Source organism: Streptomyces eurythermus, from assembly GCF_014649115.1.
GTDB lineage: Bacteria > Actinomycetota > Actinomycetes > Streptomycetales > Streptomycetaceae > Streptomyces > Streptomyces eurythermus.
This window is the reverse complement of the sequence record NZ_BMSK01000004.1, coordinates 55,810-112,944: the sequence shown is the minus strand read 5'-3', so window position 1 is coordinate 112,944 and position 57,135 is coordinate 55,810. Positions and strand designations below refer to the sequence as shown.

General features: G+C 72.6%; 53 protein-coding genes (2 of these 53 cut by a window edge). 25 read left to right on the top strand and 28 right to left on the bottom strand.

What is annotated here, in order from left to right; all coding sequences use genetic code 11:
- The 11 genes from araD to IE251_RS08360 form a co-directional block, all read left to right on the top strand.
- Nucleotides 1–249: the final stretch of an L-arabinonate dehydratase gene (gene araD / locus IE251_RS08410; protein WP_189752281.1), read on the top strand. Its footprint begins 1,485 nt before the window's first position; 249 of the gene's 1,734 nt are visible here — the last part of the coding sequence; the start codon falls outside the window, past its left edge; its stop codon occupies nt 247–249.
- Between the two features lie 80 nt (nt 250–329).
- Entirely contained in the window at nt 330–1,265 is a 936-nt protein-coding gene (locus tag IE251_RS08405; RefSeq protein ID WP_189752280.1) for a carbohydrate ABC transporter permease, read from the top strand.
- On the top strand, nt 1,262–2,146 hold the full coding sequence (locus IE251_RS08400) for a carbohydrate ABC transporter permease (RefSeq protein WP_189752279.1): 885 nt from the start codon (nt 1,262–1,264) through the stop codon (nt 2,144–2,146). Before IE251_RS08405 ends, IE251_RS08400 begins: the two co-directional genes overlap by 4 nt.
- A 70-nt stretch (nt 2,147–2,216) precedes the next feature.
- Entirely contained in the window at nt 2,217–3,356 is a 1,140-nt protein-coding gene (locus tag IE251_RS08395; protein WP_189752278.1) for a Gfo/Idh/MocA family protein, read from the top strand.
- The gene (locus IE251_RS08390; RefSeq protein WP_189752277.1) at nt 3,356–4,201 is read left to right on the top strand and encodes a DUF6807 domain-containing protein; all 846 of its coding nucleotides are present in this window, start codon (nt 3,356–3,358) and stop codon (nt 4,199–4,201) included. Before IE251_RS08395 ends, IE251_RS08390 begins: the two co-directional genes overlap by 1 nt.
- Nucleotides 4,198–5,703, top strand: a complete 1,506-nt coding sequence (locus tag IE251_RS08385; protein ID WP_189752276.1) for a glycoside hydrolase family 43 protein — start codon at nt 4,198–4,200, stop codon at nt 5,701–5,703. The genes IE251_RS08390 and IE251_RS08385 overlap by 4 nt, the downstream gene beginning before the upstream one ends.
- A 637-nt stretch (nt 5,704–6,340) precedes the next feature.
- A complete protein-coding gene (locus IE251_RS08380) occupies nt 6,341–7,675 on the top strand; it encodes an ABC transporter substrate-binding protein (protein ID WP_189752275.1) in 1,335 nt (444 codons plus the stop codon).
- Nucleotides 7,676–7,778: 103 nt separating this feature from the next.
- Nucleotides 7,779–8,558: a rhamnogalacturonan acetylesterase gene (locus IE251_RS08375; RefSeq protein WP_189752274.1), complete on the top strand. Its 780-nt coding sequence runs from the start codon at nt 7,779–7,781 to the stop codon at nt 8,556–8,558.
- An 83-nt stretch (nt 8,559–8,641) separates the two neighbouring features.
- Nucleotides 8,642–9,958: a pectate lyase family protein gene (locus tag IE251_RS08370; RefSeq protein WP_434095159.1), complete on the top strand. Its 1,317-nt coding sequence runs from the start codon at nt 8,642–8,644 to the stop codon at nt 9,956–9,958.
- A gap of 53 nt (nt 9,959–10,011) precedes the next feature.
- A complete protein-coding gene (locus IE251_RS08365) occupies nt 10,012–11,127 on the top strand; it encodes a pectinesterase family protein (RefSeq protein WP_189752272.1) in 1,116 nt (371 codons plus the stop codon).
- Between the two features lie 80 nt (nt 11,128–11,207).
- Nucleotides 11,208–12,005 carry an HAD family acid phosphatase gene (locus IE251_RS08360; protein ID WP_189752271.1) on the top strand — a complete coding sequence of 266 codons (798 nt, stop codon included), beginning with the start codon at nt 11,208–11,210 and terminating at the stop codon, nt 12,003–12,005.
- 25 nt (nt 12,006–12,030) lie between these two features.
- Here the strand turns inward: IE251_RS08360 and IE251_RS08355 are convergent, their stop codons facing one another.
- The 5 genes from IE251_RS08355 to IE251_RS08335 form a co-directional block, all read right to left on the bottom strand.
- Nucleotides 12,031–12,882, bottom strand: coding sequence for an anti-sigma factor (locus IE251_RS08355; RefSeq protein WP_189752270.1), 852 nt, complete (start codon nt 12,880–12,882; stop codon nt 12,031–12,033).
- Nucleotides 12,879–13,448, bottom strand: a complete 570-nt coding sequence (locus IE251_RS08350; RefSeq protein ID WP_189752269.1) for a SigE family RNA polymerase sigma factor — start codon at nt 13,446–13,448, stop codon at nt 12,879–12,881. Before IE251_RS08350 ends, IE251_RS08355 begins: the two co-directional genes overlap by 4 nt.
- 279 nt (nt 13,449–13,727) lie before the next feature.
- Nucleotides 13,728–15,182, bottom strand: a complete 1,455-nt coding sequence (locus IE251_RS08345) for a peptidoglycan D,D-transpeptidase FtsI family protein (RefSeq protein ID WP_189752268.1) — start codon at nt 15,180–15,182, stop codon at nt 13,728–13,730.
- 65 nt (nt 15,183–15,247) lie between these two features.
- Nucleotides 15,248–15,751, bottom strand: coding sequence for a GNAT family N-acetyltransferase (locus IE251_RS08340; protein WP_189752267.1), 504 nt, complete (start codon nt 15,749–15,751; stop codon nt 15,248–15,250).
- Nucleotides 15,752–15,803: 52 nt separating this feature from the next.
- A complete protein-coding gene (locus IE251_RS08335; RefSeq protein WP_189752266.1) occupies nt 15,804–16,577 on the bottom strand; it encodes an IclR family transcriptional regulator in 774 nt (257 codons plus the stop codon).
- Between the two features lie 144 nt (nt 16,578–16,721).
- On the opposite strand from IE251_RS08335, the gene IE251_RS08330 reads away from it, so the two are divergent.
- A complete protein-coding gene (locus tag IE251_RS08330; RefSeq protein WP_189752265.1) occupies nt 16,722–18,251 on the top strand; it encodes an aldehyde dehydrogenase (NADP(+)) in 1,530 nt (509 codons plus the stop codon).
- Nucleotides 18,252–18,505: 254 nt separating this feature from the next.
- On the opposite strand, the gene IE251_RS08325 is transcribed toward IE251_RS08330, so the two are convergent.
- On the bottom strand, nt 18,506–19,882 hold the full coding sequence (locus tag IE251_RS08325; RefSeq protein WP_189752264.1) for an MFS transporter: 1,377 nt from the start codon (nt 19,880–19,882) through the stop codon (nt 18,506–18,508).
- A gap of 49 nt (nt 19,883–19,931) precedes the next feature.
- Between IE251_RS08325 and IE251_RS08320 the strand changes: the two genes are divergently transcribed.
- Nucleotides 19,932–20,930, top strand: coding sequence for a GlxA family transcriptional regulator (locus IE251_RS08320; protein WP_229896662.1), 999 nt, complete (start codon nt 19,932–19,934; stop codon nt 20,928–20,930).
- Nucleotides 20,931–21,081: 151 nt separating this feature from the next.
- Here the strand turns inward: IE251_RS08320 and IE251_RS08315 are convergent, their stop codons facing one another.
- The 3 genes from IE251_RS08315 to IE251_RS08305 all read right to left on the bottom strand — a co-directional run bounded on the left by IE251_RS08315 (nt 21,082) and on the right by IE251_RS08305 (nt 23,513).
- The gene (locus IE251_RS08315) at nt 21,082–21,882 is read right to left on the bottom strand and encodes a protein kinase family protein (RefSeq protein WP_189752263.1); all 801 of its coding nucleotides are present in this window, start codon (nt 21,880–21,882) and stop codon (nt 21,082–21,084) included.
- A 7-nt stretch (nt 21,883–21,889) separates the two neighbouring features.
- A complete protein-coding gene (locus IE251_RS08310) occupies nt 21,890–22,804 on the bottom strand; it encodes a radical SAM/SPASM domain-containing protein (RefSeq protein ID WP_189752262.1) in 915 nt (304 codons plus the stop codon).
- Nucleotides 22,805–23,327: 523 nt separating this feature from the next.
- The gene (locus tag IE251_RS08305; RefSeq protein ID WP_189752261.1) at nt 23,328–23,513 is read right to left on the bottom strand and encodes a hypothetical protein; all 186 of its coding nucleotides are present in this window, start codon (nt 23,511–23,513) and stop codon (nt 23,328–23,330) included.
- A 319-nt stretch (nt 23,514–23,832) separates the two neighbouring features.
- Between IE251_RS08305 and IE251_RS08300 the strand changes: the two genes are divergently transcribed.
- From IE251_RS08300 to IE251_RS40860, 3 genes are all read left to right on the top strand, one after another.
- Nucleotides 23,833–25,164, top strand: coding sequence for an NsdA family TPR-like regulatory protein (locus IE251_RS08300; protein ID WP_189752260.1), 1,332 nt, complete (start codon nt 23,833–23,835; stop codon nt 25,162–25,164).
- A 23-nt stretch (nt 25,165–25,187) separates the two neighbouring features.
- Complete coding sequence (locus IE251_RS08295; protein ID WP_189752259.1) at nt 25,188–25,472, top strand: UCP032817 domain-containing protein; 285 nt, start codon at nt 25,188–25,190, stop codon at nt 25,470–25,472.
- A 152-nt stretch (nt 25,473–25,624) separates the two neighbouring features.
- Nucleotides 25,625–25,822 carry a class I SAM-dependent methyltransferase gene (locus IE251_RS40860; protein ID WP_229896679.1) on the top strand — a complete coding sequence of 66 codons (198 nt, stop codon included), beginning with the start codon at nt 25,625–25,627 and terminating at the stop codon, nt 25,820–25,822.
- 67 nt (nt 25,823–25,889) lie between these two features.
- Here IE251_RS40860 and IE251_RS08285 read toward each other — a convergent pair whose 3' ends face one another.
- Nucleotides 25,890–26,669 carry a DUF6461 domain-containing protein gene (locus IE251_RS08285; RefSeq protein ID WP_189752258.1) on the bottom strand — a complete coding sequence of 260 codons (780 nt, stop codon included), beginning with the start codon at nt 26,667–26,669 and terminating at the stop codon, nt 25,890–25,892.
- Nucleotides 26,670–26,856: 187 nt separating this feature from the next.
- On the opposite strand from IE251_RS08285, the gene IE251_RS08280 reads away from it, so the two are divergent.
- Nucleotides 26,857–27,576, top strand: a complete 720-nt coding sequence (locus IE251_RS08280; protein WP_189752257.1) for a DsbA family oxidoreductase — start codon at nt 26,857–26,859, stop codon at nt 27,574–27,576.
- Between the two features lie 144 nt (nt 27,577–27,720).
- Nucleotides 27,721–28,782: an aminotransferase class V-fold PLP-dependent enzyme gene (locus IE251_RS08275; RefSeq protein WP_189752256.1), complete on the top strand. Its 1,062-nt coding sequence runs from the start codon at nt 27,721–27,723 to the stop codon at nt 28,780–28,782.
- Here IE251_RS08275 and IE251_RS08270 read toward each other — a convergent pair.
- The gene (locus IE251_RS08270) at nt 28,731–29,294 is read right to left on the bottom strand and encodes a MarR family winged helix-turn-helix transcriptional regulator (protein ID WP_189752255.1); all 564 of its coding nucleotides are present in this window, start codon (nt 29,292–29,294) and stop codon (nt 28,731–28,733) included. The two genes, IE251_RS08275 and IE251_RS08270, sit on opposite strands and share 52 nt — an antisense overlap.
- Before the next feature lie 144 nt (nt 29,295–29,438).
- Between IE251_RS08270 and IE251_RS08265 the strand changes: the two genes are divergently transcribed.
- The gene (locus IE251_RS08265) at nt 29,439–30,497 is read left to right on the top strand and encodes an alkene reductase (RefSeq protein WP_189752254.1); all 1,059 of its coding nucleotides are present in this window, start codon (nt 29,439–29,441) and stop codon (nt 30,495–30,497) included.
- 53 nt (nt 30,498–30,550) lie between these two features.
- On the opposite strand, the gene thpD is transcribed toward IE251_RS08265, so the two are convergent.
- The 5 genes from thpD to IE251_RS08240 all read right to left on the bottom strand — a co-directional run bounded on the left by thpD (nt 30,551) and on the right by IE251_RS08240 (nt 35,184).
- Nucleotides 30,551–31,444 carry an ectoine hydroxylase gene (thpD, locus tag IE251_RS08260; RefSeq protein ID WP_189752253.1) on the bottom strand — a complete coding sequence of 298 codons (894 nt, stop codon included), beginning with the start codon at nt 31,442–31,444 and terminating at the stop codon, nt 30,551–30,553.
- Between the two features lie 7 nt (nt 31,445–31,451).
- The gene (locus IE251_RS08255; RefSeq protein WP_030617739.1) at nt 31,452–31,856 is read right to left on the bottom strand and encodes an ectoine synthase; all 405 of its coding nucleotides are present in this window, start codon (nt 31,854–31,856) and stop codon (nt 31,452–31,454) included.
- Between the two features lie 99 nt (nt 31,857–31,955).
- The gene (ectB, locus tag IE251_RS08250) at nt 31,956–33,227 is read right to left on the bottom strand and encodes a diaminobutyrate--2-oxoglutarate transaminase (RefSeq protein ID WP_189752252.1); all 1,272 of its coding nucleotides are present in this window, start codon (nt 33,225–33,227) and stop codon (nt 31,956–31,958) included.
- Nucleotides 33,228–33,240: 13 nt separating this feature from the next.
- On the bottom strand, nt 33,241–33,759 hold the full coding sequence (ectA, locus tag IE251_RS08245) for a diaminobutyrate acetyltransferase (RefSeq protein ID WP_189752251.1): 519 nt from the start codon (nt 33,757–33,759) through the stop codon (nt 33,241–33,243).
- A gap of 324 nt (nt 33,760–34,083) precedes the next feature.
- Nucleotides 34,084–35,184 carry a pyridoxal-phosphate-dependent aminotransferase family protein gene (locus tag IE251_RS08240; protein WP_189752250.1) on the bottom strand — a complete coding sequence of 367 codons (1,101 nt, stop codon included), beginning with the start codon at nt 35,182–35,184 and terminating at the stop codon, nt 34,084–34,086.
- A gap of 138 nt (nt 35,185–35,322) precedes the next feature.
- Between IE251_RS08240 and IE251_RS08235 the strand changes: the two genes are divergently transcribed.
- From IE251_RS08235 to IE251_RS08215, 5 genes are all read left to right on the top strand, one after another.
- Nucleotides 35,323–36,171: a basic amino acid ABC transporter substrate-binding protein gene (locus tag IE251_RS08235; RefSeq protein ID WP_189752249.1), complete on the top strand. Its 849-nt coding sequence runs from the start codon at nt 35,323–35,325 to the stop codon at nt 36,169–36,171.
- Nucleotides 36,168–37,001, top strand: coding sequence for an amino acid ABC transporter permease (locus IE251_RS08230; protein ID WP_189752248.1), 834 nt, complete (start codon nt 36,168–36,170; stop codon nt 36,999–37,001). Before IE251_RS08235 ends, IE251_RS08230 begins: the two co-directional genes overlap by 4 nt.
- Nucleotides 36,998–37,792, top strand: a complete 795-nt coding sequence (locus IE251_RS08225; protein WP_189752247.1) for an amino acid ABC transporter ATP-binding protein — start codon at nt 36,998–37,000, stop codon at nt 37,790–37,792. The genes IE251_RS08230 and IE251_RS08225 overlap by 4 nt, the downstream gene beginning before the upstream one ends.
- 18 nt (nt 37,793–37,810) lie before the next feature.
- Nucleotides 37,811–38,902, top strand: coding sequence for an amidohydrolase family protein (locus IE251_RS08220; RefSeq protein WP_189752246.1), 1,092 nt, complete (start codon nt 37,811–37,813; stop codon nt 38,900–38,902).
- A 133-nt stretch (nt 38,903–39,035) separates the two neighbouring features.
- Nucleotides 39,036–39,944, top strand: a complete 909-nt coding sequence (locus tag IE251_RS08215; protein ID WP_189752245.1) for an SCO1860 family LAETG-anchored protein — start codon at nt 39,036–39,038, stop codon at nt 39,942–39,944.
- Between the two features lie 124 nt (nt 39,945–40,068).
- Here the strand turns inward: IE251_RS08215 and cobC are convergent, their stop codons facing one another.
- The 6 genes from cobC to cobM are packed head-to-tail and all read right to left on the bottom strand — an operon-like array spanning nt 40,069 to nt 46,383.
- On the bottom strand, nt 40,069–41,166 hold the full coding sequence (gene cobC, locus IE251_RS08210; RefSeq protein WP_189752244.1) for an Rv2231c family histidinol phosphate aminotransferase CobC: 1,098 nt from the start codon (nt 41,164–41,166) through the stop codon (nt 40,069–40,071).
- Entirely contained in the window at nt 41,156–42,073 is a 918-nt protein-coding gene (locus IE251_RS08205) for a sirohydrochlorin chelatase (protein WP_189752243.1), read from the bottom strand. Before IE251_RS08205 ends, cobC begins: the two co-directional genes overlap by 11 nt.
- The gene (locus IE251_RS08200) at nt 42,070–42,660 is read right to left on the bottom strand and encodes a precorrin-8X methylmutase (protein WP_189752242.1); all 591 of its coding nucleotides are present in this window, start codon (nt 42,658–42,660) and stop codon (nt 42,070–42,072) included. The genes IE251_RS08205 and IE251_RS08200 overlap by 4 nt, the downstream gene beginning before the upstream one ends.
- Nucleotides 42,657–44,336, bottom strand: a complete 1,680-nt coding sequence (gene cobJ, locus IE251_RS08195) for a precorrin-3B C(17)-methyltransferase (protein ID WP_189752241.1) — start codon at nt 44,334–44,336, stop codon at nt 42,657–42,659. The genes IE251_RS08200 and cobJ overlap by 4 nt, the downstream gene beginning before the upstream one ends.
- A complete protein-coding gene (cbiE, locus tag IE251_RS08190) occupies nt 44,333–45,568 on the bottom strand; it encodes a precorrin-6y C5,15-methyltransferase (decarboxylating) subunit CbiE (protein ID WP_189752240.1) in 1,236 nt (411 codons plus the stop codon). The genes cobJ and cbiE overlap by 4 nt, the downstream gene beginning before the upstream one ends.
- Nucleotides 45,565–46,383, bottom strand: a complete 819-nt coding sequence (cobM, locus tag IE251_RS08185; protein WP_189752239.1) for a precorrin-4 C(11)-methyltransferase — start codon at nt 46,381–46,383, stop codon at nt 45,565–45,567. Before cobM ends, cbiE begins: the two co-directional genes overlap by 4 nt.
- An 82-nt stretch (nt 46,384–46,465) precedes the next feature.
- Between cobM and IE251_RS08180 the strand changes: the two genes are divergently transcribed.
- A complete protein-coding gene (locus IE251_RS08180; RefSeq protein ID WP_189752238.1) occupies nt 46,466–47,449 on the top strand; it encodes a ZIP family metal transporter in 984 nt (327 codons plus the stop codon).
- 11 nt (nt 47,450–47,460) lie between these two features.
- Here IE251_RS08180 and cobI read toward each other — a convergent pair whose 3' ends face one another.
- The 6 genes in view from cobI to IE251_RS08150 are tightly spaced (each overlapping or abutting the next) and all read right to left on the bottom strand, a layout consistent with a single transcriptional unit that may run on beyond the window.
- A complete protein-coding gene (cobI, locus tag IE251_RS08175; protein ID WP_189752237.1) occupies nt 47,461–48,192 on the bottom strand; it encodes a precorrin-2 C(20)-methyltransferase in 732 nt (243 codons plus the stop codon).
- Nucleotides 48,189–49,541 (bottom strand): cobyrinic acid a,c-diamide synthase CobB, encoded by a 1,353-nt coding sequence (locus IE251_RS08170; protein ID WP_189752236.1) that lies wholly within the window; start codon nt 49,539–49,541, stop codon nt 48,189–48,191. The genes cobI and IE251_RS08170 overlap by 4 nt, the downstream gene beginning before the upstream one ends.
- On the bottom strand, nt 49,535–50,134 hold the full coding sequence (gene cobO / locus IE251_RS08165) for a cob(I)yrinic acid a,c-diamide adenosyltransferase (RefSeq protein WP_030791176.1): 600 nt from the start codon (nt 50,132–50,134) through the stop codon (nt 49,535–49,537). The genes IE251_RS08170 and cobO overlap by 7 nt, the downstream gene beginning before the upstream one ends.
- Entirely contained in the window at nt 50,134–52,122 is a 1,989-nt protein-coding gene (locus IE251_RS08160) for a putative cobaltochelatase (RefSeq protein ID WP_189752235.1), read from the bottom strand. The genes cobO and IE251_RS08160 overlap by 1 nt, the downstream gene beginning before the upstream one ends.
- The gene (gene cobN / locus IE251_RS08155) at nt 52,119–55,769 is read right to left on the bottom strand and encodes a cobaltochelatase subunit CobN (protein WP_189752234.1); all 3,651 of its coding nucleotides are present in this window, start codon (nt 55,767–55,769) and stop codon (nt 52,119–52,121) included. Before cobN ends, IE251_RS08160 begins: the two co-directional genes overlap by 4 nt.
- A protein-coding gene (locus IE251_RS08150; protein ID WP_189752233.1) for a cobyric acid synthase crosses the window boundary here: on the bottom strand, nt 55,766–57,135 show its 3' portion. The gene runs 139 nt beyond the window's last position; the window shows 1,370 of its 1,509 coding nt (coding positions 140–1,509); the start codon falls outside the window, past its right edge; its stop codon occupies nt 55,766–55,768. The genes cobN and IE251_RS08150 overlap by 4 nt, the downstream gene beginning before the upstream one ends.

Below are 57,135 nucleotides of genomic sequence, written 5' to 3'. Positions count from 1 at the left end.
GTCGGCGGCCCGCTGGCCCTGGTGCGCACCGGCGACCCGATCACGCTCGACGTCGAGGCGCGCACCCTCCGGCTCGAGGTGGACGACGCCGAACTGGAGCGCCGCAGGGCCGAGTGGACCCCGCCGCCCGTGCGCTACGAACGCGGCTACGGCGCGCTCTACAGCGAGCAGATCACCCAGGCGGACACCGGCTGCGACTTCGAGTTCCTCGCCCGGCCGGGCACGGTGCGGGACCCCTACGCGGGCTGAACCGCACGCGATCACGGCCCCCTTTGGCCGAGATCTCGAACATCGATCGGAAAGCGCTTCACCGAGAACGGAGAACAGTCATGGCCCAAGCCGCAGCCGTGGCGAAGCCGCCCGCGCCACCCCGGCGGCGCCGTGCCTCCGCCACCCCGCGCGGGCTGCCGTACCTGCTGATCGCCCCGGCGGCCCTGCTGATGCTGGGTTTCATCGCCTACCCGGTGCTCAGTGTCTTCTACTACAGCCTGCGGAACTACAACCCCACCAAGCCCTGGCGGAACGGATTCGCGGGCCTGGACAACTTCACCCAGGCCTTCGCCCACGACCCGCAGTTCTGGGACACCCTGACCTTCAGCGCCAAGTGGGTCGTGGTGGAAGTCGCGTTGCAGCTGCTGTTCGGGCTCGCCCTGGCGCTGATCGTCAACCAGACCTTCGTGGGCCGGGCGGTGGGCCGCGCGCTCGTCTTCTCCCCCTGGGCCGTCTCCGGCGTGCTGACCTCCGCGATCTGGGTGCTGCTCTACAACTCCCAGACCGGCGTCAGCCGTTACCTCGCCGACGCGGGGCTGGGCTCGTACGGCACCAGCTGGCTGTCGGACACCTCCACGGTGTTCCCGGCGGCGGTGGTCGCCGACCTGTGGCGCGGGGTGCCGTTCTTCGCGATCCTCATCCTCGCCGACCTCCAGTCCGTCTCCAAGGACCTGTACGAGGCCGCCGAGGTCGACGGAGCGAGCCGGCTCAAGCAGTTCTGGCACATCACCCTGCCCCACCTGAAGGACGCCATCGTCCTGTCCACGCTGCTGCGCGCGGTGTGGGAGTTCAACAACGTCGACCTGCTCTACACACTGACCGGCGGCGGCCCGGCCGGCGAGACCACCACCCTGCCGCTGTACATCGCCAACACATCCGTCGACGCCCACAACTTCGGCTACGCCTCCGCCCTCACCACGGTGGCGTTCGTGATCCTGCTCTTCTGCTCGATCGTCTATCTGCGGCTGAGCAAGTTCGGAGGTGAGTCCAGGTGATCACCGAGATCGCTCCCGCTCCCGAGCGTGTGGCGGCCGAGCCCGCCCGGCCCGGCAGGAAGCGCCGCGCCTGGGACGAGGTCCCGCGCTGGCAGATCTACGTCCCGCTGACCATCTACCTGCTGTTCACCCTGATCCCCTTCTACTGGATCCTGCTCTTCGCGCTCCGCCCGGCCGGCTCCACCTCCCTGGTGCCCTGGCCGATGACCTTCGAGCACTTCGAGAAGGTGTGGACCGAACGCGGCTTCGGCACCTACTTCACCAACAGCGTCTACGTCGGCCTGGCCACCCTGGTGCTGACCACCGTCGTCGCGCTGGCCGGCGGCTACGCGCTCGCCCGCTTCGACTTCCGGCTCAAGCGCGGCTTCATGCTGGCGCTGCTGTGCTCGCAGTTCGTCCCCGGCGCGCTGCTGCTGGTGCCGCTGTTCCAGATCTTCGCCAAGCTCCAGATGATCAACTCGCTGGGCAGCGTGGTCATCGCCGAGACCGTCTTCCAGCTGCCGCTGTCGATGATCCTGATCAGCGGGTTCATCCGGAACGTGCCCTACTCCCTGGAGGAGGCCGCCTGGGTGGACGGCTGCAACCGCATGACCGGCTTCCGGATCGTGGTGCTGCCGCTGCTGCGGCCCGGCCTGATCGCCGTCGGCTCCTTCGCCTTCGTGCACGCCTGGAACCACTTCCTGTTCGCCCTGATGTTCCTCTCCGACCAGGGCAAGCAGACCATCCCGGTCGGCCTGAACACCCTGATGAGCTCCGACAGCGTCGACCTGGGCGCCCTGGCGGCGGGCGGCATCATCGCGGCCGTGCCCGTGGTGATCGTGTTCGCCTTCATCCAGAAGTGGCTGATCACCGGCTTCAGCGCGGGGGCGGTGAAGGGATGAGACCACGGCACCCGCTCCCGGCGGCGACCCCGGCCGGCGCGGCGCGCGGCGCGGGCGCGGGGAGGAACCGGTGACCGTACCCGTCGTCCTCGCCGGCGCCCGCGGTCACGGCCGCTGGCACCTGGACAACATCCGCCGGCTCCAGGCCCGGGGCGTGGTGCGGCTCGCCGGGATCTGCGAACTGACCCCGCTCACCGGGGCGGAGATCCCGGACGGCCTGGGCACACCGGAGCAGTCCGCCGACCTCGGGGCGCTCCTGGATGCCACCGGCGCGCGGATCGCCGTGATCTGCACACCCATCCCGACCCACACCGAACTCGCCCTCACCGCCGCCGCGCGGGGCGTACACCTGCTGCTGGAGAAGCCGCCCGCGCCCTCCTACGCCGCGTTCCGCCGCATGGCCGACGGGGTCGCCCAGGCCCGGGTGGCCTGCCAGATCGGCTTCCAGTCGCTCGGCTCGCACGCGGTGCCCGCGATCCGGCGGCTGATCGCCGAGGGTGCCATCGGCGCGGTCAAAGGAGTCGGCGCCGCCGGTGCCTGGGCCCGGGACGAGGCCTACTACCGGCGGGCCCCCTGGGCGGGCCGGCGGCGGCTGGACGGCGCCGACGTGGTCGACGGAGTGCTCACCAACCCCCTCGCACACGCCGTCGCCACCAGCCTCGCCCTGCTCGGCACCACCCGCGCCGAGGACGTCACCGGCATCGAGACCGAGCTGCTGCGCGCCAACGCCATCGAGTCCGACGACACCTCCTGCGTCCGCGTGCGCACCCCGCGCGGACCGGTCACGGTCGCCGCCACCCTGTGCGCCGAGCACCCCGGGGAGCCGTACGTACTGGTGCACGGCGACCGCGGCCGGATCACCTTCTGGTACAAGCAGGACCGGGTGCTGCTCCAGCGCTCAGGTCACGGCCCCGAGGAGACCGAGTACGGCCGCACGGACCTGCTGGAGAACCTGGCCGGCCACCTGGAGCACGGCGCCGCGCTGCTGGTCCCGCCGGACGACACCGGCGCCTTCATGCGGGTCGTCGAGGCGATCCGCACCGCCCCCGATCCGGCACCCCTGCCGGAAACCGCCTGGCGGCCGCTGCCGGACGAACGGCGCCGGATCGTGCCCGGCGTGGAGGGCCTGGTCGCGGCGGCGGCGGACACCCTCGCCCTCTACTCCGAACTGGGCGCCTCCTGGGCCCTGCCGAACGAGGTGAGCACCTGATGACATCCCACGACAGCCTGGTCCTGCGGGCCGCGGGCCGCCCGGTCGGCCGCTATGTCACCCGGCCCGACCTGCCCGCACGGCTCGCCCCGCGCCCCTATCTGCACCCCGTCACCACCCTGGCCGGCACGCCGGTCACCGAGGTGAGCCCCGCCGACCACGCGCACCACCTCGGCGTCGGTGTCGCCGTTCCCGACGTCGAGGGGCACAACTTCTGGGGCGGCCGCACCTTCGTACGGGACCGGGGCCCGACCGAGCTGGACAACCACGGCGTCCAGCGGCACACCGGTTTCCAGCTGTGCGACCCGGACGGCTTCGTGGAGGAGCTGCGCTGGGCCGCCGCCGGCACCGAGCTGCTGCGCGAGCGCCGCACGGTCGCGGCCACCGGGCTCACCGAGGCCGCGTGGGCGCTGGACTTCACCTTCTCCCTCACCAACGTCACCCCCGGCCCGCTGTCCCTCGGCAGCCCCGCCACCAACGGGCGGCCCGGCGCGGCCTACGGCGGCTTCTTCTGGCGGGCCCGCAAGGAATCCCGGCCCCCGGAGGTCTTCACCGCCGACCGGGAGGGCGAGAGCGAGGTGCACGGCACCCGCGCCGACTGGCTCGCGCTGGCCGGCGCCGGGTGGACGCTGGCGTTCGCCGGGGCCACCGGGGACACCCGCCGCGACCCCTGGTTCGTCCGGGCCGCCGAGTACCCCGCAGTGGGCTCCTCCCTGGCGCACACCGAGCGGCTGACCGTCGCACCCGGCGGGACCGTCGTGCGCCGGATCGTCACCGTCGTCGCCGACGGCCGCCCGTCCCGCGACGAGCTGGCCGCCCTGGTCCGCAAGGCGGTGGCCCAGTGAACGGGACCTACCGCAACCCGGTGCTGAACGCCGACTGGTCCGACCCGGACGTGGTCCGCGTCGGCGACGACTTCTACCTCACCGCCTCCAGCTTCGGCCGCGCCCCCGGACTGCCCCTGCTGCACTCCCGGAACCTGGTCGACTGGACCCTCGTCGGACACGCCCTGGAACGCCTGGAACCGGAGGAGGAGTTCGCCCTGCCCCGGCACGACCGCGGGGTCTGGGCGCCGTCCATCCGGCACCACGACGACCGGTTCTGGATCTTCTGGGGCGACCCCGACCAGGGCGTCTTCCAGGTCAACGCCCCCGAGATCAGGGGCCCGTGGACCCGGCCGCACCTGGTCAAGGCGGGCAAGGGCCTGATCGACCCGTGCCCGCTGTGGGACGACGAGACCGGCGAGGCCTACCTCGTGCACGCCTGGGCCAGGTCCCGCTCCGGCGTCAAGAACCGCCTCACCGGCCACCGGATGCACCCCGACGCCACCTCGCTGCTCGACGAGGGCAAGGTGATCGTCGACGGCGACCGCATCCCCGGCTGGTTCACCCTCGAAGGGCCCAAGCTCTACCGGCACGACGGCTGGTTCTGGATCCTCGCCCCCGCCGGGGGAGTGGAGACCGGCTGGCAGGGGGCGTTCCGCTCGCGCGGGTTCTTCGGACCGTACGAGGAGCGGATCGTGCTGGAGCAGAAGGACACCGACGTCAACGGCCCCCACCAGGGCGGCTGGGTGCGCACCGCGGCCGGCGAGGACTGGTTCCTGCACTTCCAGCAGCGCGGCCCCTACGGCAGGGTGGTCCACCTCCAGCCGATGCGCTGGGGGAGGGACCGGTGGCCGGTGCTCGGGGACGAGGGCGCCCCCGTCGCCGTACACCGCAGGCCCGCGCTGCCGGCGCAGCCGCCCGCCGCGCCCGCCACCGACGACGACTTCCCCGGCGGCCGGTACGGCCGGCAGTGGCAGTGGACCGCCAACCCCGGCGACGGCTGGGCCACCCAGCACTCCGGGGACGGTCTGCGGCTGACCTGCGTCCGCTCGGCCGACGCACACGACCCGCGGAGACTGCCGAACGTCCTCACCCAGCGGCTGCCCGGGCTGACGAGCGCGGTCGAGACCGAGCTGCGGCTGGACGCCGGCGAGCCGGGCGCCCGCGCGGGACTCGTGGTGCTCGGGGACGCCTTCTGCTGGATCGGCCTGGAGCGCGGGGCCGACGGCACGGTGCGGCTCGTGCACCGGTTCGGGGAGGCGGTCGCCGAGCGGGAGCGCGACGCCGGGGTGCCCTGCGTCGCGCCCGGGGGGCGGGCACGGCTGCGGATCGAGGCCGGTCCCGGGGCGCGGTGCCGGTTCTCCTACGACGTCGGGGACGGCTTCCGCGCTTCCGGCCCGGTCTTCGCCGCCACGCCCTGGCGCTGGGTCGGCGCCCTGCTCGGCCTGTTCGCGGTCGCACCCGAGGGACCCGGGCGCGCGGGCTCGGCGACCTTCACCCGGTTCCGGATCACGCCCCTGTAGCCGCCCGAGAAGCCCTGTTGGGAGCCGCAATGACGCACATCCCTGGCAAGCGCTTTCCCCGCCCGGGCGCCGTCCTCGCCGCCGTGACCGCCCTCGTCGCCACGTTCGGCCTCGGCCTGGCGGGCGAGGCGAAGGCCGCCGCCCCGAGGGCCGCGACCCCCGCGAAGACCGCCGGGCCCTTCGACGACGACCGGCCGCACAGGCTTCGCCTCGCTGGCCGACGCCACGGCCGAACTGGTGCAGCGCGGCTCGGCTCTGAGGCACACCAGCGGGCGCACCGACGAGCACGGCACGGCGTTCGACCCGCACGCCTTCCACGACTACCGGCCGGACCCGGCCGCCGCCGTCCCCGCCCTGGTCAAGCGGTTCTCCGGCCCGCAGCAGCGGACCGGCACCCACAACGGCCACGTCAGCGCCGCCTCGACCCGGAAGGGCAACCCCGCGACCACGGCCCCGGCGCCGCCCTCACCGCCGGCCGGCCGTAGTCGAGCGGCGCGGACGCGCCGTCGTACACCGTCGCCGACTGTCCGCGCGGCACGGACGGCTGGGCGCCGTACGCCCGCCGCTGACCCGCCGGCGACTTCGCACCCCCCCACACCACCTGTCCCCGCACGATCCAGCAGAAGAGAGCCGACCGATGAAGAGCAGTATCCGCAGAAGCAGGCGTGCCGCCCTGGCCGTGGCCCTGGGCTCCGCCCTCGCGCTGACCGCCACCGCCTGCGGCGACGACGGCAGCGGCAGCGTGGGCGGGAAGGGGGACGAGGGCTCCGGCACGGGCACGATCACCTTCTGGGACAACAACGGCGGTGTCCGCACCGACGTCTGGAAGCAGATCATCGCCGACTTCGAGCACAAGTACCCCGACATCAAGGTCAAGTACGTCGGTGTGCCAGCCGCGAGCGCGCAGTCCAAGTACGACACCGCCATCCAGGGCGGCGGCCTGCCGGACGTCGGCGGCGTCGGTACGGCGATGCTGGCCGAGGTCGCCGCGCAGGGCGCGCTGGAGCCGCTGGACGAGCGGCTCGCCGGCAGTGCGCTGAAAGGCAAGCTCAACGCCAAGTTCCTGGAGAGCGTGAAGGCGGCCGGCGGGGACGGCAGGACGTACACCGTGCCGACGTCCGCGAACAACGGCACGCTGTGGTACCGCACCGACCTGTTCCGCGCGGCCGGGCTGGAGCCGCCGACCACCTGGACGAAGTTCTACAAGGCCGCAGACAAGCTCACCGACAAGGACAAGAACGCCTTCGGGTACACCATCCGCGGCGGCGAGGGCTCCATCGCCCAGGCCCTGGACGCGATGTACGGGCAGAGCGGGATCACGTCCTTCTGGAACGGCGACAAGACCACCGTCAACGACCCGAGGAACGTGGCCGCGCTGGAGAAGTACACCGGCCTGTACAAGAAGAACACCCCGTCCGCCGACGTCAACAACGACTTCACCAAGATGGTCGCCCAGTGGGACTCCGGCACCATCGGCATGCTCAGCCACAACCTGGGCTCCTACGCCGACCACGAGAAGGCGCTGAAGGGCAGGTTCCGGGGGATTCCCAGCCCGACCCTGGACGACGGGACACGGGTGCAGGTGTCGAACCCGGTCGACGGGCTCGCCCTGTTCAGGTCCGGCAAGAACAAGGCCGCCGCCTGGAAGTTCATCGAGTTCGCCGCCTCCCACGCGTCCAACAGCAAGTGGAACGAGTTGGCCGGGTCGGTGCCGGCCAACACTGAGGCCGCGCAGGACGCCTGGGTGCGGGCCAACGAGCCGGCGAAGCTGGCGGCCGAGGCGCTGGACGGGGCCGGCACGAAGATCGTGCAGCTGCCGTACTACCTGCCGGACTGGAACACCATTTCCAAGGCCGACAACGAGCCGAACTTCCAGAAGGTGCTGCTCGGCAGGATGAGCGCCAAGGAATTCCTGGACCTGCTGGCCGATCAGCTCAACAAGGCCCAGGAGGACTGGAAGCAGAACCACTGAGGTTCCCGGTGGTCGCGGCGGCGGGGAGCCGCCGCCCGGTCACGGGCCGGTCGCGCGGTTCCCCGCGCCCCCTTGTCGGAAACGTATGTGAAAGGCGCAGGTTGTGTCCCTCACGCGCAGACAGGTCACGTCCGCCGCTGTCGCCGCCGTCCCCTTGGCCGGGCGGTCCCGGAAAGAGGCGCGGACCCTCCACATCGCCGGTGATTCCACGGCCGCGCGGAAATACGCGGACGCGGCTCCCGAGACCGGATGGGGAATGGCACTGCCCTTCTTCCTCCACAAGGAGCTGACGGTCGCCAACCACGCGGTGAACGGGCGGAGTTCGAAGAGCTTCGTCGACGAGGGCCGGCTGGACGCCGTACTCGCCGTGATCCGGCCCGGGGACCTCCTGGTCGTCCAGTTCGGGCACAACGACGAGAAGGCCACCGACCCCACCCGCTACACCGAGCCGTGGACGTCGTACCAGCGGTATCTGCGGCTGTACCTCGACGGCGCCCGCTCCCGGGGTGCCCGGCCCGTCCTCGCCACCTCCGTGGAGCGCCGCCGGTTCGGCGCCGACGGCACCGCCCAGCCCACCCACGGCGACTATCCGGCGGCCGTGCGGGCGCTCGCCGGGGCGGAGCGGGTCCCGCTGCTCGACATCCAGGCGCTGTCGCTCGCGCTGTGGCAGCGGCTCGGGGCGGAGGAGACGAAGACCTACTTCAACTGGACCGCCACCGAGCAGGACAACACGCACTTCAATCCGCCGGGTGCCATCGCCGTGGCGCGGCTCGTGGCGCGCGAGCTGCTGCGCACCCGCGTGCTGGCCCGGCACGACGTCCGCCGGCTGGACGAGGACGTCCCGGCGTCCTGGATCACCTGGCCGCCCGCCCCCGCGCCCTGACCGGCCCTCGTCGGGCCACCGGGCCACCGGGCCATCGAGCCACCGAGTCACCGAGTCACCGAGCCATCTAGGAGAGCCGCACAGTGCGTACACAGAGATGTCATGGACGGGTCATGGGTGCGCTGGTGGGTGCCACCGCCCTCGTCCTCGCCGTCACCGGGACCGCGTCCGCGCACCCCGCCCACCACACCGGCCCCGACCGGCAGGTGCTCCCCGCCCGGGACGGCTGGGCCGCGTACGGCACCGGGACCACCGGCGGGGCCGCCGCCGACCCCGCGCACGTGTACACCGTCACCACCTGGGAGCAGTTCAAGGCAGCCCTCGCCGACGGCGGCAGCGCGCCGAAGATCGTCCGGGTGAAGGGCACGATCGACGCCGACGGGCCGGGCTGCGACGCGTTCGCCGTGCCCGGCTACGACTTCGCCGCCTATCTGAAGACCTACGACCCCGCGGTGTGGGGCCGCGCCAGGACCCTCGACGCCGAACCCGACGACAGCCCCGAGGGCCTGCGCCGCGCCTCCGCCGCCCGTCAGGACGCCTTCATCAAGGCGGCCGTCCCCGCCGACACCACCATCGTCGGCATCGGCCGCGACGCCGGATTCAAGGGCGCCAGCCTCCAGATCAAGGGCGTCGACAACGTCATCGTGCGCAACCTGGCCTTCGAGAGCCCCCTCGACTGCTTCCCGCAGTGGGACCCGACCGACACCGCCGACGGCAACTGGAACTCCGAGTACGACAGCGCCGTGGTGCACGGCTCGACCCATGTGTGGATCGACCACGACACCTTCACCGACGGCGACCACCCGGACGGCACCCTGCCGTCGTACTACGGCCGGATCTACCAGCGGCACGACGGCGAGCTGGACGTCGTCAAGGGCTCCGACTACGTCACCGCCTCCTGGAACGTCTTCGAGGACCACGACAAGACGATCCTCATCGGCAACAGCGACAGCGCGGCCACCGCCGCCGTCGACCGCGGGCACCTGAAGGTCACCTTCCACCACAACCTGTTCCGGAACCTGGTCGAGCGGGCCCCGCGCATCCGCTTCGGGCAGGTCGACTCGTACGACAACCACTTCGTCGCCGGTGACGGCTACTCGTACACCTACGGCATCGGCATGGAGTCCCAACTCGTCGCCGAGCACAACGCGTTCACCCTGCCGGACGGCGTCCGGGCCGGTTCGGTGTTGAAGAAGTGGAAGGACGCCCCGGTCACCGCAGCCGACAACTACGTCAACGGCCGCCCGGTGGACCTCCTCGCCGTCCACAACGCGGAGGTGCCCGGCGAGACCCTCCGGGCCGGCGCCGGCTGGACCCCCGAGCTGCGCACCCGGGTCGACCCGCCGCAGGCCGTCCCCGGCATCGTCGGCCGCCACGCGGGCGCCGGACGCCTGCGCTGACCCGTTCCCGGCCGGGGCGCACCCGCCCCGGCCACCCGAGAGGGAGGACTCCCATGCCCCTGACCAGACGTGCCCTGCTCACCGCGGGCACCGGCGCCGCCGCCGCGCTCGCCCTGACACCGGCCCCCGCCCACGCCCGCACCCGCCCGTTCGGCCGCCACGGCTCCCCGGACCGCCGCCGCACCCCGGGCACCCTGTACGTCGACCCGCACGGCCGGGGCGACTTCACCTCCGTCCAGGCCGCGGTGACCGCCGCCTCCGGCAGCGGCCGGACCCTGGTCATCGCCCCCGGCACCTACCGCGAGACGGTCACCGTCGACGCCGGCCGTACGGAGATGACCTGGATCGGCGCCTCCGAGGACCCGCGGGACGTGGTGATCGTGTACGACAACGCGGCCGGCACCCCCAAGCCCGGCGGCGGCACCCACGGCACCAGCGGCTCGGCCACGACCACCGTCCAGGCCGACGGGTTCACCGCCCGCTGGATCACCTTCGCCAACGACTGGCTGCGCGCCGACCATCCGGACACCACCGGCACCCAGGCCGTCGCGCTCAAGGCACAGGGCGACCGGAGCGCCTTCTGGCACTGCCGCTTCCTCGGCCACCAGGACACCCTGTACGCCGACTCCACCGCCCTGTCCGTCTTCGCCCGGCAGTACTACGCGCACTGCCACATCGAGGGCGACGTCGACTTCGTCTTCGGGCGGGCCACCGCCGTGTACGAGCACTGCCGCTTCCACACCCTGGACCGCGGTGACCTGTCCGCCCCGCCCTACGGCTTCGTCTTCGCGCCCTCCACCGCCCGGGCCAACCCGTACGGCATGCTCGCCGTGCGCTGCCGGTTCACCTCCGGCGCGGCGGACGGGGCGTACAAGCTGGCCCGGCCGTGGGTGCCGTCGAACGAGACCACGGCCCGGCCCGCGCTGGTCGTCCGGGACAGCGTCATCGGGCCCGGCATCGACCCGGTGGCCCCCTACGCCGACATGCGCGACGCCTACCCGTGGCAGTCCATGCGCTTCGGCGAGTACCGCAACTCCGGTCCGGGCGCGGTGGTCACGGTTCCGGCCAACCGGCCGCAGCTCACCGCCGCCGAGGCCGCGCTGCACACCCCGGCCGCCCACCTCGGCGACTGGCGTTTCCGGAAAGCGGCTCGCATATCGATCGGGTAACAGGGCTCGCGGTCTCGATGTGATGCGCGTAGACAGTCTCCGACCTGGTACATCACTCTCATCCACCGGATCGGAGAACCATGCGGAAGTCCCTCAGGGCCCTCGCGGCCGGCGCCGCCTGTGCCGTCGCCGGCGCGGCGCTGTACGGCGCGGGCGCGGCCACCGCCGGCCAGTCGACCGCCAACTCCACCCACGAGCCGTACAACATAGGCCAGTTGGTGAAGGACATCGACACCTACTACGGCACCACCGCCGACGCGAACGGCGTCTACCAGGCGTCCCCGGACAGCCCCTACGCCCGGGACCTGGCGCGGATCGACGCCGACGCCAGGAGCTACATCGACAAGGCCGCCCGCAAGGCCCACCGCCGGGGCGAGAAGCCGGCCGTCGTCTTCGACATCGACGACACCCTGCTGCTCAGCCTGGACTACGAGAAGCGCACCAACTACACGTACAACGACGCCGACTGGAACGCGTACGTGGACCGGGCCGACCGCCCGGCCGTCTTCGGCAGCCCGGAACTGGTGCGCTACGCCGACTCCAAGGGCGTCGAGGTCTTCTACAACACCGGTCTGGGCGAGGCCCGCCGCGCCGCCGCGGTGGCGAACCTGAAGAAGGTCGGCGCCGACGTCGACCTCGACCCCGCCCACATGTTCCTCAAGGACAAGGCCAACCCGCCGGCCTACCTGAAGGACTGCGCCACCCCGGGCAACTGGAAGTGCACCACGGTCCAGTTCAAGTCCGCCACGCGCAAGCACATCGAGCAGGACCTCGGCTACGACATCATCGCCAACTTCGGCGACCAGTACTCGGACTTCGGGGGCGGCTACGCCGACCGCGCCTACAAGCTGCCGAACCCGACGTACTTCGTCTCCTGACGCCCGGGCCGGCGGGCGCCAGGGTTCAGGAGCGGTCGTGCGGGGCGAAGTCGCCGGTCACCGTGTAGGTGTGGCCGTCGGCGGTCCCCGTCATGACATAGCCGTCGTCCTTGGCGTCCCGCCCCCCGCGGGCGTGGTCGTACTGCCCGGCGAACACCCACTCGCCCGCCGGCACCGTACGCCCCGGCTTCAGCGTCCAGGTGTAGACGACGAACCCGTCCCGCTCGACGACGCCCTGGGCGAAGTCCGTCTCGGGCAGCGAGCGCCAGGCGCCCGTGGAGGTCACCCCGCCGGTCTGCGCGATCCTCAGCTCGACGGTGAGCGACTCCAGTGGCACGGACGTCTTCAGGGTCAGATTGCTCTGCGCCCAGAAGTCGTTGCTGTGCGGGTCCACCGAGCCGTCCGACCACAGGGGGCCGTTCCGCTCGGCGCGGGCCGGCGGCGGAGCGGCCGGGGTGGTGGCGCCCCGGGTGGCGGAGGAGGAGGGGGAGGAGGACGGCGTGCGGGACGGCTCGCCCGCGGCCTCGCCGGGCGTCGGGCGCGCCGTGGGGGCGGGGGGCGCCGGGGGCGTGGAGCGCTCCGGTGACGCGCTGGGCGTCGGCGACACCGCCACCGTCCGCCGGGCCGGCGGATCGTCCCGTACGGCGGACGCCACCGCGTAGCCCCCGACCGCGAGCACACCGGCCACCGCGGCCGTCGCGGACACCACCCGCAACCAGCCCAGCACCGGCGGACGCACGGCCCGGTGGCCGGGGCGGGCCGGCTCGGCCATGCCGCGCTCGACCCGGGCCAGGATGCGCGCGCGGTCCGGTTCATGGGCCTCGGCCGCCTCGTGCAGCCGGGCGCGCAGCTCGTCGTGCACGTCCTGCCGCCTCATCGGTTCCTTCCTCCGCTCTGGCCGCCCCGGGCCGCCATCGCCGCGTGCACCCGCCGCGGGTCGCCCTGCGGGCCGAGCAGCCGCTGGAGTTCGGCCATGCCCTTGGACGTCTGGCTCTTAACCGTACCCACCGAGATCCCGAGCGCGAGCGCGGTGTCCTTCTCCGACAGGTCGAACGCGTGCCGGAGCACCACACACGCCCGTTTCCGGAACGGCAGCCTGCGCAGGGCCTCCTGGACGTCCACCACGCCGGCGACGTCCGGGTTCTCGGTCCGCTCCTCGCCGCGCGGCCAGAACAGCGCGATCCGCCGCCGCTCGCGCACCGCGCCGCGGATCCGGGTGCGGGCCAGGTTGGCGACCACGCCCCGCGCGTACGCCACCGGCCGGTCGGCGGCGCGCACCCGGTCCCAGCGGTGCCACAGCGCCAGCAGCGCGTCGGCCGCCAGGTCGTCCGCCGCGTCCGCCTCGCCGGTCAACAGGTGGGCGAGACGGGCCAGTTCGGCGTAGTGCCGTTCGAAGAAGGCATGGAACTCCACGGAGGCGGCGTCGTCGACGACTGTGCCCACGGGTGACCTCTTCTCGATGCGCGCTCTGGAAGTGAGTGTCATGTGAATGACATGCGAGGGTCCAGGGAGGCCCGGACGGAGATCCGGAAGCGTAGCAGTGATCGTTTGGGCGTTCTCGTACGGGGGGTCGGACACCGTATGACCGACCGAACCCGTTGAGGGAACACGGAAACGACCCGAAGAGGGTTCACGAGGAAGGGAGAAGGAGGGGGAAGCCGCGCCGGACGGGCCGGGGGAGTGCGTGGCGCCCCGCCCCCTGCCGGGGCGCCACGGGCGGTGCTACTTCAGTGCCGCCTGCATCATGGCCCGCGCCACCGGCGCCGCCAGGCCGTTGCCGCTCACCTCGGAGCGGGCCGCGTCGGACTGCTCCACCATGACCGCGACGGCCACTTCCTTGCCGCCCGAGTCCGACTTGCCGTAGGAGGTGAACCAGGCGTACGGCGTCTTGCTGTTGTTCTCGCCGTGCTGCGCGGTACCGGTCTTGCCGCCGACCGTCACCCCGTCGATCAGCGCGTTCGTGCCCGTACCGTCCTTCACCACCGTCTCCATCGCCGACTGGAGCTGCTCGGCGGTGGTGGAGCCGATGATCTCCGAGGTGTCGGTGTCGTCGTCGTAGTCCTTCAGGACGTCACCGCCGCTGTCGGTGATCCGCGAGACCATGTGCGGCGAGACCAGCTTGCCGCCGTTGGCTATGGCCGCGGACACCATGGCCATCTGGAGCGGGGTGGCCGTGACGTCGAACTGGCCGATGCCCGACAGGGCCGTCTGCGCCTTGTCCATGTCGGAGGGGTAGACGCTCGGGTAGGCGCGCACCGGCACGTCCTGCTCGTCGTCGTTGAAGCCGAACTTCTCGGCCATCTCCTTGACCTTGTCCTGCCCCAGCTCGACGGCCATGTGACCGAAGACGTTGTTGCAGGAGTAGCGCAGCGCGACGCGGATGGAGGCGTTCTTGCACGGCGCCGACTTGTTCTCGTTGTTCAGCGGCTGCACCGTGCCCGGCATGATGTACGGGTCGGGGCTGTCGGTGGGCTGGTCCACGTCCTTGTACAGCCCGTCCTCCAGCGCGGCGGCGGCGACGACCAGCTTGAACGTCGAGCCCGGCGGCAGCGGCTGGCGCAGCGCGCGGTTGGTGAGCGGCTTGTCCTTGTCCGCGTTGAGTGCCTTCCACGCCTTGCCCGCGTTGTTCGCGTCGGTGAGCGCGGAGGGGTCGTACGAGGGTGTCGAGACCACCGCGAGGATCTTCCCGGTCTTCGGGTCGATCGCGACGGCCCCGCCCTTCTTGCCCCCCAGCGCGCGATAGCCCGCCTTCTGCACGGCCGGGTCGATCGTCGTGAGCACGTTGCCCGGGTCGGGGCGCTCACCGGTGACGGTGTCCATCACCGTCTTGAGCTGGTTGTCCGTGCCGTTGAGCAGGTCCGTGTAGATGCCCTCCAGCTGGGTGGGGGCGTAGGCCTGCGAGGCGTAGCCGGTCACCGGCGCGTACAGCTCGCCGTCCGTGTACGTCCGTTTGTACGCGAGATCGCTCCCCTTCGTCCTCGCCGAACCGGTGATCGCCTCACCGGCCACGATGATGTTCCCCAGGGGACGCGAGTACGTCGCGATCACGTTCCGCCGGTTGTCTTTGTCGTCCGCGAGGGCCTGGCCGTCGTAGAACTGCAGCCATGTCGCCCTGACCAGCAGGGCGAGCACGAGCAGCAGCGCGAAGACGGACGCCCGCCTGATCGTCTTGTTCATCCCGCACGGAAGACGAGCGGAACGGTGCCGGTCGTTCCCGTACGCCCCGCTTTTTCATCCGGTCCTCAGGAAGCGGCGGCCTCCGGGCGGCCGTCCGCCCCGCCCTCCAGCACCAGTACGACCTCCTCGATGTCCCGGCCCCGCGCGTTCGCGAACCCCCGGGCGCGGGCCGTCTCGCGGAAGCCGCACTTGGCCAGGACGCGCAGCGAACCCGTGTTGTCGGCCGCCGCCCGGGCGTACAGCGGCCGTTCGGGGACCTCGGCGAGCAGGGCCCGCAGCGCGGCCGTCGCCACGCCCCGGCCCCAGTACGCGCGGTCGATCCAGTACGACACCTCGCGCTCGCCGGTCTCCCCGTACACCACCGCGCTGCCCGCCACCGCCCCGTCCGCCAGGACCGTGCGCAGGACGGCGCGGCCGGCGCGCAGGCGTCGCCAGTACGCCGCGAAGGCCTCCGGGCCGGTGCAGTCCTCCGGGCCGAACGCGGCCATCCGGACGGCCTCCGGGTCGGTCATCTGGCGGTGGAACACCGGCACGTCACTGTCCCGGACGGCGCGCAGCGCGATCTCCATGGGGCCGAGCCTAGGTGTGCTCTCCCGGGACGCACACCTGGGCTCGCCCGGCTCACAGCCGGCGGGTCGCCAGGGTCAGCCGGTCGCGCGCGTCGAACAGCGCGTCCTTGATCATCTGCTCGTGGGCCGGGGTCAGCCGGGCCACCGGGACCGAGCAGCTGATGGCGTCCCGGGCGGGCGTGCGGTAGGGGATGGCCACGCCGAAGCAGCGCAGACCCAGCGTGTTCTCCTCGCGGTCGACCGCGAAGCCCTGCTCCCGGATCTGGCGCAGCTCCTCGATGAGCCGCTCCCGGTCGGTGAGGGTGTGCTCGGTGAGCGCGGGCAGCGTCTCCGGCAGCAGCTTGCGCACCTGCTCGTCGGTGTAGGTGGCGAGGATCGCCTTGCCGAGGGAGGTGGAGTGGGCGGGCAGCCGGCGGCCGACCCGGGTGAAGGGGCGCAGGTAGTGCTGGGACTGGCGGGTGGCCAGGTAGACCACGTTGGTGCCGTCGAGCCGGGCCAGGTGGATGGTCTCCGTGGTGTCGTCGGAGAGCCGGTCCAGGGTCGGGCGGGCGGCGGCCACCACCTCGTCGCCGTCGATGTAGGAGGTGCCGACGAGCAGCGCCCGCACCCCGATGCCGTACCGCGTGCCCGTGGCGTCCGTCTCCACCCAGCCCAGGTCCACCAGCGTGCGCAGCAGCATGTACAGGCTGGACTTGGGATAGCCCACGGCCTCCTGGACGGCCGCGAGGGAGTGCATACCGGGCCGGCCGGCGAAGTACTCGAGCAATTCCACGGTCCGTACCGCGGACTTGACCTGCGCCCCGCCCCCTGTGTCGCCTGCCGTCATCGCCCTTGACCCCTTCGTTCGACGAGGACCGAGATATATAGTCTCCGAGCAGCGTTCATCATCAGAGACAGTGTTCAGTATATCGAACGCGGCTGATGGGTGACGCACAGGTTCAATCAGTGCGGCCTTTTGGAGGGACCCGCGGTGGCAGCAGCACCAGTCTGGAGTGTCGACCCGCGCACCGGGAAGCAGCGCGAACAGGTTGCGGTCGAGGCCACAGCCCAGGAGGTGGACGCGGCCGTCCGGGCGGCCGAGGCGGCGCGCGAGGCGCTCGCCGACCGCGCGGTCCGCGCCGCCTTCCTGCGCTCGGCCGCCGCGGGCCTGGACGCGGCCCGGGACACGCTGGTCGAGACCGCCGACGCCGAGACCGCCCTCGGCCAGGTCCGGCTCTCCGGCGAACTCGCCCGCACCGTCTACCAGTTGCGGGCCTTCGCGGACATCGTCGACGAGGGCGCCTTCCTGGACGTCGTCATCGACCACCCCGACGCCACCGCGACCCCGCCCGTGCCGGACCTGCGGCGCTACAAGGTGCCGCTCGGCGTCGTCGCCGTCTACTCCGCCTCCAACTTCCCCTTCGCCTTCTCCGTCGCCGGCGGCGACACCGCGAGCGCGCTCGCAGCGGGCTGCCCCGTCGTGGTCAAGTCCCACCCCGATCACCCGGCACTGTCCGAGCGGGTCGCCGAGGTACTGCGCCGGGCCGCCGCCGGGCACGGCATCCCCGAGGGCGTCGTCGGCCTGGTGCACGGCTTCCAGGCGGGCATCGAACTGATCAAGCACCCGCTGGTCGCCGCCGCCGGCTTCACCGGCTCCGTCCGCGGCGGCCGGGCGCTGTTCGACGCCGCCGCCGCGCGCCCGGTGCCGATCCCGTTCCACGGCGAACTCGGCTCGCTGAACCCGGTCCTGGTGACCGAGGCCGCCGCGGCGGAGCGGGCCGAGGAGATCGGCGGCGGGCTCGCCGGCTCGATGACCCTCGGCGTCGGCCAGTTCTGCGTCAAGCCCGGCTTGGTGCTGGTGCCCTCCGGCGGGGCCGGCGACCAGCTGGTGAAGTCGCTGGCCGACGCCGTCGCCGGCACCGACGCCGGGGTGCTGCTCGACCACCGCATGCGGGACAACTTCATCGCCGGCGTGGCCGAACGCGCCGAGCTGCCCGACGTGGACGCGCCCGTCACCCCGGGCGAGGGCGGCGAGCACTCCGTCAGCCCGGGCTTCCTCACCGTGCCGGCGGCGAAGCTGACCGAGGAGGGCGACCACGACCTGCTCCTGGAGGAGTGCTTCGGACCGGTCACGGTGGTGGCCCGCTACGCCGACGAGCAGGAGGCCAAGGCCGTCCTGTCCCGGCTCCCGGGCAACCTCACCGCGACGGTCCAGCTCTCCTCGCAGGAGGCCGCGGGCCAGGGCCGGGGGCCGGAGCTGCTCGCCGAGCTGACCCCGCTGGCCGGCCGGGTCCTGGTCAACGGCTGGCCGACCGGGGTGGCCGTGGCACCGGCCCAGCACCACGGCGGGCCCTACCCGGCGACGACCTCCACCTCGACCTCCGTGGGCGGCACCGCCATCGAGCGGTGGCTGCGGCCGGTCGTCTACCAGAACGCGCCGGAGGCGCTGCTGCCGGCCGAACTGAAGGACGACAACCCGCTCGGCCTGCCGCGGCGGTTCAATGGGCGGTTGGAGCGGTAATCCGCCGGGCGCGGCTGTAGCGATTTCGCGCGTCCCGCCGGTTCCGGTGGATCGGCGGGCGGCTGGAGTGGTGGCCCGCTTGCCCTGGGGTTCTGCGGGCGGCTGGAGTGGTGGCTCGCCTGTCCTGGTGGTTCGGTGGATGGCTGGTGCGGTGGCCCGCTTGCCCTGGTGGTTCGGTGGATGGCTGGTGCGGTGGCCCGCTTGCCCTGGGGTTCTGCGGGCGGCTGGTGCGGTGGCCCGCCTGCCCCGGTGGTTCAGCGGGCGGTTGGAGCGGTGACCCGGCGGCAGCCCAGCAGGAACGTCACGGCGAGCAGGACCGCCGCCACGGTCAGGCTCGCCCGCAGCCCGGCCGTGAAACCGCCGTCCACCAGGGCGCCGAACACCGCGATCCCGAGTCCGCCGGACACCTGCCGGGCCGCGTTGAGCACCCCGGCGGCCACCCCCGCCCGCTCGGCCGGCACGGCGTCCAGCAGCACCGCGGTCAGGGCCGGGATGGCCAGCGCGACACCGACGGCCATCGGCACCAGCAGCACGGCCACCACCGCGGCCGGGGTGCCGGCGTCCACGGTGAACAGGGTCAGCAGGCCCGCCACCGCGAGCGCCTGCCCGGCCAGCAGCGGCACCCGGGCGCCGTAGCGCCCCGCGAGCCGGCCGGACACCACGTTCGTCGTCGCGATCACCCCCGTCATGGGCAGGAACAGCAGCCCGGCGGCGAGCGCCGAACGGCCCTGCACCTGCTGGAAGAACAGCGAGAACAGGAAGACCATCCCGTAGAACGCCACACTGGCCGCCGACCCTGTGGCCACGGCCAGCCGCACCGTCCGGTCGCGGAACAGGCCGAGCGGCACCACCGGGTGCGGCCGCCGCGTCTCGATCCGTACGAACCCGACGGCGGCGGCCACGGCCACGGCACCGGAGACGAGGCCCGCCGTACCGCCCTCGATCACCGCGAACGTCAGCGCGGTCAGGGCGAGCACGGCCGTCGCCTGGCCCGGCAGGTCCAGCGGGGCCGGGCGGCGCGCCGAGCGGGGGGCGCGTACCAGCAGGACCAGCGCCGCGATGCCCAGCGGCAGATTGACGAAGAAGATCGCCCGCCAGTCCCACCAGGTGGTCAGCACTCCGCCCGCCACCGGACCGAGGGCCAGCGCCGTCGAGCCGCCCGCCGCCCAGGTGGCCACCGCCCGGCCGCGCCGGGCCGGATCCGGGTAGGCCTGGCGCACCAGGGCCAGCGAGGCGGGCAGCACCACGGCCGCCGCCGCCCCCTGCACCGTCCGCGCGCCGATCAGCGCCGGCAGGCCCGGCGCGAGCCCGCAGGCCGCCGAGGCGAGCGTGAACACCGTGACGCCCAGGGCGTACGCGCGACTCGCCCCGGCCCGGTCCGCGAAGGCGCCCGTGGACAGCATGAGCGCGGCCAGGGCGAGGGTGTAGGAGTCCACCACCCACTGGAGCCCGGACATCCCGCCGCCGAGGGAGGAGCCGATCGCCGGGAGGGCGACGGTCACGATCGTCGAGTCCAGGGTGATCAGGGCGGTCCCGAGGATGGCCGCCACGAGGGTGAGTACGGGCGCGGTGCCCGTTTCCTCGTCGGGGCCGGTCAGTTGAGGGGTGGTCAGAGTCTTGGCGTTCGGCATGCGGCCATGGTGCTGGTCATCTCGGGCATACAGTAGTGGCCTGAATGCCATGCATCCGGAGGTTCTGGCCATGCTGCGTGTCGCCGTCGTCGCGTCCCCGCCCGTGTCGATGTTCAACCTCGCCATCCCCGAGCTGCTCTTCGACAAGGTGCGGGTCGACGGCGAGCCGGGCTACGAGGTCGTGATCTGCGCGCCCGAGTCCGGCCCCATGCCCACCACCGGCACGCTGGACCTGTACGTGCCCCACGGCCTGGAGGCGCTGCGCGAGGCGCACACCGTGATCGTTGCGGGCACCGGCCGGCCCCTGACCCCGGACCCGCGGGTGGTCGAGGCGCTGCGCGAGGCCGCGGCGGCGGGCAAGCGCATCGCCTCCATCTGCTCCGGCGCCTTCTCGCTCGCCGAGGCGGGCCTGCTCAAGGGCCGCAAGGCCACCACCTACTGGGCGCAGGCCGGGGAGCTGCGCCGCCGCCACCCCGACATCGACCTCCAGGGCGATGTCCTGTTCGTCCAGGACGGCCCGTTGCTGACCGCCTCCGGCTACGCCGCCGGGATCGACCTGTGCCTGCACATCGTCCGCACCGACTACGGCGCCGCCGTCGCCAACGAGGTCGCCCGGCTCGCCCTGGTCGCGCCGGTCCGGCCCGGCGGGCAGACCCAGTTCACCCAGACCCCGCTGCCGCCCGAGCGCGGCACCGCCTGCGCCGACACCCGGGGCTGGGCGATGCGCAACCTGGACAAGCCGCTCACCCTGACCGACCTGGCCCGGCACGCCGGTGTCTCGGTACGCACCCTCACCCGCCGGTTCCAGGCGGAGAGCGGGGTCAGCCCGTTGCAGTGGCTGCTGCACCAGCGCATCGAGCGGGCGAAGGAGCTGCTGGAGACCACCCGGCTGCCCATGGACCAGGTGGCCGCCGCCTGCGGCCTGGGCACCGCCGACTCCCTGCGCGCCCACCTGGTCCGCCGCACCGGCCTCACCCCGAGCGCGTACCGGGCGCAGTTCAGCAGGCACGGCCAGACGGGCAGGCCCGGCACTCCCGCCGTGGCCTGAAGGCCGCCGTCCGGACCATCGCGGCCGAGCCGGGCCGCAGCCCTCCACATCAGCCGGGAGTTCCGCCGCAACCGGCATCCCGTGAACGGTGATCAGTCCTGGCACAGCGTCGGACACCTCGGCTCCGGCGTGGGGCTTTCCTCCGCACCCGTCAGCCGACGACGATTCCGCGATGATCCGTCCACGCCTGGCAGGCGGCGACCATGGCGTTCAGCCACTCGGCATCCGGGTTGCGCTCCGCGTAGGACCGGTGCATGCGCAGGCCGGCCGCCGCGAAGGCGTCCACTGCCCCGGGCTGAGCCTGCCGCCACGCACGGCACTGTGTGGCGTACCGCTCGGCGTGGCCCGGATCGTGGCCGGCCGCGATGAGCTGCACGACCAGGAGGGCGACGTCGATGAATCCCGCGCCCCTGGTGGGCCATGCCCAGTCCACCACCCAGCTCCGCGTGGAGCCGATCAGGAAGTTGTCCGGGTTGATGTCCGTGTGCAGCAGGGAGTCACCCCGGAACAACGACGCCTCGGCGGGGTCTGCCGTGAAGCGGTCCCACCGGGTCTCGGTCCAGTGCTCGGCGACCGGGGGGAGGGGCAATTCCCCGATCCGGCAGACGAGATCGACCACCTTCGGCACGTCCGGGGAGCCGGGCGCGAGATCCGCCGTCCGCGCCCGAACCGCCTCGAAGCCCAGGACCAGCCAGTCGTCTTCGACCTCCCAGAGCAGGGGTGGCGCGAGCGGGCTCGTGTAGTCATTGATCATCTGCTCCCGGATCAGCGACGTACGCCGCCCCCCTGCACGGTTGCGGACCGCCTTGACGAAGAACACTCCCTTCTCGCAGTCCACAAGGGCGGTCAGGTCCGAGCTGAAGCCCCGCTCGGTCCGCCGGATGCCGCTGACCTCGCCTGTGTGCCGTCGGATGAGCGGAAGGATCTCGGACTCTGGAGTATCTGCGTTCATATGCCGCTCAGTTCCTCGGGGAACACGAACTGCCCGGAAAACCGGGGGTGCATTCTCCGTTGTCGGGGCCCTCGTCGCTTTCGTTGTCCGGACCGCACGGGCTGTCCGGGCCACAGCCACGAGAGGGGGAAACGCCGCGCGTCGCCTGCCGGATGACCGCGTTGGCCTGCGCCATCTCGGGGCCGCCGAGAATAGCGTCGAACGGCGCGTCGTGAACGTTCCCCACGCCCATCCAGGTGGAGAACACGCACGGCGACACCTTGCCGTCCGGGCCGACGGACGCCCGCCCGTCCCCGCACCGTCCGCACAAGCCGTCGGCGCACGGCTGCTGCCCGTTCGCCGCACGGCCGAAGGGTCGGACGTGGTCGACGCGCACGTTCTTGACGCCGAGGCCCGTCAGCTCCTGCCGCACGCCGTCGCCTGTATCGGCAGGATCGGAGACGATCACGGAGACGCGGATCGGGATACCCTCCCTCACCGCCCTCGCGATGTTCGCCCGCGTTCGCGCGTGGCTGTTCCGCCGCGTGACTGTGTTGTGTGCGACTTCGGAGCCGTAGTACGAGGTCGCCAGGCTGACGCCGTCTCGCTGGAGCAGCATCCACCAGTCGGCGTTCAGGTGCACCATGTTGCTGTAGACCTCGACGGCCAGGCCGAGGGTCAGGGCGTGGTCGACCAAGGCGGGCGCGTCGGGGTGCAGGGTGACTTCACCCCCGGTGAACTGAACGCGGGGAATGCCGGCTGCGGCGGTCTCGTCGAGTACGCGCCTCCAGTCCTGGGCGGTCATGGTGCCGTGCGTCCCGGTCGGCCCCGAGTCGTTGTGGCAGTGGCCGCAGTCGAGCTGACACTTCCGAGTGAGGTCCAGCCATACGAAGCCGGTGGTAGTGGTGATCTTGATGAGTGGTTTCTCCGCGATGGCGGTCATGTGCGTACCTCTCTGGTTGGTCGTTGCCGAACAGAGGTGTTGCGGTGGATTCCGCCCCGGCCACGCGGCCCCCTGGCGCACAACCGGGGCGGATTGCCCCTTACCGGCGGATCGTCACGCCCGTAAGGGGAGTTCAGAGGGTGCGGTAGGTGATGAGGTGAGGCTCATCGACGGCCACGTTCCAGGGTCGTTGCGCAGACCGCGAAGGTCAGCGCGATCCCGAGCACTGGTCGCCATGGAGTCCCACCACTCGCCGAAGTGGACCGGCCGAGGGTGGTCGAACGGTCGTCGGCCAGCACGGCGTTTCTTCCGGGGGCGTTCCGGGGCGGTGGTCACGCCCCGGTTCCGTGTCTGCACCGCCGGATGCTCTGGGCCGCCGCGAATCGGGCGGGCCGGTCGCCGGCGGCCACGGCCTGGTCGAGCTTGCGCTTCTCGGCGGAACAATTCTCACAACCGGGCACCGGATTGGCTTCGTACAGCCAAGCGTCCAGCAAGTCCTCAACTGTCACGCCACCGGGCCGCATCACCGTGCCGCCTTCCAGTCGGTGGCGCGCCGGTGGGGGTGGTTGCCGATCTGCTCGCTGTGATTACGCACGCTGGTGGAGCCGCCGGGGATGACGGCCGCTGGGCGCACCTTGTCGAGAGCTGCGTAGATGGGACGACCGTCGACCGGTGCGTGATCCACCTTGACCGCAACGGGGGCCGTCATACGGCGATCCCCAGCGCGCGGAGCGGGCGGCGAACGATGGGCGACCGGTGCGGATGGTTCCTGATCTCCGCGTTGCAAGTACGCCACGGCCGTGGGCACACCCGCGTCCCGAGCGATCGCCCGAGACCGCGAGTTGACCGCACAGACCCGGCACCCCTCGACGGCAACCGGTTCGAGGGGGGCGCTTCAGCTACCTGTTGTGCAGACATGCCATGACCTCTCACTGACGTTGTCGCCCTACGTAACCAAGCTGTGACTCGCAGCGGTACTGTTGGGGAGTCAGCGCGAGTTGAAAGCGTGGAAAGTTCGGGAGTGGGGCATGACCGAGCGGCGACCGAACGAGGGGTTGAAGCGCCTTCTCGCGGAAGCCGGCTGGACCCTTGGGCAGTTGGCCACGGCGGTCAACCGGGCCGGGGGCGAAGCTGCGGTGGCCGTTCGGAGCGACAAGAGCAATGTCAGTAAGTGGCTCGGTGGGCACACGCCCGTGGAGAAGGTACGACCGCTGATCCTGGAAGCCCTCTCCCGCCGCCTCGGTCGCCAGGTCACGCACGCCGAAGCCGGCCTCCCTGTCCCGCACGGTCTGCCATCCCCATCAAGTACCGTTGAAGGGTTGGTAGATCTCGGAAGGGCTGACATGGATCCGTCCCGCCGAAGCGTCCTCGGGGCCGGGCTCTACTCCGTTGCGCTCACGATTCCCGGATGGCCGGACGTCGTAGGTCGAGCCGAGGCCGTGAAGAAGGGCAAAGGGCTTCGCATCGGATTCGGCGAAGTCGACATGGTCGTTCAGATGACCGAGAAGGTGTCGGAGCTGGACGACCAATTCGGGGGCCGCACAGCGCGCCCGTTGGCCGCCTCATTCCTCGTGAACACCGTTGCGCCCTACCTTCGGGCGGACGCCCCCGAAGACGTACGGAAAGCGATGCTGTCCGCCGCTTCCGATCTGTGCTACCTCACGGGGTACATGGCCGTTGACGAAGGGCTTCACGGCCTGGCGCAGAAGTACTACCTGAAGGCCCTCGAACTGGCGGGGGCCGCCGAGGATCACCTGACTTACTGCACCACACTCAGGGGGATGAGCGTTCAGGCCGTCGACCTCGGTCACGGCCGACGAGCCATGGAGCTGGCCGATTCGGCAGCCGTCGCTTCGCCGAAAGCCGGCCCCCGCATGCTGGCCTTCCTGACCGGGCAACAGGCTCACGCCGCAGCGCAGGAAGGGGACCGGACAACTGCCATGCGGCGCATCCGGGAAGCCGAAGCCGCTATGGACCGGGCCGAGAGCAGGGGCAAGCCCCTCGGCTCGTACGATCCGGCCGCGCTTAATTACCACATTGCGCAGGTTCGTTACGAGCTGGGCGACATACACGGATCGATCGAATCCCTACAGGAGAGCAACCGGCTCCGTTTCGCCGTATACCGGCGAGGAAACGTCAGGATGCGTGCCCTGCTGGCCGAACGTCAGCTTCAGGTGGGACACCTCGAAGAGGCCGTCAAGACCTGGCACGAAGCCCTGGACGACTACCCTCTCGTTCACTCGGGCCGTGCCGACGAACGCATGGCGAACATGCGCCGACTCATCCGGCCCCACCTTCGCCACCCTGGGGCAGCCGAGCTGTACGACCGGGCGCGACAGATGAAGCCCGGCCGGAGCTGACCGACGACCTCGGCGAGCACGGCGTGAACCAGCTCGCAGCGTTTCTCGCCGCGACCTGCACGACCGACGACAAGATGACCCCCAGCCTCCGCGTGGACCAGTTCTGGCACGGGTTCGTCCTCCACACGAAGCCGCACGCGGACTTCTGGGCGGCCCACGGGCGATTCATCCACCACGTCCCCGACAGGGGCCGGCACAACCCCGAGGAGGGCCTCAAGGCCCTGGCCCTGACGGGGTGGAAGATCCGCGCGGCCGGCTTCACGCGTGCCGGGCGGCTGAGCGCATCGAAGAGAACGGACAGGTCGTGACTGACGACCGCAGTGCCGCTTGGGACGAGTACGCGCAGAGCAAGCCGCAACGACGACGGTCCAACGCCAAGGGCGAGACGACGTGGTTCAGCTGGACCCAGTTCCCGGACCACGGGCCCGGGGTTGATGTGACGGCGTTGAAGCCGGGGGACATGGCGCTCGACCTGGGATGCGGGTCCGGAGGGAACGCCTCCCACCTCGCCACCCTCGGCATGAAGTCGGTGGGGATCGACCTGTCGGGGCGGCAGCTCGACAAGGCTCGTGAGCGCTGGCCCCGACGTGGACGGCATGGAGCTACACCAGGGCGACGCCCTCGCCTGTTCGTTCGTGGTGTGCGCCGCGCTGCCTGACCGGTAGCCGCAAGGTGGAATACAGAGAGCCCCAGGGCAGTGCGTTACAACGAATGCCGGATAGTGATCACGACCGGTGCGTTCGCCTCCGCCCGGCGCGGTCGGAAGCCGCCGCGATCTCCTCGTAGGTCCATTCCTTGTGCAGACGCTCTCCGTGGGCATCGGTGATGTCGATGACCAGGCCGGTCCACTCCTCGGCGGGATGTTCGGGGAGGAGTCCCAGTTCGTACGTGGCGTCCCGGAGCAGGGATTCGGTGACACGTACGCCGGTGAGTCTTTCGGCCAGAGCGAGAACCGCCGCCTTACCGTCGACGATCGGGGCGCTGGCGTCGTGCTCTCCTTCGGGAGTCAGCGGGAAGCCGACTTCCCGCAACAGGGGAACCAGTTCATCGGGGCTGCCGCCGTCGCGTGCCGAGGGCTCCTCGAACGTCGTGCGGAGCTCACCGTCCTCGAACCAGTGGAAGAGGTGGATGGGCTTGCCGCCGTTGCTCGAGTGCGCCACGACCCGGCCGCCCTCCGACAGCGCCTTCGCGCACGGCACCCCAAGGCCACCGTCGAAGCCGAGGACAACCGTCCAGTCGCCGTCCTCGCCCGGGGCCCGGAAGGCGCCCGCGACGTAGGAATCGTCCCCGTAGTCGTCATCCACCTCGGCACGGTGGGCGTCATCCGCCTCGATCAGCCCGGCCGTGCCCTCCCCGGTGCCGCGCGGTTCCGCCTCCATCGCACGCAGCACCTCCTGCGGGCTCCGCCCCCGTATCAATGTCAGGGTGTATCCGCTCCCCATCATGTGGCGAAAGAGCGGCGAGGTGCGGATCCAGGCGTAGTCGTGCGCGGTCACCAGGCTCATACGGCGCAGTGTGCCCGACGCCTCTGACAGTGCCCGATATGCCGGTTCTCGCGGCTGGAGCCGATACTCAGGACCCGAGCCGCCGGACCGCGGACACGGGAATACCCCGGCCTGTTTGAACGTTCACATACCAGGCCCGGGGAGATCCCCCACGGCCGTACCGTACGACCTGGAGAGAGCCGAAGACATGCGCGTCGAGATCTGGAGCGACATCGCCTGCCCCTGGTGCTACGTGGGCAAGGCCCGCTTCGAGAAGGCGCTGGCTGCCTTCCCGCACCGCGACGAGGTCGAGGTGGTGCACCGCTCCTTCGAGCTGGACCCGGGCCGTGCCAAGGGCGATGTGCAGCCGGTGATCACCATGCTGACCAGGAAGTACGGCATGAGCGAGGCCCAGGCCCAGGCCGGCGAGGACAACCTCGGCGCCCAGGCCGCCGCCGAGGGCCTGGACTACCGCACCCGGGACCGCGACCACGGCAACACCTTCGACATGCACCGCCTGCTGCACTTCGCCAAGGAGCACGGCCGGCAGGACGCGCTGATCCAGCTCCTGTACCGGGCCAACTTCGCCGAGGAGCGGTCCCTCTTCACCGAGGGTGACGAGCGTCTGGTGGAGCTGGCCGCCGAGGCCGGACTGGACGCCGGGGCCGCCCGCGCGGTGCTCGCCGACCCGGACGCCTACGCCGACGAGGTACGCGCCGACGAGCGCGAGGCCGCCCAGCTCGGCGCGACCGGCGTGCCGTTCTTCGTCCTCGACCGCAAGTACGGCGTCTCCGGCGCCCAGCCCGCCGAGGTCTTCACCCAGGCGCTGACCCAGGCCTGGGGCGAGCGCTCCCCGCTGCGGCTGGTCGGCCAGGGGGGCGGCGACGCCTGCGGCCCGGACGGCTGCGCGGTCCCGCAGCACGGCTGAGAACGGCAGGCGGCACGGCCGAGCTCGGAATCGGCAGGCAGCACGGTGAAACCGCAGGTCACACGCTTCGTATAAGCGTCCCTTACCGCTGCCACGCAAAATTACGCAATGGACGGGGAGTTCCGGGGGCCGCAGAGTGGTCCCATGCAGACCACGGAGACCTTCGACCGCCTCGTCCGCGCCGAGTTCCGGCCCCGGAGCACCTACCTCAACACCGCGAGCAACGGCCTGCTGCCGGCCCGTACCGTCGCCGCCCTGAACGAGGCGGCGCTGCTGCGGGCCGAGGGCCGGCCGCTGACCCCGCTGTACGAGGACGTGGAGGCGAGCCGGGCCGCGTTCGCCCGGCTCGCCGGCGTCCCGGCCACCCGGGTCGCGGCCGGCGCCTCGGTCGCCGCGCACACCGGGGTGATCGCCGCCGCGCTGCCCGCGGGCGCCGAAGTCCTCACCGCCGAGGACGACTTCACCTCCGTGCTCAACCCGTTCCACGTCCGCGGCGACCTCAAGGTCCGCACGGTCCCGCTGGAGCGGATCGCCGAGTCCGTCCGGCCGGGCACGGCGCTCGTCGCGGTCAGCGCCGCGCAGTCCGCCGACGGCCGGCTCGCCGACCTGCCCGCCCTGCGCGAGGCCGCCCGCGTCCACGGCGCCCGCACCTACGTCGACTTCTCGCAGGCCGCCGGCTGGCTGCCGTTCGACGCGGACGCCTACGACTTCACCGCGAGCGTCGCCTTCAAGTGGCTGCTGGGCCCGCACGGCGCCGCCTTCCTCACCGTGCCCGAGGACTTCGGCGGACTCACCCCGCTGCTCGCGGGCTGGGTCGCGGCCGAGCACCCGTGGGACAGCTGCTACGGACCGGTGGCCGAACTCGCCCACTCCGCCCGGCGGTTCGACCTCACCCACGCCCTGTTCACCTTCGCCGGACTGCGCCGGTCCCTCGAACTCGTCGAGGAACTGGGCGTGCCGGCGATCCACGCCCACGACACCGCGCTCGCCGACCGGTTCCGCGCGGGGCTCGCCGCGCTCGGCCACGAGCCGGTGCCGGCCCCCGGCTCGGCGATCGTCTCGGTGCCCGGACTGGGCGCCCGGCAGCCGGAGCTGAGCGAGGCCGGCATCGAGGTCTCCGACCGCGCGGGCAACCTGCGCGCGGCCTTCCACCTCTACAACACGCCCGAGGACGTGGACCGCCTGCTGGCCGCGCTGTCCGCCTGACCGTCCCGGTCCTCCCGCGCGGCCGACGCGCACAGGTTGGCCTCGACCCGGCCGAGCAGCCCCAGCAGCTGCTCGCGCTCGGCGGGCGTCAGCCCGGCGAAGCTCTCCTCCTCCAGCGTGGTCCACAGCCGCGCCACCTCGTCCAGCAGCCGCGCCCCGGACTCCGTGGCCTCCACGAGCACCGCGCGCCGGTCCGCCGGGTCCGGCAGCCGCCGCACATGGCCGGCCTGCTCCAGCCGCTGGAGCATCTTCGTCACCGTGGACGGGTCCAGCCCGAGCAGCCGGATCAGCTCCGACTGCCGGGCCGGGCCGCGCTCCCACAGGTGCATCATCACCAGCTCCTGGCCCGGGTAGAGGCCGAGCCCGCGCAGCAGTCCGGCGGCGGCCGTGCGGTGCAGCCGCGCCACCCGGCTCAGCGCGTGCCCGACCGGCCCGCCCCGGGCGGCGGCGGGCAGCTCGGCGTGGGAGTGCCGGGCGGCGTCCGCCGTCGCCGGTCCGTTGCTCGCGTCCATGGGTGGCTCCCGCGCTGCTCGTAGATCCCGTCGTACGGTCCCGAAGCGTACCCACCGCCACTTGATTGGTCGACCAATGAATGGGTTAGGGTGGTCATTGTCGAGCTACTTGGCCGACCAACTAACTCTTCCTGGGGGTTACCCGTGACCACCGCCTTCGACCCCGTCGACCTCCCCGGCCTACGGCTGGCCAACCGCATCGTCATGGCGCCGATGACCCGCAGCCGGGCCGCCGGCGGGCTGCCCACCGCCCTGACCGCCGAGTACTACGCCCAGCGCGCCTCGGCCGGCCTGATCGTCACCGAGGGGATCCAGCCCTCGGCCGTCGGCCAGGGCTACCCCGACACCCCCGGCCTGCACACCGCCGGGCAGATCGCCGCCTGGCGCCCCGTGACCGACGCCGTGCACGCCGCCGGGGGCCGGATCTTCGCCCAGCTCATGCACACCGGCCGCGTCGGCCACCCCGACCTGCTGCCCGAGGGCCTGGTCAACGTCGCCCCCTCGGCGGTGGCGGCGCGCGGCCAGGTCTACACCCACCAGGGGCCCAAGGACTTCGTCACGCCCCGGGAGCTGTCCGAGGCGGAGATCCGTGCCACCCTCGCCGATTTCGCGGCGGCTGCCCTGGGCGCTGTCGAGGCCGGGTTCGACGGGGTCGAACTCCACGGTGCCAACGGCTATCTCATCCACCAGTTCCTGGCGCCCGGCAGCAACCGGCGCACCGACGGCTGGGGCGGCTCGGTGCCGGGCCGTGTCCGCTTCGCGGTGGAGGCCGTCCGGGCCGTCGCCGAGGCGATCGGCCCCGGCCGCACCGCCCTGCGGATCTCACCGGGAAACCCCCTCAACGACATCCAGGAGCCCGAGCCGGAGCCGGAGTACACCGCGCTGCTCGACGCGCTGGAGCCGCTGGGCCTCGCCTACCTGCACGTGATGGAGAGCGCGGACTTCCGCGCCCTGACGCCCGTGCTGCGCAAGCGCTTCAGCGGGGCCCTTGTCCTCAACCCGGCGACCGAGGGCCCCACCGGCCCGGACGCCCTCGCCCTGATCGAGGACGGTTCGGCCGACCTGATCGCCTTCGGCCGGCTGTTCCTCGCCAACCCCGACCTCCCGGCCCGCCTCCGCGCCGGCGGCCCGTTCAACCCGGCGGACCCGGCGACCTTCTACGGCGGCGGAGCCGAGGGCTACACGGACTACCCGGCGCTGTGACCACGCCCCGCGAGGGCCCTCGCGCACCCCGGCGAAGGCCCTCGCGGACGGGTTCACCGGACCGGCGTGAAGTCCCGCGCCCCGATGAACTCCGGCCGCCGCACCGGGGCCGCGAAGGGTTCCACCGCCGTGTTCTCCACGCTGTTGAACACGATGAACACGTTGCTGCGCGGGTACGGGGTGATGTTGTCGCCCGAGCCGTGCATGCAGTTGCAGTCGAACCAGGTCGCCGAGCCGGCCTTGCCGGTGAACAGGCGGATGCCGTGCTCGCTCGCCAGGGCGGTCAGCGCCTCGTCGGACGGGGTGCCCGCGTCCTGCATCTGGAGGGACTTCTTGTAGTTGTCCTTCGGCGTGGCACCGGCGCAGCCCAGGAACGTCCGGTGCGAGCCCGGCATGATCATCAGGCCGCCGTTGGTGTCGAGGTTCTCGGTCAGCGCGATCGAGACGGACACCGTGCGCATGTTGGGCAGGCCGTCCTCGGCGTGCCAGGTCTCGAAGTCCGAGTGCCAGTAGAAGCCGCTCGCGCCGAAGCCCGGCTTGACGTTGATCCGGGACTGGTGGACGTACACGTCCGAGCCGAGGATCTGGCGGGCGCGGCCCACCACGCGCGGATCGCGCACCAGGTTCGCGAACACCTCGCTGATCCGGTGCACCTCGAAGACCGAGCGGATCTCCTTCGACTTCGGCTCCACGATGGAGCGTTCGTCGGCGCGGACGTCCGGGTCGGAGACCAGCCGGTCCAGCTCACGCTTGTAGAGGGCGACCTCGTCCGGCGTGATCAGCTGGTCGACGGCGAGGAAGCCGTCCCGCTCGTAACGCTGGAGGTCGGCGGTCGTGATCGGGCCCGGGGTGTCCGGGGCGCCCCAGACGACGGGGTCCTGGCGGGGGACGGTCACCTCGGCGGTGCCGCGGGTCGGGTAGAGATCCTTCACGGTGGCGGTGGTCATGGGGTTCTCACACCTCCTCGGGCTCGGTGAGCAGGGGGTAGACGCCGTTCTCGTCGTGGTCCTCCCGGCCGGTGACCGGCGGGTTGAACACGCAGATGCAGTGGAAGTCCTCCTTGACGCGCAGCGTGTGCCGCTCGTGCCCGTCGAGGAGGTACATGGTGCCGGGCGTGATGGTGTACGTCGTGCCGGTCTCGTGGTCGGTGAGTTCCGCCTCGCCCCGGGTGCAGACGACGGCCTCGATGTGGTTGGCGTACCACATCGACGTCTCCGTCCCGGCGTACAGAATCGTTTCGTGCAGGGAGAAGCCGACCCGCTCCTTCGCGAGGACGATCCGCTTGCTCTCCCAGGTGCCCGACGCCGCCTTCACATGGCGGTCGGTGCCCTCGATCTCCTTGAACGATCGGACGATCACGGTGGTGCTCTTCCTCCTTGCCCGGTCTTGCCAGGCGGTTCACGGGCGGTCCCAGGCGCTCTCTGGGCGTTCCCTAGGCGTTCTCTGAGCGGTAGGTCCTCAGGCGGTTTCGCGGACGGAGCGGGCGAGGACGCTCAGGCCCTCGTCCAGTTCCTCGGGGGTCACGGTGAGGGCGGGCAGCAGCTTGACGACCTCGCCCTGGGGGCCGGACGTCTCGATCAGCAGCCCCAGTTCGAAGGCGCGCCGGGCGACCCGCGCGGCCCGGTCCTTCGCGTGGAACTCCAGACCCCATACGAGTCCGCGCCCGCGGTACTCCTTGACGTCGGCGAGGTTCTCCTCGGTGATGGAGATCAGCGCCCGCTCGACCTGCTCGCCGCGGGCGCGGGTCTGCTTCTCCATGGCCGAGCCGTCGGTCCAGTACGTCTCCAGGGCGGCGGTGGCGGTGACGAAGGCGGGGTTGTTGCCGCGGAAGGTGCCGTTGTGCTCGCCCGGCTCCCACACGTCCAGCTCCGGCCGGAACAGGCACAGCGACATCGGCAGGCCGTAGCCGCTGATCGACTTCGACACGGTGACGATGTCCGGGGTGATGCCGGCCTCCTCGAAGGAGAAGAAGGCGCCGGTACGGCCGCAGCCCATCTGGATGTCGTCGACGATGAGCAGCATGTCCTGCCGCTCGCACAGTTCCTTCAGCGCGCGCAGCCACTCGGGCCGGGCCACGTTGATGCCGCCCTCGCCCTGCACGGTCTCCACGATCACGGCGGCGGGCTTGTCCAGCCCCGAGCCCTGGTCCTCGAGCAGCCGCTCGAACCACAGGAAGTCCGGGACCGTGCCGTCGAAGTAGTTGTCGAACGGCATCGGCGTGCCGTGCACCAGCGGAACGCCGGCGCCGGCCCGCTTGAAGGCGTTGCCGGTGACCGCGAGCGAGCCCAGCGACATGCCGTGGAAGGCGTTGGTGAACGACACGACCGCCTCGCGTCCCTTCACCTTCCGCGCCAGCTTCAGCGCGGACTCCACCGCGTTGGTGCCCGTCGGCCCCGGGAACATCACCTTGTACGGCAGGTCCCGCGGGCGCAGCACCAGGTCCTGGAAGGTCCGCAGGAAGGTCCGCTTGGCCGTGGTCGACATGTCCAGGCCGTGGGTGACACCGTCCCGCTCCAGATAGTCGAGCAGCGCCCGTTTCAGTACCGGGTTGTTGTGGCCGTAGTTGAGGGAACCGGCACCGGCGAAGAAGTCCAGGTAGGCATGGCCGTCCTCGTCGTACATCCGGCTGCCCTGAGCCCGGTCGAAGACGGTGGGCCAGCCGCGGCAGTAGCTGCGCACCTCGGATTCGAGGGTTTCGAACACGCTCAGGTCGGGCTGGGTGATGGTCACGGTGATTCGCTCCTCAGTGGGCGGTGGACTCGGTCAACGGGCCGATGCGGTAGAGGACTTCGGGGTCGTGCGAGCCGCCCGGGAACAGGTCGGCGTCGAACAGCACCTCGCGGCTGACCCGTGCGCCGTGCCGCTCGGCGAACGAGGTGAACAGACGCTCGGAGGCGGTGTTGCCGGGGGTGATGGTGGTCTCCAGCTCGGTGATGCCGCGCTCGGCGACGAGGCGCCGGGTCAGCCCGTCCAGCAGCCTGGCGGCGATGCCGCAGCCCCGGTGGGCGGCGTCGACGGCCACCTGCCAGACGAGCAGGGTGCGGGGGCGGCCGGGCCGCAGGTAACCGGTGACGAAGCCGACCGGTTCCCCGTCCGCACCACGGGCCACCACCGAGGTGCCGGCGAAGTCCCGGCACCACAGCAGATAGCTGTAGGAGGAGTTCAGATCGAGGGTTTTCGATTCCTTGGCGATGCGCCAGAGCGCGGCTCCGTCGCTGGTCGCCGGACTTTCGATGAGCAGGTCTGCGGGTGCGGCGGTCATGCGGCACGAATTTAGCGAGGTGAATTCGAAAGTGCACGGGAGCCGGAGCGGTGTCACCTCGGACGACGGAAGATATGTCCGTAATGCACCCGGGAAAATCGGTACAAAGTTCATCCGCTGTGGAGTGTGTCACAGCCCGAAATGCCGGGGAAACCTGCCGGAAAACTCGTTCGTTTAGCTCTGCAAAAAGCGGGAAGAAGAAGATGGGAAGCTATCGTCCGGCGAATCGGCGGGAATTGTGAAAATGAAATGGAGTGGGTTTCGATAACGTCCGGGCATAAAAAAGTTCCCGGGAGCGCGGCCCCCGGGAACAGCGAACGGCGCTCAGCGCCAGGCGTCCTCCGCGGCCCGGCGGGCGGCGGCGGGATCGACCGTCAGGCCCTGCTCCGCGAGCGCCGCGCCCAGCGCCGCCAGCGAGCCCTGCACCGCACCCGGCGTCGCGTCCCGGCCGTAGTGGTTGACCCGGATCATCTCCTTGGCCAGCGCCCCGCCGCCGGCCGCCAGCGGCAGCGCCGGATCGCTCGCGAGGGCCCGCGCCACCACCTGCGAGGCCACCACGCCGGACGGCACCCGCAGCGTCGTCGCGACCGGCGCCGCGTCCCGCTCCTCGTGCACATACGGCTCGAGGCCCCCGCCCAGCGCCACCGCGCCGGCCCGCGCGGCCCGCGCCGCGCTCCGGTGCCGGGCCATCACCGTCTCCAGACCCTCCGACTCGATCCGCTCCAGGCACGCCTGGAGCGCCAGCATCTCCAGCTGGGCCGGCGCGTGCGGCAGCGCCTTGCGGCCCGCGTCGATCCAGCGCTCCTTCCAGTCCAGCAGGGACAGGTAGGAGCGGCGCGGGGCGCCGGGGTTGGCGGCCATCCGGGCCCACGCCCGCTCGCTCACCGAGATCGCCGACACCCCGGCCGGGCCGCCCATCGCCTTCTGCGCCCCGATCACACACAGGTCCACGCCCCAGGCGTCCGGCAGCACCGGCTCCGCGCCCACCGAGGCCACCGCGTCCAGATAGAAGAGGGCGCCCTGCTCCCGTACCGCCTCGCCGATCTCCGCGACCGGGTTGGTGTTGCCGGTCGCCGCCTCCGCGTGCACCAGCGACACGAAGTCGATCTCCGGGTGCTCGGCGAACGCCTCCCGGATCTGCCCGGCGGTCACCGCCGTGTGGAAGGGGACGGAGAGGTCGTGCACGGTGGCGCCGGCGTCCCGCAGCCAGTCGCCGAACGTCTGGCCGTACGGGCCCGTGATCACGTTCAGGGCCACCGTGCCCGGCCCGGCCGCCGCGCGGATCGCGCCCTCCAGCGGCAGCAGCGCCTCGCCCTGGGTGATCAGGACGTCCTGCCGGGTGTCCAGCAGCCGGGCCACGCCGTCCTCGATGGCGGCGAAGCGCTCGGCACTCAGCGGGGGCAGATCGAGGAAGGGGTGGCTCACGGCGTGCTCTCTCTTCAAACGGGAAGTCGATTCCCTCGATCTTAGGTGCAACGACCCCGTTACCATGGGTTTGATTTGAGAGGGTCAAACTTTTCCTTATAATCGGAACCCAACGTTCCCTACCGGGAGATTCCCCCCATGACAACGCTCCTCGGACGCCGGACCCGCGCTCTGGCAGCCATCACCGTGACGGCCGGGCTCGCGCTCGTGGCCGGCTGCTCCTCGGACGACGGCGGGGGGAGCGGCAAGACCACCGTCAAGGGCGTCCACCTGGCCAAGGCGGGGCAGCTCACCACCTGCACCCACCTTCCGTACCCGCCGTTCCAGTCGGAGGTCGACGGCAAGGTGCAGGGCTTCGACGTCGCCCTGATCGACCTCGTCGCCAAGGACCTCGGCGTCGAGCAGAAGATCCGCGACACCCCCTTCGAGAACTTCAAGACCGGCGCCTTCCTGAACTCCGGGGAGTGCGACCTGGCCGCCGCCGGCATGACCATCACCGACGAGCGCAAGAAGAACGTCGACTTCTCCGACCCGTACTTCGAGGCCACCCAGGCCGTCCTCGTCGACAAGGACAGCGGGATCACCTCGCTCGCCGACGTCAAGGCCAAGGGCAAGAAGCTGGGTGCCCAGGCGCAGACCACCGGCGAGGACTACGCCAAGGAGAAGGGCTACGACCCGGTCTCCTTCGAGTCCTCCGACGCGGTCCTCAACGGTCTGCGCACCGGTCAGGTCAAGGCCGTCGTCATCGACTACCCGGTGGTCCAGGGCTGGCTGAAGGACAAGGCCAACGCGGACAAGTTCAAGGTCGTCGACAACCTCAAGACCGGCGAGCAGTACGGCTTCACCGTCAAGAAGGGCAACACGGCGCTGCGCGACGCCATCAACAAGGCGCTCAAGCAGGCCAAGGCCGACGGCACCTACAAGAAGATCTACGAGAAGTGGATCGGCCCGTACGACGCCTCCGTCGCGTCTCCCGCCGCCTCATGACCGACACGGACACACCCCTCCAGCCGAAGAAGAAGGGACTGACCCGGCGGCAGAAGCGCACCCTGTCGCGGGGCGTCCAGTACGCCGTCTTCGCCGCCGCCGTGATCGCCTTCGCGGCCACGGCCGACTGGGGCCGGCTGCAGAACCAGTTCGCCCAGGCCGACATCGCCAAGCAGATGTTCCCGGACGTCATCACGCTGGCGCTGAAGAACACCGTGCTGTACACGCTGTCCGGCTTCGTGGTCGGGCTGGTCCTCGGCATGGTCATCGCGCTGATGCGGCTGTCCTCCGTGGGCCCCTACCGCTGGCTGGCGGGCGTCTACATCGAGATCTTCCGCGGCCTGCCCGCCCTGCTGATCTTCATCTTCGTCGGCGTGGCCGTGCCCCTCGCCTTCCCCGGCACGGAGATCCCCGGCGGCACCTACGGCAAGGTCGCCCTCGCGCTCGGCCTGGTCTCCGCCGCCTACATGGCCGAGACCATCCGCGCCGGCATCCAGGCCGTGCCCAAGGGACAGATGGAGGCGGCCCGTTCGCTCGGCTTCTCGCCGGCGAAGGCCATGATCTCGATCATCATCCCGCAGGCGTTCCGGATCATCCTGCCGCCGCTGACCAACGAACTCGTCCTGCTGTTCAAGGACTCCTCGCTGGTGCTGTTCCTCGGCGTCACCCTGGAGGAACGCGAACTGTCCAAGTTCGGCCGGGACCTGGCCAGTACGACCGCCAACTCCACGCCGATCCTGGTCGCGGGCCTGTGCTACCTGCTGGTCACCATCCCGCTCAGCTTCGTCGTACGCCGTATGGAGACCAAGGCCCAGGAGGCGATCCGGTGAGCCGCCCGGAGATCGAAGTCCGCGGGCTGCACAAGTCCTTCGGCGACAACGAGGTGCTGCGCGGCATCGACCTGGAGATCCGCCAGGGCGAGGTCGTCTGTGTCATCGGCCCCTCCGGGTCCGGCAAGTCGACGCTGCTGCGCTGTGTGAACCTGCTGGAGGAGCCCACCAAGGGCCAGGTCTTCGTCGGCGGCACGGAGGTCACCGACCCGGACGTCGACATCGACGCCGTACGCCGCCGCATCGGCATGGTCTTCCAGCAGTTCAACCTCTTCCCGCACCTGAGCGTCACCGAGAACCTCACGCTGCCCCAGCGCCGGGTCCTCCGGCGGGACAAGGCGACCGCCGCGCGGACCGCCGCCGAGAACCTGGCCCGGGTCGGCCTCGCCGAGAAGGCGGACGCCTATCCGGCCTCCCTCTCCGGCGGCCAGCAGCAGCGCGTCGCCATCGCCCGCGCGCTCGCCATGGGCCCCGAGGTGATGCTCTTCGACGAGCCGACCTCCGCGCTCGACCCCGAGCTGGTCGGCGACGTCCTCGCCGTCATGCGCATGCTCGCCCGGGAGGGCATGACGATGATGGTCGTCACCCACGAGATGACCTTCGCCCGCGAGGTCGCCGACCGGGTCGTCTTCATGGACGGCGGAGTGATCGTCGAGGACGGCAGCCCGGACCAGGTCATCGGAGCCCCGCGGCACGAGCGCACCCGGCACTTCCTCTCCCGCCTGCTCGACCCGGCGATGGCCGACGTGGAGGAGGAGACCTCCGACCAGGTGGGGAAGTCCGAGGCGTAGGCCGTTAGGGTGCGGTGCATGAGCGATGGCGCTGTGCTGCACGTGAAGGGGCGCGTCCTGGCCGGTCCGGACGACGTCCGGGACGAGCTGTGGGTGGTCGGGGGCCGGATCTCCTACGACCGCCCCGCCGGCGCCCGGGACGTGCGCACCGTCACCGGCTGGGCCCTGCCCGGCCTGGTCGATGCGCACTGCCATGTGGGCCTGGACGCGCACGGCCCGGTCGACGCCGAGACCGCCGAGAAGCAGGCGCTCACCGACCGGGACGCGGGCACCCTGCTGGTCCGGGACGCCGGCTCGCCCTCCGACACCCGCTGGATCGACGACCGCGCCGACCTGCCGAAGATCATCCGGGCGGGGCGGCACATCGCCCGCACCCGCCGCTACATCCGCAACTACGCCTGGGAGATCGAACCGGACGACCTCGTCGCCTACGTCGCCCAGGAGGCCCGGCGCGGCGACGGCTGGGTCAAGCTGGTCGGCGACTGGATCGACCGCGACCTCGGCGACCTCGCCCCCTGCTGGCCCCGCGAGGCGGTGGAAGCGGCCATCGCCGAGGCCCACCGGCTCGGCGCCCGCGTCACCGCGCACTGCTTCGCGGAGAGCTCGCTGCGCGACCTGGTCGAGGCGGGCATCGACTGCGTCGAGCACGCGACCGGGCTCAGCGAGGACCTGATCCCGCTGTTCGCCGAGCGGGGCGTCGCCATCGTGCCCACCCTCGTCAACATCGCCACCTTCCCGCGGCTCGCCGAGGGCGGTGAGCGGAAGTTCCCCCGCTGGTCCGCCCATATGCGCCGGCTGCACGAGCGGCGCTACGACACCGTGCGCGGCGCCTACGACGCCGGCATCCCGGTCTACGTCGGCACGGACGCCGGCGGCTCGCTGGCCCACGGCCTGGTCGCCGAGGAGGTCGCCGAGCTGGTCGCCGCCGGCATCCCGCCCCTCGCCGCCCTGTCGGCGACCACCTGGGGTGCCCGCGCCTGGCTCGGCCGGCCCGGTCTGGACGAGGGCGCCCCCGCCGACCTGGTGGTGTACGAGGCCGATCCCCGGGCCGACGTACGGGTGCTGGCGGCGCCGCGCCGTGTGGTGCTGAACGGGCGGGTCGTCGGGTAGCCGCCCCCCGATTCGAATCACCGTGCGGGGTATTCACGTTCGGGTGAAGTAGCCCTGGAACGCTGACCGTTCACCCGTACCGGGGACAAGGTTGACGGGTCCCAAGCACGTTTCCTCTGGGGGTCCCACCGCCTTGAACAGCAACAACTTCCGCATGCCCGCACGCCGTTCGGCCGCCCTCGTGACGGCCGCCGCCCTCACCGCGGCACCCGTGGTCCTGGGCGCGGGCAGCGCGCACGCGACCACCGGCCACGGCCGCGCCTCCGCCGTCGTCCTGCGCACCGGCCTCGATGTGTCCCTGCTGAACAAAACCGTGAACGTCCCGCTCGCGGTCTCCTTCAACGAGGTCCAGGCACCGCGCAGCGCGGACCGCACGGCGCTGTCCGTCCGGCTCGACGGCGTCGACGGCGGCAAACCGTTCACCGTACTCGGCGCCGACGTCGCCGAGTCGAAGGCCACGGTCACCGCCCGGCGCGCCGAGGGCTCGGTCCGGGTCGCCCACGCCCGGCTGCACGTACCCGGGCTGCCCCTGCTGTCCGTGATCGAGGCCGACGCGGTCACCGCGAAGGCCACCTGCGAGGCCGGCGAGGCGCCCACCGCCGCCGCGAACGTCCTCGGCGCCGTCACCGTCCTCGGCAAGCGCGTCACCCTGACCGCCGGCGCCCCCGTCGAGGTGAAGGTGCCCGGCGTCGGCGAGGTCCGCCTCGACCTGTCCCGGCACACCACGACCACCCGCACGGCCGCCGCGACCGCCCTCGGACTCAAGGTCTCCGTCAACCCCCTGAAGCTGGGCGTCGCCGAGGTCGAGGGCACGGTCACCCTGGCCGAGGCCACCTGCGAGTCCCCGATGGCCCCGCCCACCGCCAAGCCGGTCCCCAGCCACGACCCGGCCGCCGGCCCCCGCCCCCAGGGCGCCCCGTCAGAGGCCGACCTCGCCGAGACCGGCGGCAGTCCGGCAACCCCGTACATCGCGGGCGGCGCGCTGGCGTTGCTGCTGGCGGGCGGGGGAGCGCTGACCCTGGCCCGGCGCGGGAAGCGCTGACGGCTCCGCGGGCCCGGCCGGCCGCCGGGACGTCCGACGGCCCCCGCGCCGCTCCCCGCCCGGTGCGCCGCCCCCGGTCAGGGAGCGGCCTTCCGGGGCGGGGAGTCCGCTGCGCCGCCCCCGGTCAGGGCGCGGCCTTCCGGGGCGGGGAGACCGGCGCGCCGAGCACGGCCGACAGGGCCTTCAGGAAGCCGTCCGCCGTCGTGCGGTCGCGTACGGCCAGGCGGATCCAGTCCTGGTCCAGGCCCGGGAACGTATCGCCCCGGCGGACCGCGTAACCGAGGTCGCGCAGGCGGTGGCGGACCGCGGCCGCTTCGGGGACGCGCACCAGGACGAAGGGGCCCCGCGCCGGGCCCGCCACCCGTACCCCGTGGGCGGCGAGCGCGGTCAGGCCGGCCACCAGGTGCGCCCGGTCGCCGGCGATGCGGTGGGCCGCGTGACCCGCCTCGGCCAGCGCCCGGGGCGTCACGCACGCCCGCGCCGCGGCCAGCGCCGGGGTGGAGACCGGCCACAGGGGCTGGGCCCGCTCCAGTTCGGCGATGGTCTCCGGGGCGGCGAGCACGTAGCCGATGCGCAGGCCGGCCAGGCCCCAGGTCTTGGTCAGGCTGCGCAGCACGACGAGGCCGGGGACGTCCGTGCGGCCGGCCAGGGCCTCCCGCTCGCCCGGCACCGCGTCCATGAACGCCTCGTCCACCACCAGCGTCCGGCCGGGGCGGGCGAGCCCGGCGACCGTCCCCGCCGGGTGCAGCACCGACGTCGGGTTGGTGGGGTTGCCGATCACCACCAGGTCGGCGTCCTCCGGGACCGCCGACGGGTCCAGCCGGAACCCGTCCCGCTCCCGCAGCAGCACCCGGTCCACGCTGTGCCCGGCGTCCCGCAGCGCCGCCTCCGGCTCCGTGAACTGCGGATGCACGACCACCGGCCGGCGCACCTTCAGCGCACGGGCCAGCAGCACGAACGCCTCCGCGGCCCCCGCCGTCAGCAGCACCCGCTCCACCGGCAGCCCGTGCCGCGCCGCCACCGCCGCCCGCGCGGCCCGCCCGTCCGGGTAGGCCGCGAGGGACGACAGCGAACCGGCGATCTCCTCCCGCAGCCACCGCGGGGGCGTGTCCGCCCGGACGTTGACGGCGAGGTCCACCAGCCCGGCCCCGTCGTCCCGGACCTCCGCGTCCCCGTGGTGCCGCAGATCGGGCTCCGGGACGCCGCTCGGCTCAGTGCGCATGGCTGTGCGAGTGGCCCCCGTGGTGGTGATGCCCGTGCCCGTGGTGGTGGCCGTCGTCGTCCGGGTGGAAGTGCGGCTGCTGCGGCAGCCCCACCTTGTCCTCGAACCCCGGCAGCGCGATCCGGTACACGCACGAGTCGCAGTTCATCCGCAGATCGCCCTTGACGGCTTCCTCGTACCGCTCCATCACCAGGTCCAGCAGCTCCGGCTCGGGACCGATGACATCGGCCGACCGCACGTCCAGCTCCGGGTGCGCCGCCGCCCAGTCCTCGGTCTGCTGCCGCACCCGGTCCGGCAGGATGCCGGTGAACAGGAAGTACGGCAGGACCACGATCCGCCGCGCGCCCAGCGCCGCGCACCGCTCCAGGCCGCTCGGCACGTCCGGCGCCGCCAGCGACACGAACGCCGTCTCCACCCCGGCGTACCCGCGGCCCTCCCACAGCAGCCGCGCCGCCTTGAACACCTCCGCGTTGGCGTCGGGGTCGGTGGAGCCGCGCCCGACCAGCAGCACGGTCACCTCCGCGCGGTCCGCGCCGTCCAGCACCTCGTCCAGCCGCCGCTCCAGCACGCTCAGCAGCGCCGGGTGCGGGCCCAGCGGGCGGCCGTAGGTGTAGGAGATGCCCGGGTGCCGCTCCTTCTCGCGGGCCAGCGCGGCCGGGATGTCACCCTTGGCGTGCCCGGCCGACACCAGCATCAGCGGCACCGCCGCGAACCGGCGCACGCCCCGCTCGACCAGTTCGGCGACGGCCTCGCCGAGCGGCGGCGGGGACAGTTCGATGAAGCCGCCCGCGACGGGCAGATCGGGGTGGCGGCGCCCCAGTTCCCGGACGAAGTCGCGAAACGCCTCGGCACCGGCGTCGTCACGGGTGCCGTGTCCGGCGATGAGCAGGGCGGGCGGGGTGGTCACGAGGTCTCCTCGGAGTCTGGAACGGGGTGGTACAGCAGGGCGTTGAGCGCGGCGGACGCGACCGCCGACCCGCCCTTCTCGGACACGTTGCTCACGGCGGGCAGTCCGCTCTCCCGCAGCGCGGCCTTGGACTCGACCGCGCCGACGAAACCGACGGGCAGCCCGATGACCAGGGCCGGGTCGGCGTCCAGGGTCAGCAGCTCCTCCAGCGCGGTCGGCGCGTTGCCGATCACCCAGAGGGCCCCGGGACCGACCTGCTCGTACGCCAGCCGGATCGCGTGCGCCGACCGGGTCAGCCCCGGCCCGGCCACGGCGTCCCTCAGCCGGCAGACGGTCTCGCGCCGGGTGATCCCGGCGGCCACCATCTCCACGTCCACGACCACCGGCGCCCCGGCGTGCAGCGCGGCGTGCGCCCGCACCAGGTCGTCCTCGGCCATGACGAGATCGGTCGCGTACTCGAGGTCGGCGGCGGAGTGGATGACCCGCTCCACCACCGCCCGGGTCAGCGGCGGGAAGTGCGAGGTGTCCAGGCGGGCACGCAGCCGCCGGTAGGACTCCTGCTCGATCGGATGGACGACACGGTTCACTTCGGCTCCTCCCGCGATGCCTGCCAGCGGTAGCCGCGCGGGGTCACCATGCGCCCCGCGACGATCCGGGTGGCCGTGTTGCCGACGGTGACCACCGTCATCATGTCGACGGTCGCCGGATCCAGCGCGGCCAGCGTGGTGACCCGGCTCGACTCGTCCGGCCGGGACGCGTTGCGCACCACACCGACCGGCGTCGCCGGCTCCCGGTGCCCGGCGAGGATCGCCAGCGCCTTGGGCAGCTGCCAGTCCCGGCCCCGGGAACGCGGGTTGTAGAAGGTGACGACCAGGTCCGCCTCGGCCGCCGCCCGCACCCGCCGCTCGATGACCTCCCACGGCGTGTGCAGGTCGGACAGGCTGATCGACACATGGTCGTGGCCCAGCGGCGCGCCCAGGACCGCGCCGGCGGCCAGCGCCGCCGTCACCCCCGGCACCCCGACCACGTCGATGTCGTCCGACGCCTCCGCGAGCGCCGGGGACGCCATGGCGTACACCCCCGCGTCCCCGCTGCCGATCAGCGCCACCGCGTGCCCCGCGCGGGCCTGGGCGACCGCCGTCCGCGCCCGCTCCTCCTCCGCGCCGAGCCCCGACTCCAGCACCCGGGTCCCCGGCCGCAGCAGATCCCGGATCTGGTCCACGTACTGGTCCAGACCCACCACCACCGAGGCCCGCCGCAGCTCCGCCGCCGCACGCGGGGTGAGCAGGTCCCGGGCGCCCGGCCCGAGCCCGACCACCGCGAGCCGCCCGCGCGCCGGCCGCCGTACCACCGCACAGGTCGCCATCGCCGACTTCCGCTTCGGCACCAGGAGTTCACCGCCGCGCAGCAGCGCGGCGGCCTCGGCGACCGACGGCGTACCGACCGCGGCCAGCGGCGCGGCGGACGGGTTCGGCACCTCCACACCCGCCAGCTCCTCGGCGGAGTACGTCACCAGGGGCACCCCGAGCCGCTCGGCGGCGGCCACGATGCCCGGCTCCCCGGCCTTGGCGTCCACGGTGGCCAGCTCACCGACCGACCGCGCCGTCAGCCCCGCCTCCCGCAGCGCCCCCTCCACCAGCGCGAGGACCTCCTCGGCCGGCGCGCCCCTGGACGCACCGACCCCGACCACCAGCGACGGCGGACGCAGCAGCACCTCCCGCTCACCCGGTACGGCGTCCCGGTCGGTGACCCGGACCGTGTACGCCCCCTCGTCCGAGACCGGCAGCGGCGGCAGCGGCCACGCCACCTCCGCCGCCAGCGCGACCGGCTCGCCGTCCAGCAGCGCCCGCGACACCGCCGCCACCGCACCCTCGTACGGCAGCCCCAGCGTGTCCAGACCCGGCAGCCCCACCGCGTCCGTCGCGGTCGTCACCACCGGCTCCGCACCCAGCAACGCGCCCACCTCGCGGGCCAGTTCATTGGCGCCGCCGCCGTGCCCGCCGAGCAGCGACACCGCGAACCGGCCGCCCTCGTCCACACACACCACACCCGGGTCGGCCGCCTTGCCGGCCAGCAGCGGCGCCAGCAGCCGCACCACCGCGCCCGTCGCCAGGAAGCACACCAGCTGCTCGCACTCGGCGAACGCGGCCCGCACCGCCTCCTTGACGGGACCCTCGTACACCCGCGTGCGGTCCGGCCAGGCCGCGGCCAGCCGGTCCCGCGCCGCCGCCCCCGCCGCGGTGGCGGAAATCAGGCCGATCACTGGTCAACTCCTTCACTAGACACCGGGGTTCTCACGCCCCACAGCAAAAACACCGGATTGGTGGCCGCCAGCCGGGTCACGTCCCCCGGCAGCGGCGCGAGCCGCGACGACTGCAACAGCACCCCGTCGCAGCCGAACCCGGCCTCCGTCAGCGCCGCGCGCGCCGCCGGCACCCGGTCCAGCGCGGCCATCGCCACGACCACCGTCCGCCGCGCCCGCCGCGCACACGCGGCGACCACCTCCGGCAGCTCCCGGCCCCCGCCGCCGACGAACACCGCGTCCGGATCGTCCGCCAGCCCCGCCAGGGCCGCCGGCGCCGCACCGTGCACCACGTCCACCTCGACGCCGTGGGCGCGCGCGTTGGCCCGGATCCGCCCGACCCCGTCGGCCGCCTTCTCCACGGCGACGACGGCCGCGCCGAGCCGCGCGCACTCCACCGCGACCGACCCCGACCCGGCCCCCACGTCCCACACCAGGTCGCCCAGGCGCGGCCCCAGCCGGGCCAGGGCCAGCGCCCGCACCTCGAACTTGGTGATCATCGAGTCCCGGTGCGCGAACGCGTCCTCCTCCAAGGCCCACCGCTCCGGAGCCGCGGGCACCCCCGCGACCGTCCGCACCGCACCGAGCGCCCGCGCCTCGTCCAGGCACAGCACCACGCTCACCGCCGCACCCCAGTCCCGCGCCGCCGCCTCGGCCGCCGTCACCCGCTCCACGCGCTCCCGCTCCGGATCACCGAGGGCGCTCGCCACCACCAGCACCCGGTCCCCGGGCAGCGCCGCCCCCAGCTCGGCCGGACCGGCCCCCGGCCCGGTCAGCACCGCCACCTTCGGCCGCGCCCGGCACACGTTCACCGCCGTCCGCAGCTCCCGGCCGTGCGCGCTCACCACCACCGCGTCGTCCCAGGGCAGCCCGATCCGGGCGAACGCCGTGGCCACCGAGGACACCCCCGGCCGCACATCCAGCAGCCCGGCGCCGAACCGCTCCGCGAGCGCCCGCACGATCCCGAAGAACCCCGGGTCCCCGGAGGCCAGCACCACCACCGGCAGCTCCTTGCCGACGTACTCCGCGACGGTGTCCAGCGCGGGCGCCAGCGGCCCGAGCACGACACGCTCCGCGCCCTCGGGCAGCGCCGCGGCGTCCAGGTGCCGCCGCCCGCCGACCACCAGCGCGGCCCCGGCGAGCAGGTCCGGACCGGCCGGCGCCCCCGTCCCCGTACCGACGACCGTGATCAACTCTTCGCCCTCTGCTCCCGCAGCGCCCGCCGCGCCTCGGGGTCGGCCTTGCGGTAGCCGTGGAAGTGCCCCGGGTGATACAGGTGCGAGCGGGTGCCGGACGCGTCCAGCGCCGGACCGACCAGGAACAGCGTGTGCTTCCAGAGCTTGTGCTCCTTGACCGTCTCCTCCAGCGTGCCGATCGTGCACTTCACGACCAGCTCCTCCGGCCAGGTCGCCTGGTACGCCACCACGACCGGGGTGGACGTCGGGTAGCCGCCCTCCAGCAGCTCCCGCACCAGCTGCCCGCTGCGCGCCGCCGACAGGAACACGGCCATGGTGGTGCCGTGCCGGGCGAACTCGCGCACCTCCTCGCCGGGCGGCATCGGCGTCTTGCCGCCGCCCAGCCGGGTCAGCACCACGGACTGCGCGACCTCCGGGATCGTCAGCTCCCGCTGCGCCAGCGCGGCCACCGCGGAGAACGACGACACGCCCGGCACGACCTCGGTCTCGATGCCGATCTCCTGACAGCGGTCCAGCTGCTCCTGCGTGCCGCCCCACAGCGCCGGGTCGCCGGAGTGGATCCGGGCGACTCTCAGCCCCTCCTCGAACGCACGTCGGTACACCGCGACGACGTCCTCCAGCGACATGGCCGCCGAGTCCAGGATTTCGGCGCCCTCGCGCGCGTGGTCGAGGACCTCCGCCTGGACCAGGCTCGCGGCCCAGATCACGACGTCGGCCTCGGCGATGGCCCGCGCGGCCCTGAACGTCAGCAGGTCGGCGGCGCCGGGGCCGGCACCGACGAAGGTCACCTTGCCGGTGGTGGCATCGGCCATGGAAATCGGTCCTCTCCTACGAGTACTGCGGTGACTGCCGTCGGACGTGCGGGAACCCGGGTCGATCCGATAGCAAGGGCGTATGGCGGTCTTCGTCGCGCTCGGCGCGTTCCTGATGACGCTGGCCGGCGGCTGGACGGCACAGCGCGTGACCGACCGCCGCCATCTGGTGCTGGGCCTGGCCGGCGGGCTGATGCTCGGCGTGGTCGGCCTGGACCTGCTGCCCGAGGCCCTGCGGGCGGCGGACCACGAGATCCACGGCGTCCCGGCCGCGCTGCTGCTGTTCGTGGCCGGCTTCCTCCTCGCCCATCTGGTGGAACGCCTGCTGGCGGCCCGCCGCGCCGCGCACGGGGCGGTCGAACACACGGCGGTCCGCCACGAGGCGCCCCAGCACGGAGCGGCCGGACACGGGGCGCTCCAGCACGGGCCGGCCGAACGCGGGGCGCTCCAGCACGGGTCGGCCGGACACGGGGCGCTCCAGCACGGGCCGGCCGGACACGGGGCGCTCCAGCACGGGCCGGCCGGACACGGGGCGGCCCGGCACGAGGCGGTCGGCCCCGACGCGGCCCGGCACGAGGCGGCCGGACACGCCGCGGTCGGCCACGACGCGGTCGAGCACCGCCACCGCAGCCCCGAGGTGGGACTGACCGCGGCGGCCGCCATGGTGGGGCACAGCCTGATGGACGGCGTGGCGATCGGCGCGTCCTTCCAGGTGGGCGGCGGCATGGGCACCGCGGTCGCGCTCGCCGTCATCGCCCACGACTTCGCGGACGGCTTCAACACCTTCACCCTCACCCGCCTGTACGGCAACGCCCGCCGCAAGGCCCTCGCCATGCTCTTCGCGGACGCCGTCGCACCCGTCGCCGGAGCCGCCGCGTCCGCGTTCCTCACCATCCCCGAGGACGTCCTCGGCGGCTATCTCGGCCTGTTCGGCGGCGCCCTGCTCTACCTCGCCGCCGCCGAGATCCTCCCCGAGGCCCACCACGCCCACCCCGCCCGCTCCACCCTGCTGTGCACGGTCGCGGGCGTCGCGTTCATATGGCTGGTGGTGGGCGTCACCGGGTGACGGAGCCGGTCTCACAGCTTCCCGCCCCGGCCGCCGTCCCGCCGCGGCGGCGCGATCAGCGTCGACAGATACGGCAGCGGCGACCCGTCCAGCTCGGCGGCCGGCCGCACCGACTCCTCCGGCAGACCCAGCGCCGACCCCCACACCGCGTCCGCGAGCCGCCCGGTCTCCTTCAGCGCCTCGGCGACCTCGGCGGCCTGCCGGCCGAACTTGTACGCCACCACCGTGCCCGGACCGGCCAGCGCCTCCTTCAGCACCGCCGACCCGGCCGTCACCGGCACCAGGGTCAGCGGCTCGGTGCCCTCCGTCAGCACCGCCCCCGACCGCGCCGCGAGATCCTGCATCGCGGTGATCCCCGGCACCGTCTCCACGACCACACCCGGCACCAGCTCCACGAGGGTCTGCGCCAGATAGGTGAACGTCGAGTACACGTTCGGGTCACCGATGGTGGCGAACGCGACACACGCGTGCGCCTCCAGCAGTTCGGCCACCCGCCGCCCGGCCGCGTCCCAGGCCGCCTCCCGGCGCGCCCGGTCCGTCCGCTCGTTCAGCGCGAACACCACCCGCACGATCTTCTCCGCGGGCACGTAGTGCGCCACCGTCGCCTCGGCCCGCCCCCGCTCCCCGGTGTCCATGACGGGCACCACGACGACATCGGCCGCCCGCAGGGCGTTGACCCCCTTGACGGTCACCAGCTCCGGATCACCGGGACCGACCCCGACTCCGACCAGCCTGCTGCTCATGACGTCCGGCACCTCTCCACGAACCGACGGGCGACACCGGGCTCGGCCGCCCAGTGCGTGTGCAGATAACTCGCGTGCACGCCCTGCTGTACGAAACCTTCGACCCGCCGCACCGGGGCCGTGACCCCCCAGGCGGGAGCGGCCCCCGCGCCCGGCTCCACGACCGTGCGGTGGAACTCGTGCCCCCGCATCCGCGTCCCGGCCGCCGCCAGCGCGCTGTCACCGACGGCCACGGCGTCCCGGTAGCCGAGCGTCAGCCGCTCACTCATCCGCGCGGTGGCGTCCAGCACACCGCACATCGGCCTGCCGTCCAACTCCCGGCACAAATAGAGCAGTCCGGCGCACTCGGCGGCCACGGGAGCGCCGGAGAGGGCCAGTTCGGCAACGGCCCCGCGCAGGGACTCGTTGGCGGACAGCTCGGCGGCGTACACCTCGGGAAAACCACCGCCGATGACCAACCCCGCCGTCCCCTCGGGCAGCCGCTCGTCCCGCAGGGGGTCGAAGGTGACGACCTCGGCTCCGGCGGCGGTGAGCAGCTCGGCGTGCTCGGCGTAGGAGAAGGTGAACGCGGGACCGCCGGCCACGGCGACCACCGCACGCCTCCCCGCCACGCCGACGGGCGCTTCCCAGGGCACCCCCGGCAGCGGTCCCGCACTGCTCGCCAGCCGCGACAGAGCGTCGAGATCGCATCCCCGCTCGACCTGCGCGGCCATCGCCGCGACCGCGTCCACCGCGTCGGCCCGCCGCTCGGCGACCGGCACCAGCCCCAGATGCCGGGACGGAGTGTCCACCTGAGGAACCCGCCGCAGCACACCCAGGACCGGCACCCCGGACGAGTCCAGCGCCTCCCTGAGCAACTCCTCGTGCCGGTCCGACCCGACCTTGTTCAGGATCACGCCCCCGAGGCGCACCTCCGGATCCCACGACGCGAACCCGTGCACCAGCGCCGCCACCGACCGCGACTGCGAGGACGCGTCGACCACCAGCACCACCGGCGCCCGCAGCAGCTTCGCCACATGCGCGGTGGACGCCAGCTCACCCTGCCCGGCCGCCCCGTCGTACAGCCCCATCACACCCTCGACCACGGCCAGGTCACACCCCCGCGCCCCGTGCAGGAACAGCGGAGCGACCAGCTCCGGCCCGCACAGGTACGCGTCCAGGTTGCGCCCCGTACGCCCGGTCGCGAGGGCGTGGTACCCCGGGTCGATGTAGTCCGGACCCACCTTGTGCGGGGACACGGCGAGCCCCCGCGCGGCGAACGCGGCCATCAGCCCCGTGGCGACGGTGGTCTTGCCGCTGCCCGACGAGGGCGCGGCGACGACCAGCCGAGGCACCGGCGAACTCACCATTCGATGCCCTTCTGGCCCTTCTGCCCCACGTCCATGGGGTGCTTGACCTTGGACATGTCGGTGACGAGATCGGCGAAGTCCACCAGCTCCGGCGGCGCGTTCCGCCCGGTGATCACCACATGCTGGGTACCGGGCCGGTTCCGCAGCACCTCGATCACCTCACCGGTGTCCACCCACCCCCAGTGCATCGGGTACGCGAACTCGTCCAGCACGTACAGCCGGTACGTCTCGGCGGCCAGGTCACGCTTGACCTGCTCCCAGCCCTCCCGGGCCTTCTCCTCGTTGTCCATCTGGGCGTCCCGCTGGACCCACGACCAGCCCTCGCCCATCTTGTGCCAGTCGACCGTGCCGCCCTCACCGGAGGCACCGAGCACCCGCAGCGCGTTCTCCTCGCCGACCTTCCACTTCGCCGACTTGACGAACTGGAACACCCCGATGGGCCACCCCTGGTTCCAGGCGCGCAGCGCGAGCCCGAACGCGGCGGTGGACTTGCCCTTGCCGATACCCGTGTGCACCACGACCAGCGGACGGTTCCGCCGCTGACGCGTCGTCAGCCCGTCGTCCGGTACGACACTCGGCTGTCCCTGCGGCACTACGCGGCCCTCCTGCCCTGAATACCCTTCACCAGCCCGGCGATCGAGTCCGCCCGCAGCTCGTCCAGCGTCACGGCGGTACCGCCGAGATCGGCGGCGAGCCGCCCGGCGAGCCCGAGCCGCACCGGTCCCGACTCACAGTCCACGACCACCGAGGCGACGCCCTCGGCCGCGAACAGCCCGGCGGCCCTGGACGCGAGCAGCACAGGCTCCGGACCGCCCGTGGCCCGCCCGTCCGTCACCACGACCACCAGCGCTCGCCGCGCCGGGTCCCGCAGCCGCTCCACGCGCAGCACCTCGTGCGCCTTCAGCAGCCCGGCCGCCAGCGGCGTACGACCGCCGGTCGGCAGCGACTCCAGCCGCGCGGCGGCGGCGTCCACGGACGAGGTGGGCGGCAGGGCGACCTCCGCCGAGACGCCCCGGAAGGTCACCAGACCCACCTTGTCCCGCCGCTGGTAGGCGTCCAGCAGCAACGACAGCACGGCACCCTTCACGGCACTCATCCGCTGCCGCGCGGCCATCGAACCGGAGGCGTCGACCACGAAGAGAACGAGGTTGCCCTCACGCCCCTCCCTGGTCGCCTGCCGCAGATCGTCCCGGCGCACGACCAGCCCCGGCCCGGACCGCCCCCGCGCCCGCTGATACGGCGCGGCGGCCTGCACGGTGGCCGCCAGATGCAGCTTGGTCAGCGTCCCCTGCGGCCGGCGCGCCCCGGTGGTGCGCCCGTGCTCGGTTCGCGCCCGCGAGCGCCGCCCGGCGGCGCCCTCCCCGATCCCGGGGACGGTCAGTGCCTTGGTGCGGAAGGGTTCGGTGGCGCGTGCGGCCGACTGCTCGCCCGCACCGGACGCCTGCGGCTGCCCGCCCTCACCGGCCTCCGGCCGCGCGGCCTCACCGCCGTCACCCTGCGGACCGCTGTCCGGCGCCGGCTGCCCACCGCCGCCGGGACCATCGGGGTCCGGCTCGTCGTCGCCGTCGTCCCCCGAGTACTGCTCCAGCGTCTCGTCCAGCTTGTCCTCGTCCAGGCCCGGCGCGTCGAACGGGTTCCGCCGCCGCCGGTGCGGCAGCGCGAGCAGCGCCGCCTGCCGCACATCCTCGGCGAGGACGTCCGTCCGCCCGGCCCACGCGGCCAGCGCGGTCGCGGTCCGCGCCATCACGATGTCGGCGCGCATGCCGTCCACCTCGAACGCGGCACAGGTCGCCGCGATCTGCCGCAGCGCCCCGTCACCGAGCCGCACCTGCGGCAGCAACTCCCGCGCGGCGACGATCCGCTGCCGCACGGCGGCCTCTTCCTGCGCCCACTTCGCGGCGAACCCGGCGGGATCGTCGTCGTAGGCGAGGCGCCGCCGCACGACCTCCACCCGCTGGTCCGGCTCCCGGGAGGCGGCGACCTCCACGGTGAGCCCGAACCGGTCGAGCAACTGCGGCCTCAGCTCGCCCTCTTCCGGGTTCATGGTCCCGACGAGCAGGAACTTCGCGGCATGCCGCACGGAGACGCCTTCGCGCTCGACGTACGAGGCACCCATCGCGGCCGCGTCCAGCAGCAGGTCCACCAGGTGGTCGTGGAGGAGGTTGACCTCGTCGACGTAGAGGATCCCGCGGTGCGCGTCGGCCAGGAGGCCCGGCTCGAAGGCCTTCACGCCCTCCGCGAGCGCCCGCTCGATGTCCAGCGAGCCCACCAGCCGGTCCTCGGAGGCGCCGACGGGCAGCTCGACCATCCGCGCGGCCCGCTCGGTCCCGCCACCGGCCTCGTGCGGCCCGTCCGGGCACTGAGGGTCCGGGGAGGCCGGGTCACAGGAGAAACGGCAGCCGGGGACCACGGCGACCGCGGGCAACAGCGCCGACAAGGCGCGCACAGCCGTCGACTTCGCGGTGCCCTTCTCGCCGCGCACCAGCACACCGCCGACCGCCGGCGACACGGCGTTCAGCAGCAGCGCGAGCCGCAGATCGTCCTGGCCGACAACGGCCGTAAAGGGGAAGGGGGTTGTCACTGGTCGCCCTCCAAGTCGCCTTCCAGCTCCAGGTACGTGGCGCGCAGCCGCTCCAGCGTGTCCGCGTCCGGCTCCGCCCACAGCCCCCGGTCCGCCGCCTCCAGCAAACGTTCGGTGATGCCGCGCAGCGCCCACGGGTTGGACTTCTTCATGAAGTCCCGGTTCTCCGGGTCGAAGACGTACTCCGCGCTCAGCTTCTCGTACATCCAGTCATCGACCACGCCCGCCGTCGCGTCGTAGCCGAACAGGTAGTCCACGGTCGCCGCCATCTCGAAGGCGCCCTTGTAGCCGTGCCGGCGCATGGCCGCCATCCAGCGCGGGTTGACCACGCGCGCGCGGAAGACGCGGTGGGTCTCCTCGCCCAGCGTGCGCGTCTTCACCTGGTCCGGCGTCGCCGAATCGCCCACGTACGCCTCGGGGTTGACGCCCGTCAGGTGCCGCACCATGGCGACCATGCCGCCGTGGTACTGGAAGTAGTCGTCGGCGTCGACCAGGTCGTGCTCACGCGTGTCGACGTTCTTCGCCGCCACCGCGATCCGCCGGAACGCCGTCTCCATGTCGCCGCGCGCCGCCCGCCCGTCGAGTCCGCGGCCGTAGGCGTAGCCGCCCCAGACCGCGTACACCTCGGCGAGGTCCGCGTCGCTGCGCCAGTTCCGGGCGTCGATCAGCGGCAGCAGGCCCGCGCCGTAGGCGCCCGGCTTGGAGCCGAAGATGCGGGCCGTGGCGCGGCGCCGGTCGCCGTGCTCGGCCGCGTCCTCGTCCACGTGTGCCCGGACGTAGTTGGACTCGGCCGGTTCGTCCAGCTCCGCCACCGCCCGGACCGCGTCGTCGATCAGCCCGACCACATGCGGGAACGCGTCCCGGAAAAACCCGGAGATGCGGACGGTGACGTCGATGCGGGGCCGCCCCAGTTCGGCCAGGGGGACGATCTCGAAGCCGGTCACCCGGCGCGATGCCTCGTCCCACACCGGGCGGCAGCCGAGCAGGGCCAGGATCTCGGCGATGTCGTCACCCTGGGTGCGCATCGCGGAGGTGCCCCACACGGTGAGGCCCACGGACTTCGGGTACTCCCCGGTGTCGGTCAGGTACCGCTGCACCAGCGAGTCCGCCAGCGACTGCCCGACCTCCCAGCTGAGCCGGGACGGGATGGCCTTGGGGTCGACGGAGTAGAAGTTGCGGCCCGTCGGCAGGACGTTCACCAGGCCGCGGGTCGGGGAGCCGGACGGGCCGGCCGGGACGTAACCGCCGTTCAGGGCCCGCAGGATGTGCCCGATCTCGTCGGTGGTCCGCGCCAGCCGCGGCACGACCTCGTCGCAGGCGAACTCCAGCACCGCGACCGCGTCGGGCAGTTCGGCGCCGAGCACGCCCCGCAGGACGGCCGGGACCACCGTACGGTCCCACGCCCGGGCCTCCATGCCCTCCGCGATCCGCCGGCACAGCTGCTCCAGCAGGTCGATGGCGTCGGCGGCGGACCGGGCCGGACCCTCCACCAGGTCCGTCAGCTCCACCGGCACCTTCACCGGGGCGCCCGGCTCGGCCAGCAGCTCCTTCTCCACCAGCCCGAAGTGGGCCGCGAGCGAGGCCCGCAGGCCGGGCAGGGCGTTGGCCTGGCCGCCCCACACCTGGGAGGCGCGCAGCACGGCGAGGACGAGGTTGACGCGTGCTTCATCGACCGGGCCGCCGCCCAGGATGTGCAGGCCGTCGCGGATCTGGACGTCCTTGATCTCGCACAGGTAGCCGTCGATGTGCATGACGAACTCGTCGAAGGCGTCGTCGTCCGGCTGCTCGTCCACGTGCAGGTCGTGGTGCAGCTCCGCCGCCTTGACGAGCGTCCAGATCTGCGCGCGGACGGCCGGGGCCTTCGCCGGGTCCAGGTCGCTGACCAGCGCGTACTCGTCGAGCAGCTGTTCCAGCTTGGCCAGGTCGCCGTAGGTGTCCGCGCGGGCCATCGGCGGTACCAGGTGGTCGACGACGGTGGCGTGCCCGCGCCGCTTGGCCTGGGTGCCCTCGCCGGGGTCGTTGACGATGAACGGGTAGATCAGCGGCAGTTCGCCGAGGACCGCGTCCGGGGCGCAGCCGCGCGAGAGCCCGAGGCCCTTGCCCGGCAGCCATTCCATGGTGCCGTGCTTGCCCATGTGCACGATCGCGTCGGCACCGAAGCTGTTCTCCAGCCAGCGGTAGGCCGCCATGTAGTGGTGGGAGGGCGGCATGTCGGGGTCGTGGTAGATCGCGATCGGGTTCTCGCCGAAGCCGCGCGGCGGCTGGATCATGACGACGACGTTGCCGTACTGGAGGGAGGCGAGCACGATGTCGTCGCCGTCCACGTAGAGGCTGCCCGGGGGTTCGCCCCATGCCTCGGTCATGGCGTCCCGCAGCTCCGGGTCCAGCTTCCCGAACCAGGCCCGGTAGTCGGCGAGCGGTACCCGCGCGGGCGCGGCGGCCAGCTGTTCCTCGGTCAGCCACTCCACGTCGTGGCCGCCGGCCTCGATGAGCCGGTGGATCAACTCGTCGCCGCCGTCGGGGTATTCGGTCAGCGAGTAGCCGGCGTCGCGGAGCGCGTCGAGCACCCGGACGGCGGACGCGGGGGTGTCCAGGCCGACGGCGTTGCCGACCCGGGAGTGCTTGGTCGGGTAGGCGGTGAAGACGAGGGCGATCTTCTTCTCGGCGTTCGGCTTGTGCTTCAGCCGGGCGTGCCGGACGGCGATCCCGGCGACCCGGGCGGCCCGCTCGGGGTCGGCGACGTACACCGGGACGTCGTCGGGGCCCTGTTCCTTGAAGGAGAAGGGGACGGTGATCAGCCGGCCGTCGAACTCGGGGATGGCGACCTGCATCGCCGCGTCCATGGGGGACAGGGCGGCGTCGGACTCCTGCCACGCGGCGCGCGAGGAGGTGAGGCAGAGCCCTTGCAGCACGGGGACGTCCAGGTCGGCGAGCGCGCCGATGTCCCAGGCTTCCTCGTCGCCGCCGGCGGAGGCCTGGGAGGCGTGGGTGCCGCCGGCCGCGAGGACGGTGGCGACCAGCGCGTCGGCCCGCCCCAGCAGCTCGTACAGGGCGGGGTCCGCGCCGCGCAGCGAACCGCAGTACACGGGGAGGGCGTTGGCGCCGGCCGCCTCGATCGCCTGGCACAGGGTGTCCACGAAGGCGGTGTTGCCGCTCAGTTCGTGTGCCCGGTAGAACAGCACGCCCACGGTCGGGCGGCCGTCGCGGATGTCGTAGGCGCCGTGCACGCCGAACTCGGGCATGCGGCGCGGCTCCTCGAAGCCCTCGCCGGTCAGCAGCACGGTGTCGGACAGGAACCGGGACAGTTCCAGCAGGTTGGCGGGGCCGCCCTCGACCAGGTACTTCAGTGCCTCCGCGACCACACCGGCGGGCACCGAGGAGTCGGCCATGAGTTCGGCGTCGGGTACGGTCTCGCCGCCCAGCAGCACGGTCGGGATGCCGGACGCCTTCAGCGCGGCCAGTCCGTCCTCCCAGGCCCGCTTGCCGCCCAGCAGGCGTACGACGGCGAGGTCCGCGCCCTCGAGGAGGGCCGGCAGTTCCCCGGCGACGTCGATCCGGGTGGGGTTGCCGATGCGGTAGCCGGCGCCGGAGGCCCGGGCCGCCAGCAGATCCGTGTCGGCGGTCGACAACAACAACACTGTGCTCATGCGGGCGCTCCCGGTGGAATGAAAGGCAGTCCTTGCGGCGCGCCGGACTCGATGAGCCGCCACAGCGCGTCCGTGTCCGCGTGCTGTTCGATGAGGTCGCCGAGCCGGTCGAGCTGCTCCTCGCGCAGCGCGGCGAAGGAGGTGTCCGGCGCGGGTACGAAGCGGCGGCCCGCGGCGGCGGCCACCTCGCGCAGGAAGGCCCGGCGGAAGCCGTCCGACTCCAGGGAGCCGTGCCAGTGGGTGCCCCAGGTCTGGCCGACGCGGCAGCCGTCCAGGAAGGGTTCGCCGCCCTCGACCGTGGCGACGCCGTGGTGGATCTCGTAGCCGTCGACGTGCTCGCCGAGGGCCTGGCCGCTGGGCCGGGTGAGGGTCTTCTCGCGGGCGAAGCGCACGCGCACGGGCAGGATGCCGAGCCCGTCGACGTGTCCCTTGCGGCTTTCGACGTCGTCCTCGATGTGCTCGCCGAGGATCTGGAAGCCGCCGCAGATGCCGAGTACGGGGCGGTGTTCGGCGGCCCGGCGTACGAGGGCGTCGGCCAGTCCGCGTTCCCGCAGCCACTGCAGTGCCCGTACGGTGCCGCGGGTGCCCGGGATCACCACGAGGTCGGCGTCGGCCAGTTCCTCCGGCCGGTCCACGAACCGTACGACGACGCCCGGTTCGGCGGCCAGCGCGTCCACGTCGGTGAAGTTGGACATCAGCGGGATCGCGCACACGGCGACCCGGAGCACGTCCTCGCCGACCGGGGGAGTGACGGCGGACTCCCGTACGGTGCCGCGCAGGGAGACGCGCAGTCCGTCCTCCTCGTCGATGCCGAGCCCGTGCCGGAACGGCAGCACGCCGTAGGTCCGCCGCCCGGTGAGGCCGTGCAGCATGTCCAGGCCGGGTTCGAGCAGACCGACGTCGCCGCGGAACTTGTTCACCAGGAACCCGGCGACCAGCTCCTGGTCCTCGGGCGAGAGCAGGGCGACCGTGCCGAAGAAGGACGCGAAGACGCCCCCGCGGTCGATGTCGCCCACCACCAGCACCGGCAGCCGCGCGCCCCGCGCGATGCCCATGTTGACGATGTCGGTCCGCCGCAGGTTGATCTCGGCCGGGCTGCCCGCCCCTTCGCAGATCACCGCGTCATACGTGCCCCGCAGCTCGGCCAGGCAGTCCAGCACCGTGCCCAGCAGCCGCTGCTGGCGCCCGCCGTGGTAGCCGCGCGCGCTCAGCTCGCCCACCGGCTTGCCGAGCAGCACGACCTGGCTGCTCTGTTCGCCGCCGGGCTTGAGCAGCACCGGGTTCATCAGCGCGGTCGGCTCGATCCGGCAGGCCTGGGCCTGCATGGCCTGGGCGCGGCCGATCTCCGCGCCCTCCCGGGTCACGA

Excerpts from the sequence above, each read along its gene's own strand:
- IE251_RS08405 (WP_189752280.1), top strand. The coding sequence starts at position 330 with ATGGCCCAAGCCGCAGCCGTGGCGAAGCCGCCCGCGCCACCCCGGCGG.
- IE251_RS08390 (WP_189752277.1), top strand. The coding sequence starts at position 3,356 with ATGACATCCCACGACAGCCTGGTCCTGCGGGCCGCGGGCCGCCCGGTC.
- IE251_RS08380 (WP_189752275.1), top strand. The coding sequence starts at position 6,341 with ATGAAGAGCAGTATCCGCAGAAGCAGGCGTGCCGCCCTGGCCGTGGCC.
- IE251_RS08365 (WP_189752272.1), top strand. The coding sequence starts at position 10,012 with ATGCCCCTGACCAGACGTGCCCTGCTCACCGCGGGCACCGGCGCCGCC.
- IE251_RS08360 (WP_189752271.1), top strand. The coding sequence starts at position 11,208 with ATGCGGAAGTCCCTCAGGGCCCTCGCGGCCGGCGCCGCCTGTGCCGTC.
- IE251_RS08355 (WP_189752270.1), bottom strand. The coding sequence starts at position 12,882 with ATGAGGCGGCAGGACGTGCACGACGAGCTGCGCGCCCGGCTGCACGAG.
- IE251_RS08345 (WP_189752268.1), bottom strand. The coding sequence starts at position 15,182 with ATGAACAAGACGATCAGGCGGGCGTCCGTCTTCGCGCTGCTGCTCGTG.
- IE251_RS08340 (WP_189752267.1), bottom strand. The coding sequence starts at position 15,751 with ATGGAGATCGCGCTGCGCGCCGTCCGGGACAGTGACGTGCCGGTGTTC.
- IE251_RS08335 (WP_189752266.1), bottom strand. The coding sequence starts at position 16,577 with ATGACGGCAGGCGACACAGGGGGCGGGGCGCAGGTCAAGTCCGCGGTA.
- IE251_RS08325 (WP_189752264.1), bottom strand. The coding sequence starts at position 19,882 with ATGCCGAACGCCAAGACTCTGACCACCCCTCAACTGACCGGCCCCGAC.
- IE251_RS08320 (WP_229896662.1), top strand. The coding sequence starts at position 19,932 with ATGCATCCGGAGGTTCTGGCCATGCTGCGTGTCGCCGTCGTCGCGTCC.
- IE251_RS08315 (WP_189752263.1), bottom strand. The coding sequence starts at position 21,882 with ATGAACGCAGATACTCCAGAGTCCGAGATCCTTCCGCTCATCCGACGG.
- IE251_RS08310 (WP_189752262.1), bottom strand. The coding sequence starts at position 22,804 with ATGACCGCCATCGCGGAGAAACCACTCATCAAGATCACCACTACCACC.
- IE251_RS08305 (WP_189752261.1), bottom strand. The coding sequence starts at position 23,513 with ATGACGGCCCCCGTTGCGGTCAAGGTGGATCACGCACCGGTCGACGGT.
- IE251_RS08300 (WP_189752260.1), top strand. The coding sequence starts at position 23,833 with ATGACCGAGCGGCGACCGAACGAGGGGTTGAAGCGCCTTCTCGCGGAA.
- IE251_RS40860 (WP_229896679.1), top strand. The coding sequence starts at position 25,625 with ATGGCGCTCGACCTGGGATGCGGGTCCGGAGGGAACGCCTCCCACCTC.
- IE251_RS08285 (WP_189752258.1), bottom strand. The coding sequence starts at position 26,669 with ATGAGCCTGGTGACCGCGCACGACTACGCCTGGATCCGCACCTCGCCG.
- IE251_RS08280 (WP_189752257.1), top strand. The coding sequence starts at position 26,857 with ATGCGCGTCGAGATCTGGAGCGACATCGCCTGCCCCTGGTGCTACGTG.
- IE251_RS08275 (WP_189752256.1), top strand. The coding sequence starts at position 27,721 with ATGCAGACCACGGAGACCTTCGACCGCCTCGTCCGCGCCGAGTTCCGG.
- IE251_RS08270 (WP_189752255.1), bottom strand. The coding sequence starts at position 29,294 with ATGGACGCGAGCAACGGACCGGCGACGGCGGACGCCGCCCGGCACTCC.
- thpD (WP_189752253.1), bottom strand. The coding sequence starts at position 31,444 with ATGACCACCGCCACCGTGAAGGATCTCTACCCGACCCGCGGCACCGCC.
- ectA (WP_189752251.1), bottom strand. The coding sequence starts at position 33,759 with ATGACCGCCGCACCCGCAGACCTGCTCATCGAAAGTCCGGCGACCAGC.
- IE251_RS08235 (WP_189752249.1), top strand. The coding sequence starts at position 35,323 with ATGACAACGCTCCTCGGACGCCGGACCCGCGCTCTGGCAGCCATCACC.
- IE251_RS08230 (WP_189752248.1), top strand. The coding sequence starts at position 36,168 with ATGACCGACACGGACACACCCCTCCAGCCGAAGAAGAAGGGACTGACC.
- IE251_RS08220 (WP_189752246.1), top strand. The coding sequence starts at position 37,811 with ATGAGCGATGGCGCTGTGCTGCACGTGAAGGGGCGCGTCCTGGCCGGT.
- cobC (WP_189752244.1), bottom strand. The coding sequence starts at position 41,166 with ATGCGCACTGAGCCGAGCGGCGTCCCGGAGCCCGATCTGCGGCACCAC.
- cobM (WP_189752239.1), bottom strand. The coding sequence starts at position 46,383 with ATGGCCGATGCCACCACCGGCAAGGTGACCTTCGTCGGTGCCGGCCCC.
- IE251_RS08180 (WP_189752238.1), top strand. The coding sequence starts at position 46,466 with ATGGCGGTCTTCGTCGCGCTCGGCGCGTTCCTGATGACGCTGGCCGGC.
- cobI (WP_189752237.1), bottom strand. The coding sequence starts at position 48,192 with ATGAGCAGCAGGCTGGTCGGAGTCGGGGTCGGTCCCGGTGATCCGGAG.
- IE251_RS08170 (WP_189752236.1), bottom strand. The coding sequence starts at position 49,541 with ATGGTGAGTTCGCCGGTGCCTCGGCTGGTCGTCGCCGCGCCCTCGTCG.
- cobN (WP_189752234.1), bottom strand. The coding sequence starts at position 55,769 with ATGAGCACAGTGTTGTTGTTGTCGACCGCCGACACGGATCTGCTGGCG.